The 42,818-nt window shown below is 45.1% G+C and carries 68 protein-coding genes and 3 pseudogenes; 53 read left to right on the top strand and 18 right to left on the bottom strand.

The genetic code is table 11. The annotated features are described in order from the left end of the window. Positions 1–124 precede the first annotated feature (124 nt). The 5 genes and pseudogenes from QZL66_RS07490 to QZL66_RS07470 all read right to left on the bottom strand — a co-directional run. A pseudogene (locus QZL66_RS07490) lies at positions 125–580 on the bottom strand (manganese catalase family protein); the annotation flags it as partial. A 25-nt stretch (positions 581–605) separates the two neighbouring features. Beyond that, a complete protein-coding gene (locus QZL66_RS07485) occupies positions 606–2,192 on the bottom strand; it encodes a recombinase family protein (protein ID WP_022411114.1) in 1,587 nt (528 codons plus the stop codon). A 114-nt stretch (positions 2,193–2,306) separates the two neighbouring features. Next, entirely contained in the window at positions 2,307–2,864 is a 558-nt protein-coding gene (locus tag QZL66_RS07480; RefSeq protein ID WP_022411113.1) for an ImmA/IrrE family metallo-endopeptidase, read from the bottom strand. Between the two features lie 56 nt (positions 2,865–2,920). Continuing rightward, positions 2,921–3,280, bottom strand: a complete 360-nt coding sequence (locus QZL66_RS07475) for a helix-turn-helix domain-containing protein (protein WP_022411112.1) — start codon at positions 3,278–3,280, stop codon at positions 2,921–2,923. A gap of 271 nt (positions 3,281–3,551) precedes the next feature. After that, entirely contained in the window at positions 3,552–4,085 is a 534-nt protein-coding gene (locus QZL66_RS07470; RefSeq protein WP_022411111.1) for a helix-turn-helix domain-containing protein, read from the bottom strand. A gap of 237 nt (positions 4,086–4,322) precedes the next feature. Here QZL66_RS07470 and QZL66_RS07465 point away from each other — a divergent pair, with 237 nt between their 5' ends. Next, on the top strand, positions 4,323–4,475 hold the full coding sequence (locus tag QZL66_RS07465) for a hypothetical protein (protein ID WP_022411110.1): 153 nt from the start codon (positions 4,323–4,325) through the stop codon (positions 4,473–4,475). Between the two features lie 238 nt (positions 4,476–4,713). Here QZL66_RS07465 and QZL66_RS07460 read toward each other — a convergent pair whose 3' ends face one another. After that, complete coding sequence (locus QZL66_RS07460; RefSeq protein ID WP_293601967.1) at positions 4,714–5,163, bottom strand: hypothetical protein; 450 nt, start codon at positions 5,161–5,163, stop codon at positions 4,714–4,716. A 69-nt stretch (positions 5,164–5,232) separates the two neighbouring features. Between QZL66_RS07460 and QZL66_RS07455 the strand changes: the two genes are divergently transcribed. After that, complete coding sequence (locus tag QZL66_RS07455) at positions 5,233–5,394, top strand: BRO-N domain-containing protein (RefSeq protein WP_022411109.1); 162 nt, start codon at positions 5,233–5,235, stop codon at positions 5,392–5,394. 151 nt (positions 5,395–5,545) lie between these two features. Here QZL66_RS07455 and QZL66_RS07450 read toward each other — a convergent pair whose 3' ends face one another. Then, the gene (locus QZL66_RS07450; protein WP_022411108.1) at positions 5,546–6,076 is read right to left on the bottom strand and encodes a hypothetical protein; all 531 of its coding nucleotides are present in this window, start codon (positions 6,074–6,076) and stop codon (positions 5,546–5,548) included. Between the two features lie 72 nt (positions 6,077–6,148). Between QZL66_RS07450 and QZL66_RS07445 the strand changes: the two genes are divergently transcribed. The 50 genes and pseudogenes from QZL66_RS07445 (at position 6,149) to QZL66_RS07210 (ending at position 38,698) form a co-directional block, all read left to right on the top strand. Next, positions 6,149–6,304, top strand: coding sequence for a hypothetical protein (locus QZL66_RS07445; protein ID WP_022411107.1), 156 nt, complete (start codon positions 6,149–6,151; stop codon positions 6,302–6,304). Positions 6,305–6,361: 57 nt separating this feature from the next. Further along, complete coding sequence (locus QZL66_RS07440; RefSeq protein ID WP_022411106.1) at positions 6,362–6,571, top strand: hypothetical protein; 210 nt, start codon at positions 6,362–6,364, stop codon at positions 6,569–6,571. 191 nt (positions 6,572–6,762) lie between these two features. Continuing rightward, a complete protein-coding gene (locus QZL66_RS07435; protein WP_022411105.1) occupies positions 6,763–7,698 on the top strand; it encodes a hypothetical protein in 936 nt (311 codons plus the stop codon). 270 nt (positions 7,699–7,968) lie between these two features. Further along, positions 7,969–8,187 carry a hypothetical protein gene (locus QZL66_RS07430; protein ID WP_293601965.1) on the top strand — a complete coding sequence of 73 codons (219 nt, stop codon included), beginning with the start codon at positions 7,969–7,971 and terminating at the stop codon, positions 8,185–8,187. A gap of 482 nt (positions 8,188–8,669) precedes the next feature. Then, complete coding sequence (locus QZL66_RS07425; protein ID WP_022411103.1) at positions 8,670–9,554, top strand: phage replisome organizer N-terminal domain-containing protein; 885 nt, start codon at positions 8,670–8,672, stop codon at positions 9,552–9,554. Then, positions 9,505–10,344 (top strand): ATP-binding protein, encoded by an 840-nt coding sequence (locus QZL66_RS07420; RefSeq protein ID WP_022411102.1) that lies wholly within the window; start codon positions 9,505–9,507, stop codon positions 10,342–10,344. The genes QZL66_RS07425 and QZL66_RS07420 overlap by 50 nt, the downstream gene beginning before the upstream one ends. Before the next feature lie 10 nt (positions 10,345–10,354). Further along, positions 10,355–10,780, top strand: coding sequence for a RusA family crossover junction endodeoxyribonuclease (locus QZL66_RS07415; protein ID WP_022411101.1), 426 nt, complete (start codon positions 10,355–10,357; stop codon positions 10,778–10,780). A gap of 1 nt (position 10,781) precedes the next feature. Continuing rightward, on the top strand, positions 10,782–11,114 hold the full coding sequence (locus tag QZL66_RS07410) for a hypothetical protein (RefSeq protein WP_022411100.1): 333 nt from the start codon (positions 10,782–10,784) through the stop codon (positions 11,112–11,114). A gap of 201 nt (positions 11,115–11,315) precedes the next feature. Continuing rightward, a complete protein-coding gene (locus QZL66_RS07405) occupies positions 11,316–11,471 on the top strand; it encodes a hypothetical protein (protein WP_022411098.1) in 156 nt (51 codons plus the stop codon). Continuing rightward, a complete protein-coding gene (locus QZL66_RS07400) occupies positions 11,444–11,746 on the top strand; it encodes a hypothetical protein (RefSeq protein WP_022411097.1) in 303 nt (100 codons plus the stop codon). The genes QZL66_RS07405 and QZL66_RS07400 overlap by 28 nt, the downstream gene beginning before the upstream one ends. Next, positions 11,734–11,898 (top strand): hypothetical protein, encoded by a 165-nt coding sequence (locus QZL66_RS07395; protein ID WP_022411096.1) that lies wholly within the window; start codon positions 11,734–11,736, stop codon positions 11,896–11,898. The genes QZL66_RS07400 and QZL66_RS07395 overlap by 13 nt, the downstream gene beginning before the upstream one ends. After that, a pseudogene (locus QZL66_RS11955) lies at positions 11,889–12,035 on the top strand (Lar family restriction alleviation protein); the annotation flags it as partial. The gene QZL66_RS07395 and the pseudogene QZL66_RS11955, both read left to right, overlap by 10 nt. 69 nt (positions 12,036–12,104) lie before the next feature. Beyond that, entirely contained in the window at positions 12,105–12,350 is a 246-nt protein-coding gene (locus QZL66_RS07390) for a DUF551 domain-containing protein (protein ID WP_022411095.1), read from the top strand. After that, positions 12,347–12,784: pseudogene (locus tag QZL66_RS07385) on the top strand (DNA N-6-adenine-methyltransferase). Before QZL66_RS07390 ends, QZL66_RS07385 begins: the two are co-directional and overlap by 4 nt. Positions 12,785–12,920: 136 nt before the next feature. Then, the gene (locus tag QZL66_RS11950; RefSeq protein ID WP_369677370.1) at positions 12,921–13,097 is read left to right on the top strand and encodes a Lar family restriction alleviation protein; all 177 of its coding nucleotides are present in this window, start codon (positions 12,921–12,923) and stop codon (positions 13,095–13,097) included. After that, positions 13,094–13,318 (top strand): hypothetical protein, encoded by a 225-nt coding sequence (locus QZL66_RS07380; protein ID WP_022411094.1) that lies wholly within the window; start codon positions 13,094–13,096, stop codon positions 13,316–13,318. Before QZL66_RS11950 ends, QZL66_RS07380 begins: the two co-directional genes overlap by 4 nt. Then, positions 13,275–13,625 carry a Lar family restriction alleviation protein gene (locus tag QZL66_RS07375; RefSeq protein WP_022411093.1) on the top strand — a complete coding sequence of 117 codons (351 nt, stop codon included), beginning with the start codon at positions 13,275–13,277 and terminating at the stop codon, positions 13,623–13,625. Before QZL66_RS07380 ends, QZL66_RS07375 begins: the two co-directional genes overlap by 44 nt. Then, positions 13,625–13,882, top strand: coding sequence for a DUF6440 family protein (locus QZL66_RS07370; protein WP_022411092.1), 258 nt, complete (start codon positions 13,625–13,627; stop codon positions 13,880–13,882). Before QZL66_RS07375 ends, QZL66_RS07370 begins: the two co-directional genes overlap by 1 nt. Continuing rightward, a complete protein-coding gene (locus tag QZL66_RS07365; protein WP_293601964.1) occupies positions 13,879–14,238 on the top strand; it encodes a Lar family restriction alleviation protein in 360 nt (119 codons plus the stop codon). The genes QZL66_RS07370 and QZL66_RS07365 overlap by 4 nt, the downstream gene beginning before the upstream one ends. 559 nt (positions 14,239–14,797) lie before the next feature. Further along, positions 14,798–15,133 carry a hypothetical protein gene (locus QZL66_RS07360; protein WP_022411091.1) on the top strand — a complete coding sequence of 112 codons (336 nt, stop codon included), beginning with the start codon at positions 14,798–14,800 and terminating at the stop codon, positions 15,131–15,133. Between the two features lie 132 nt (positions 15,134–15,265). Beyond that, positions 15,266–15,568, top strand: a complete 303-nt coding sequence (locus tag QZL66_RS07355; protein WP_022411090.1) for a hypothetical protein — start codon at positions 15,266–15,268, stop codon at positions 15,566–15,568. A gap of 486 nt (positions 15,569–16,054) precedes the next feature. Next, complete coding sequence (locus QZL66_RS07350; protein ID WP_022411088.1) at positions 16,055–16,741, top strand: hypothetical protein; 687 nt, start codon at positions 16,055–16,057, stop codon at positions 16,739–16,741. Further along, positions 16,705–17,148, top strand: coding sequence for a hypothetical protein (locus QZL66_RS07345; RefSeq protein WP_022411087.1), 444 nt, complete (start codon positions 16,705–16,707; stop codon positions 17,146–17,148). Before QZL66_RS07350 ends, QZL66_RS07345 begins: the two co-directional genes overlap by 37 nt. Then, positions 17,135–17,992: a hypothetical protein gene (locus tag QZL66_RS07340; RefSeq protein ID WP_022411086.1), complete on the top strand. Its 858-nt coding sequence runs from the start codon at positions 17,135–17,137 to the stop codon at positions 17,990–17,992. Before QZL66_RS07345 ends, QZL66_RS07340 begins: the two co-directional genes overlap by 14 nt. Next, positions 17,985–18,689 (top strand): hypothetical protein, encoded by a 705-nt coding sequence (locus QZL66_RS07335; RefSeq protein ID WP_022411085.1) that lies wholly within the window; start codon positions 17,985–17,987, stop codon positions 18,687–18,689. Before QZL66_RS07340 ends, QZL66_RS07335 begins: the two co-directional genes overlap by 8 nt. A 3-nt stretch (positions 18,690–18,692) precedes the next feature. Beyond that, complete coding sequence (locus QZL66_RS07330) at positions 18,693–19,463, top strand: phosphoadenosine phosphosulfate reductase domain-containing protein (RefSeq protein ID WP_022411084.1); 771 nt, start codon at positions 18,693–18,695, stop codon at positions 19,461–19,463. 12 nt (positions 19,464–19,475) lie between these two features. After that, positions 19,476–19,745: a hypothetical protein gene (locus QZL66_RS07325; protein WP_022411083.1), complete on the top strand. Its 270-nt coding sequence runs from the start codon at positions 19,476–19,478 to the stop codon at positions 19,743–19,745. 3 nt (positions 19,746–19,748) lie between these two features. Beyond that, entirely contained in the window at positions 19,749–20,147 is a 399-nt protein-coding gene (locus QZL66_RS07320) for a sigma-70 family RNA polymerase sigma factor (RefSeq protein ID WP_022411082.1), read from the top strand. 239 nt (positions 20,148–20,386) lie between these two features. After that, a complete protein-coding gene (locus QZL66_RS07315) occupies positions 20,387–20,644 on the top strand; it encodes a phage holin family protein (RefSeq protein ID WP_022411081.1) in 258 nt (85 codons plus the stop codon). After that, entirely contained in the window at positions 20,641–20,862 is a 222-nt protein-coding gene (locus QZL66_RS07310; RefSeq protein ID WP_022411080.1) for a hypothetical protein, read from the top strand. The genes QZL66_RS07315 and QZL66_RS07310 overlap by 4 nt, the downstream gene beginning before the upstream one ends. Then, the gene (locus tag QZL66_RS07305; RefSeq protein ID WP_022411079.1) at positions 20,849–21,718 is read left to right on the top strand and encodes a glycoside hydrolase family 25 protein; all 870 of its coding nucleotides are present in this window, start codon (positions 20,849–20,851) and stop codon (positions 21,716–21,718) included. Before QZL66_RS07310 ends, QZL66_RS07305 begins: the two co-directional genes overlap by 14 nt. A 6-nt stretch (positions 21,719–21,724) precedes the next feature. Further along, positions 21,725–22,069: a terminase small subunit gene (locus QZL66_RS07300; protein WP_293601959.1), complete on the top strand. Its 345-nt coding sequence runs from the start codon at positions 21,725–21,727 to the stop codon at positions 22,067–22,069. 443 nt (positions 22,070–22,512) lie between these two features. Beyond that, positions 22,513–23,202, top strand: coding sequence for an HNH endonuclease (locus QZL66_RS07295; RefSeq protein WP_293601957.1), 690 nt, complete (start codon positions 22,513–22,515; stop codon positions 23,200–23,202). Between the two features lie 105 nt (positions 23,203–23,307). Beyond that, the gene (locus QZL66_RS07290; RefSeq protein WP_022411076.1) at positions 23,308–23,652 is read left to right on the top strand and encodes a hypothetical protein; all 345 of its coding nucleotides are present in this window, start codon (positions 23,308–23,310) and stop codon (positions 23,650–23,652) included. Then, on the top strand, positions 23,646–25,361 hold the full coding sequence (locus tag QZL66_RS07285) for a terminase large subunit (protein WP_022411075.1): 1,716 nt from the start codon (positions 23,646–23,648) through the stop codon (positions 25,359–25,361). The genes QZL66_RS07290 and QZL66_RS07285 overlap by 7 nt, the downstream gene beginning before the upstream one ends. A 6-nt stretch (positions 25,362–25,367) precedes the next feature. After that, a complete protein-coding gene (locus QZL66_RS07280; protein ID WP_022411074.1) occupies positions 25,368–26,597 on the top strand; it encodes a phage portal protein in 1,230 nt (409 codons plus the stop codon). After that, positions 26,584–27,075, top strand: a complete 492-nt coding sequence (locus QZL66_RS07275; RefSeq protein ID WP_293601954.1) for a leucine-rich repeat domain-containing protein — start codon at positions 26,584–26,586, stop codon at positions 27,073–27,075. Before QZL66_RS07280 ends, QZL66_RS07275 begins: the two co-directional genes overlap by 14 nt. 41 nt (positions 27,076–27,116) lie before the next feature. Next, on the top strand, positions 27,117–27,695 hold the full coding sequence (locus tag QZL66_RS07270) for an HK97 family phage prohead protease (protein ID WP_293601953.1): 579 nt from the start codon (positions 27,117–27,119) through the stop codon (positions 27,693–27,695). A 5-nt stretch (positions 27,696–27,700) separates the two neighbouring features. Continuing rightward, positions 27,701–28,975 carry a phage major capsid protein gene (locus tag QZL66_RS07265; RefSeq protein WP_022411071.1) on the top strand — a complete coding sequence of 425 codons (1,275 nt, stop codon included), beginning with the start codon at positions 27,701–27,703 and terminating at the stop codon, positions 28,973–28,975. 16 nt (positions 28,976–28,991) lie between these two features. Next, the gene (locus tag QZL66_RS07260) at positions 28,992–29,507 is read left to right on the top strand and encodes a hypothetical protein (RefSeq protein ID WP_022411070.1); all 516 of its coding nucleotides are present in this window, start codon (positions 28,992–28,994) and stop codon (positions 29,505–29,507) included. After that, positions 29,500–29,838 (top strand): hypothetical protein, encoded by a 339-nt coding sequence (locus tag QZL66_RS07255; protein WP_022411069.1) that lies wholly within the window; start codon positions 29,500–29,502, stop codon positions 29,836–29,838. The genes QZL66_RS07260 and QZL66_RS07255 overlap by 8 nt, the downstream gene beginning before the upstream one ends. A 2-nt stretch (positions 29,839–29,840) precedes the next feature. Further along, complete coding sequence (locus QZL66_RS07250) at positions 29,841–30,290, top strand: hypothetical protein (RefSeq protein WP_022411068.1); 450 nt, start codon at positions 29,841–29,843, stop codon at positions 30,288–30,290. Positions 30,291–30,292: 2 nt separating this feature from the next. After that, positions 30,293–30,646, top strand: a complete 354-nt coding sequence (locus QZL66_RS07245) for a hypothetical protein (RefSeq protein ID WP_022411067.1) — start codon at positions 30,293–30,295, stop codon at positions 30,644–30,646. A 2-nt stretch (positions 30,647–30,648) separates the two neighbouring features. Further along, positions 30,649–31,302, top strand: a complete 654-nt coding sequence (locus QZL66_RS07240; RefSeq protein ID WP_022411066.1) for a major tail protein — start codon at positions 30,649–30,651, stop codon at positions 31,300–31,302. A 25-nt stretch (positions 31,303–31,327) separates the two neighbouring features. After that, on the top strand, positions 31,328–31,651 hold the full coding sequence (locus QZL66_RS07235; protein WP_022411065.1) for a hypothetical protein: 324 nt from the start codon (positions 31,328–31,330) through the stop codon (positions 31,649–31,651). 230 nt (positions 31,652–31,881) lie between these two features. Beyond that, entirely contained in the window at positions 31,882–34,695 is a 2,814-nt protein-coding gene (locus QZL66_RS07230) for a phage tail protein (RefSeq protein ID WP_293601948.1), read from the top strand. Further along, entirely contained in the window at positions 34,692–35,540 is an 849-nt protein-coding gene (locus tag QZL66_RS07225) for a phage tail family protein (protein WP_022411063.1), read from the top strand. Before QZL66_RS07230 ends, QZL66_RS07225 begins: the two co-directional genes overlap by 4 nt. Before the next feature lies 1 nt (position 35,541). Beyond that, a complete protein-coding gene (locus QZL66_RS07220; RefSeq protein ID WP_022411062.1) occupies positions 35,542–36,570 on the top strand; it encodes a siphovirus ReqiPepy6 Gp37-like family protein in 1,029 nt (342 codons plus the stop codon). Between the two features lie 2 nt (positions 36,571–36,572). Continuing rightward, positions 36,573–38,549: a pyocin knob domain-containing protein gene (locus tag QZL66_RS07215; protein ID WP_022411061.1), complete on the top strand. Its 1,977-nt coding sequence runs from the start codon at positions 36,573–36,575 to the stop codon at positions 38,547–38,549. A gap of 20 nt (positions 38,550–38,569) precedes the next feature. Further along, entirely contained in the window at positions 38,570–38,698 is a 129-nt protein-coding gene (locus QZL66_RS07210; RefSeq protein ID WP_293601945.1) for a hypothetical protein, read from the top strand. A 53-nt stretch (positions 38,699–38,751) separates the two neighbouring features. On the opposite strand, the gene QZL66_RS07205 is transcribed toward QZL66_RS07210, so the two are convergent. From QZL66_RS07205 to QZL66_RS07195, 3 genes are all read right to left on the bottom strand, one after another. Beyond that, positions 38,752–38,964, bottom strand: coding sequence for a helix-turn-helix domain-containing protein (locus QZL66_RS07205; protein ID WP_022411060.1), 213 nt, complete (start codon positions 38,962–38,964; stop codon positions 38,752–38,754). Beyond that, the gene (locus QZL66_RS07200; RefSeq protein WP_022411059.1) at positions 38,948–39,241 is read right to left on the bottom strand and encodes a type II toxin-antitoxin system HicB family antitoxin; all 294 of its coding nucleotides are present in this window, start codon (positions 39,239–39,241) and stop codon (positions 38,948–38,950) included. Before QZL66_RS07200 ends, QZL66_RS07205 begins: the two co-directional genes overlap by 17 nt. A gap of 68 nt (positions 39,242–39,309) precedes the next feature. Then, positions 39,310–39,492 (bottom strand): type II toxin-antitoxin system HicA family toxin, encoded by a 183-nt coding sequence (locus QZL66_RS07195; RefSeq protein ID WP_022411058.1) that lies wholly within the window; start codon positions 39,490–39,492, stop codon positions 39,310–39,312. A 128-nt stretch (positions 39,493–39,620) separates the two neighbouring features. Between QZL66_RS07195 and QZL66_RS07190 the strand changes: the two genes are divergently transcribed. Next, entirely contained in the window at positions 39,621–39,863 is a 243-nt protein-coding gene (locus tag QZL66_RS07190; RefSeq protein ID WP_022411057.1) for a hypothetical protein, read from the top strand. A 113-nt stretch (positions 39,864–39,976) separates the two neighbouring features. Here the strand turns inward: QZL66_RS07190 and QZL66_RS07185 are convergent, their stop codons facing one another. The 8 genes from QZL66_RS07185 to QZL66_RS07150 form a co-directional block, all read right to left on the bottom strand. Beyond that, entirely contained in the window at positions 39,977–40,930 is a 954-nt protein-coding gene (locus QZL66_RS07185; protein ID WP_022411056.1) for a hypothetical protein, read from the bottom strand. Further along, positions 40,911–41,255 carry a hypothetical protein gene (locus QZL66_RS07180; protein ID WP_022411055.1) on the bottom strand — a complete coding sequence of 115 codons (345 nt, stop codon included), beginning with the start codon at positions 41,253–41,255 and terminating at the stop codon, positions 40,911–40,913. The genes QZL66_RS07185 and QZL66_RS07180 overlap by 20 nt, the downstream gene beginning before the upstream one ends. Then, complete coding sequence (locus tag QZL66_RS07175) at positions 41,248–41,442, bottom strand: hypothetical protein (RefSeq protein WP_022411054.1); 195 nt, start codon at positions 41,440–41,442, stop codon at positions 41,248–41,250. Before QZL66_RS07175 ends, QZL66_RS07180 begins: the two co-directional genes overlap by 8 nt. 15 nt (positions 41,443–41,457) lie before the next feature. Continuing rightward, positions 41,458–41,634 carry a hypothetical protein gene (locus QZL66_RS07170; protein ID WP_022411053.1) on the bottom strand — a complete coding sequence of 59 codons (177 nt, stop codon included), beginning with the start codon at positions 41,632–41,634 and terminating at the stop codon, positions 41,458–41,460. Between the two features lie 85 nt (positions 41,635–41,719). Beyond that, a complete protein-coding gene (locus tag QZL66_RS07165) occupies positions 41,720–41,995 on the bottom strand; it encodes a hypothetical protein (RefSeq protein WP_022411052.1) in 276 nt (91 codons plus the stop codon). Between the two features lie 210 nt (positions 41,996–42,205). Further along, positions 42,206–42,415: a manganese catalase family protein gene (locus tag QZL66_RS07160; RefSeq protein WP_022411051.1), complete on the bottom strand. Its 210-nt coding sequence runs from the start codon at positions 42,413–42,415 to the stop codon at positions 42,206–42,208. Beyond that, positions 42,416–42,670, bottom strand: coding sequence for a spore coat protein CotJB (locus QZL66_RS07155; RefSeq protein ID WP_226943779.1), 255 nt, complete (start codon positions 42,668–42,670; stop codon positions 42,416–42,418). Then, complete coding sequence (locus QZL66_RS07150) at positions 42,663–42,782, bottom strand: spore coat associated protein CotJA (protein WP_293601969.1); 120 nt, start codon at positions 42,780–42,782, stop codon at positions 42,663–42,665. Before QZL66_RS07150 ends, QZL66_RS07155 begins: the two co-directional genes overlap by 8 nt. Positions 42,783–42,818: the final 36 nt, after the last annotated feature.

Raw genomic sequence — 42,818 nt, 5'->3', positions numbered from 1 at the left:
AAATCCGCATATATTTCCTACGAACACAAGCTCTGAGAATAGACGCAGCAAAGCCTGCCGGGGGATTCGATTCTCGGCAGGCTTTTTGCATTTTCAGGGACGGTGTTTCGTCCGCCGGCACTTGTTACCGCATTTTTCGCATCCGGTTTGCGGCTCTTCCGCAGCCGCAGTCGTAGGAGGGATTGCAGCAGTAGAAGTTTTTCGTATCCAGATCTTCCTGCACCGCACGGAGTGCCTCGCCGAAGCGCTGGAAGTGGACGATTTCCCGCTGCCGCAGGAACTTGATGGGATCCCGCACATCGGGGTCGTCACACAGCCGGAGGATGTTGTCGTACGTGGTGCGTGCCTTCTGCTCCGCCGCAAGGTCTTCCGTCAGGTCAGTGATGGGGTCGCCCTTGGACTGGAAATAGGCGGCGGTGAAAGGAGCACCGGCGGCAGACTGGGGATATACCCCCAAGGTGTGGTCGACGAAGTAGGTGTCGAAGCCCGCTTCCTTGATTTGCTCCGGTGTCAGTCCTTGTGTTAATTGATAGACAATGGCGGAAATGATCTCCACGTGCGCCAGCTCGTCGGAACACACATGCTATACATAAATAAAAATAACGCTATCTCGGTAACTTCGGATAGATCACAACCTCAAAATCGTCAACGCTACCATGCCATCGTGCACTGTGCGCCTTGTAATACTCTGCCTTTTCGATGACCTGACAAAGCATCTGATTTTTCGCCGCCGCATCCGGCAGCGTATCATACACGGCGAGGAGATGCCGTACCTTTGGTATCAGTTCCTGCATTTCCCGCTCTCTTGATGACTGCTCCTGCATGTTGTGTTCCAGTTTTTCAATTCTTTTTTGCGTGTCAGAGATTTTTGCTTTTAACGTGGCGGAACGCTCTACAAAGGTGTTGGTGTCATAGATGCCCTGTTCCAGCAGATCATACGCCTTTTCCAGCTGCTGCTTGGCTTTTTCCTGCTCCTTTTTAAGAGCATCTATAGCGGCGATCTGTTCACTGTTATCTATTTCGGGAGCAGGCTGATGTCCCTGCCATTGCATTTCGTAGTGATGCAGCCACGCTTGGAGGCTATCCAGTATGCGCTGCTCTACAAGGCATAGATCAGATGCCACATTGTCACAATCAGGTGTTTTGCACAATATTGTGTCTTGTCTCCTTTTTGCGCCGAACGGTCTACGTGTCATAAATTTCCCACATTTTTTACAGATCAAAATGCCTGCAAGCGGGTTTTTCAATGTTTTATCCATGTTGACCTTGGGGATGGTGCGCTTGTCATGCGCCAGCTCCTGCGCTGCGTCATAATCTTCCTGCGATATAAGCGGCTCGTGCAGCCCTCTTACGAGTACATAATCATCCGTTGTTATATTCGGGCGGCTCTTGGTGACAGCTCCGTTTTTCATGACCTTTTTTTGCGGTCGATATCCCCAGCGTATCATTCCCGCATATACCGGATTGGTCAAGATGCTGCGGACAGTGTTCAGACTCCATCTCTCGCCCTTGCGTGTGGTAAATCCCATATCATGGAGGCGGTACGCAATCAATGTGCTGCCGAGTCGTTGCTTTGTCCCGTCCTCCATAATTGCACCATGGACATACCATTCAAAAATCATCTTGACTATTTTCGCCTCCTCCGGATTGGGCACCAGCGTAAATCCGGAGTCATGGTCAAGCTTTTGGCGGTCATACCCGTAGGGCGGGACATTGCCAACATACTTACCCTCTTTGGCGGCTGCAAAGCGTCCTGCCTGCATACGGCGCTTGATGGTCTTGTATTCACGGCGGGACATAAAAAGAGAAAATTCAAAATACTCTTCGTCGTATTCGTTGTTCGGGTCGTAGGTTTTAACCGGTGTGATAATTTTTGTATCAGAGTACTTAAACGCCTGCGCCACAATGCCCTGATCTATGGTGTCACCACGGGCGAGACGCTCCACCTCCATGACCAGCACGCCGGCATAGATACCAGATTCCACGTCTTGCAACAGCTGCTGCATCTGCGGACGGGCAGCAATCGTTTCGCCAGATACGATTTCCCGATATACTTTAGAGATGTGATATTTCTGTTTCTTTGCTAGCTCTGACAAGATGTGTTCATGCCGTGCCAGCGTTTCTCCCTCACCACGTGCCTCTGCATCCGCATCTGCACGTGATTTCCGGAGATAGATGCAATATGTTTCCATTATTGATTCCCTCTTGCATTTTTCGGGGGAAATGTGCTATAATAGAAATGGTTTCGTACTATCATAGCATCCCTCCATCAATTCGCCGTACCTGTTAGAGCAGGTGCGGCGTTTTTACTTGTTTGTCCGGATAAATGACTCAAACTGACGGTATACTTGCCTCTCCAATGGATGCACCAAGAACATATTACGCTGATATAGCGTCGTCATCCGTTCAGAACGCCGTTGTGCGGCTGTCAGAGACACGCCACATACTTGGGCGATCTCTTCCGCAGTGTGCAGCTGTAAGCCCCACAGAACGCACGCAGGCATCAGCACATCGGCAGCAAAACGCTCTGCTGCATACTCTTCTGGCTGTGTGATATCGTTGTGACTGCGTGCAAGTGGTTCCGTTCCCAGATGTCCCAACAGGTAATGCCCTAACTCATGCAGGACAGTATAACGCTTTCTGGGAGCAGGCTGGTCTGGATGCAATACAATCTGTATTCTGCCATCTGCTCGCTGTAGGATTCTCCCTGCCTCTCCGTCTTGCAGCAGCGGGGCAAATTCGATACATTCCACGCCATAATGCGATGCAATCCGTGTTGGCTTGACAGGCAATTCTGACACGCCACAGTCAATCAGGCACTGCCAGCTTGCGTTCCGTGCATTTTTATAGACACCATAATCCATGTTTTATCATCACCTCAATGGCTATTATACCATTGAGGTGATTTTTTATTTATGGACTACGTTTCTTCGTGCAAGCCCTCTGCAACCCTGCGAAAGAAGTCAAGAACGTTGTCTCGCTGGTCATCCGTCAATTCCAGATACTTTTGCAAAAAGACTTTTTCTGGATTTTTCAGACACTCTCGCTGTGCAAATTCGTCAAGCGGTTTTTTTGAATCGGTTGCTTCTTGTCTGCCGAGGAGATAGTCCGTGGTGACACCGTAGAAGTCGGCGAGTTTTTGGAGCGTTTCTGTACTAACATCACGTTGACCATATTCATAAGTAATATAAGCACGTTCTGTGACTTCAATTGCATCCGCCACTTGTTTTTTGGTAAGATTTTTTTGCTCTCTTAATAATTTGAGAGTATCTTTTAGCATAATATCGCCTCCTGTCTATAAATATGCTTATACACAAAATGTGTTTGAATACCAATGAAAATCTTATAAAAAGCACAGAATAAGCATATTTAAAATTTCGATACGCGTTTTTGTGCAAAACAGAGAAAGCACTTTTTGTGTACGTTTTTTCTGGATTTGGCGTTGACAAAAGCGCAAAAAGTGATTATAATATAATTACAGCAAGCGCAAAACGTGCAAAGCTGAATAATGCGGCAGGTGTCAGAAAGAACAGCGGTGATTTTTATTTGTGTTACATATCGCTATCTGTTCGTGGAGCGGTTCTGTCCATCTCGTCCAGCAGCTCTTTTGGATATGCTTCCGTATGCGGCGCATTGTTTGCGGTAGGCTTTCGTGCTGCTGTTCTTACGATCTCCATGTTGTTTCTCGCTTCTTCTGCCGCAGCAGCAGCGGCAGCCTCGTCCGCAACAATTTCCCGCAAAAAATCAAGCACCTTGTCCCGCTGCTCGCTTGTCAAGTTCAGGTATTTTTGCATAAACAGCTTTTCAAGCGTTTTCAGATGTTCACGCTGGGCAAATTCGTCAAGCGGGTTTTTTGAATCGGTTGCTTCTTGTCTGCCTAATAAATAATCAGTTGTTACTCCATAAAAGTCGGCAAGTTTATTTATAGTATCAAATGTTGGTTCTGCTGTTCCGTATTCATACTTTTGATAAGCTTGGACAGACACTCCGATAATATTGGCAACGTCCGCTTGATTTAATTTTTGTTTGGTGTAATTTTTGCGTAGGTCTTTTAATATTTGTCCTCGTTTTATTTTAATTTCCAATATATCACCACCTTTTGTTGTATTCTATTATACAACGTAAAGTAGTAAAAGTCAATAGTAATCTTATAATTGCAACTTTTAATTTGTAATATTACATAAAAATACAACTTCAAATTTGTGCGATGCAACGAAAAGTGGCAAAGTCTATTGACAAATACAACGTAAAGTAGTATTATATATACAGTGGTTAACACGAAACGTGCTAGTCACGGGAAATGAAAACGGAGGAAAAAGAAAATGAAAAGAACTATCATGGTTAACGAATGGAAGAAGATTGAAATCACAGACGAAGAAATGGTACAGTATTTTGAAAAAATGGGTGATCGTTGGGTGGCACTTGGTTCCGCTGAAAGCTGGTCGAAAGAACTGATTGACGAACTGGGCGAATAAACTGCGGCAGGAATTGAAAGAACTCGGGCTGCACAGGTACAAACAGGAGGAATGAAAAATGATTTTGCTTGCATTGATTTACGGGATTTTTAATTTCATTCTACTTGCAATCATGGTACTAATAGATAGGTGGTGATTTCTTTGGAAATGATTGCACTGGGAATTGTTCATATGTGCGATGCGCTGCTTCTGACATATTACATGGTAAGGTTATGGCAGGTTGAAGCACCGATTGCATTCAGAGTGACAATGGCGGTTCTTGCAAATTTGTCTTTTTGCATAGGCGTTTGTATTCTGATAATAGGGATCTGTAGACCCTGTTAAATGCAGCGTCTACATCGGGGTCTGTCAAATTGTCTGCCGTTCTGGATGGGCTATTGAGCCATGTTCTATAAAATTCGATATAATACATTTGCGATTTTGTGCTTGCAAATTCCATGTTATTGAATATCTTTTCTTCAAGATATTTTTGTGCATCTTCGTTTAATTCTGAAAATTGATGCTCTGGATATAAAAAAGCAACACAATTTTTATAGAACGGCATATATAAACGTTTGATTCGCTCCAGTCTCTTTTCCCTTAGAAAATATTGCTTTTCTCTCCATATTGTAAAAGTCAATGAAGCAATGGAAATTGCACTGGAACAAGCGATTGACACAATACTGATAATCAATTGCCCTTTACTCACATGATTCACCCCCTTTCCTGTCAATTTTATCACAATTTGACAGGAAATACAACAGAAAGGAAAAAGAAAATGAAAGACGAAATCCAACTTTGGAACTATGAGGGTTCCAGCGTCCGCACAATCACAATTGATAACGAGCCTTGGTTTGTGGGCAAGGATGTAACCGATGTTCTTGGGTACAGCAATCCGAGAGATGCTATCGGCAAGCACGTTGACGAACTGGGCGAATAATTTTCAAGCCGTCCGCTGGTGCGGCTCTAAAAAATCACCAGTCCAGCCCTACGGGGTAAAAAAGGGAGGTGAATGGAAATGGATGACTGGATGGTGTACGCAACACTGGTGATGTCAATTCTGTCAATCATTATGGGAATTATCACTGCGTTTATGAACCGCTGATGTGCCTTGGAATCTCGTATGAATCAGGGGTGGTTATTTTCTTTTTGACTTTTCCACGATTTGTTCCAAGAATAATTTCTACATTTTCATTGCATTTCAAATAATTTTCACTTTTGGAAATCACAAAACATCCGGAGTAATAACCTAATTCGCAAATGTAAAATGGGGTTGCGGATGTATAAGAACTTTTTTGTGATGTGACTCTTGTTCCGAGCGTCTTTTTTGATTCCAAATAAAGAACGCATTCATTTTTCATATTCAAAAATCCGAAACTACTTTTCATTTTTATGCTTGATACAGTGATTTGTTTACAAGATTTATTGATGATGTTGATTTGAATGTACTGGTCGGATGCCATAATTTTGGACATAAAGCCAAATGAAACTTCAAGGTTCTTATGATTTTCCCATAAATTGCGAACGAAATTGTAAATGGAAAGACAGAACGAAACGATGGAAAGACAGAATGAAATTTTTGTCATTGTGTTTTCTTTGAAAAAATCGAGGATATTCTGCATTTGAAACACGCTCCTTTTTTACAAAGTATACCACAATTCAACTGAAAACACAATAGAAAGGAGGAAATCACTATGGCAAATAAAAAACAAGGACAAGTAAAGGACGCTGAAAAGCTCCTGAGCCAGATGGCGAAATTATATGGACTGTCCGACCGTGGACTTGTACAGGCGCTTACGTATATCCGAGGCATTGAGGACGGCAAAGCACCCCAGAAAAAGAGCGCATAAACCGCAAGCAACGGACAAGTTATAACGGCATAAAATTAGCCGAAGGGAGATGGTGTCATGCCAGTAGATCGCCGGGAAAAGAATCCGCACATTGTGGAACGCTTTACCATCGGCAATACACGGATTGCAATTGCAGACAACTATTGTCTTGACCGGGAAAAGGACAAGGCGGAAATTGATGCAATCCTTGACCGTGTCGCACAAATTGCGTTGAACGCATGGGCGGGGGAGCGCATCAGAGAAAAGCGGAAACGAGAAAACGCATAACCGAATCGCCCTGAGCATGGCGCAAAACCGCTCTCCACCATCTCCAAATCCCCCAAGCGGCAGCCTTGCAGCTGTCGCAGATGGAGCGAGTAGACTACTCGGGTGCAACTCCTGAGCGCTCCGTATCAAGCAAAAGCCTAACATTGAGTTAGGGTTATGTGGCAGCGCCACAAGAGAGGAGAAAGTTGCTAATGAAAATTGAAGTTGGAAAAATGTACCTCGTCGGTGGTGAGGGTAAGGAAACAGGCAATATAATCAAGATCACGGGCAAATACAAAAGTTTTAGAATTATGCAATACTTTTATGAGACTGTTTCCGGTAAAAATCCGAATTCTGTCGAGTTTTTTGAGGCTGGTTCCGATTTTTCGAAACATCTGGTGCCTGTGCCACAGTACAAAAATTCGGAAATCCTGTCCCGTGAATTGAAAGTCGTCATCCTGCGGAACGGAAATACCGTTACAGCTACGCAGTATATGGATGGCGAAAAGCGTGGAACAGGCGTTGCAAAGTGCGCTCCGGGAGATGCATTTGATTTTGCTTTTGGCGCAAAGCTGGCACTGGAACGGTTATTCACAGAAAGCAATGGCGTGGCAAAGACTCGTTTCGATTGGTTCACGTTCGGTGACGGAAAAATTTCTGTACAGGTAAACCGTGAAACCATCAACGACTTTTTACAGAACTGTGAAAAGAAAGGTTTTTTCTGGCGCAGTGGGAAACAGGCAACGAAGTTTAATCCGTTTGTTATTTATGACGATTCGTGCGAAGACGTACAAAAGTTAATTCGTTTGTCTAAGTGTGAGCCGAAAGAAAACGTCTGGATTTCGACACGTGAAGGGAAGCTTTGCTTTGTAACCGACGTACCGGAAAGTGAAATTTTTGTATGGACAAAGCCGTTCGACTGGGAATCGTTCAAAAGCGGAAAGATTGCCGTGAAGCTGACAAAGAAAAACGAAAAAAGCTTTCTGGAGGCAGCCGAAAAGAATGGCTGCAAGTGGAGAGCCGGACAGAAGCCGACTGAATGGGTTCTCGATGAAGAAATATTCTATTTGTGCTGCAAAGATTGTGGTTACGGGAAATTTGTGTGGAGCGATTACAATTGCCATGACTTAAAGGTCGTAGAATGGTAACGCTTTTTCCACACCAAAAGCAAGCGCTGGAACAGACAGCAGAACAAAACCGTGTAGTCTACTATAGGGAAAACGAAACCGAGGAGGTGAAATCCAATGAAAACGGATGAGAAAAAAGACACTCTGTATCTATGTGATCCACAGAAAAATACAGAGTGTTCAAAAACAGGCTGTCAGAATAGCTGTTTTATGACGGCTAATAAAGCGTATGCCAAAATTGATGACGATGGCACTGAAACGAGATACTATTATCCGCAAGGGAGTGGATACATGAAAAAAATCACAGTTACTTATACGATGGTCAAGCCTGACAGAAACGAAATCGCCGAAACCCAGATCACACTGCCGGTAAGCAATGTAGTCGCACAGCTGGTGGATGTTGGAACAGGACTCAGCGACAACATGGTGCGACGTGCGCTGGAGCCGATTGCCAACTTGCAGGGCTACGTACTGGACAAGATCAAGAACACCGAACTATTAGACGGCTAATCCTCCCGCCCTGAGCATGGCGCAAAACCGCTCTCCACCGCCCCGAATGGGACACCTCCTATTTTTATTTCCCCCTGTTTGCGGCGGTTTCGGCAACCGTCGCAGATGCGGTGATGCAGTCATGTTGTGGGATTGTCCACCCCACGATCTGCCGGTGCAACTCCGGCACACCGTTCCAACATCTTCAAACCATAGGTACTCCTTTCAAGCGGCGGTTTGGCAGCCGCCGCAATCGGGCGATGCAGTCATGCCGTGGACTCATATATCCACGGTTTCCGGTGCAATTCCGGAACGCCCGTCCATGCCGAGTTGCAGGCAATCTAAACGTATCGGAACCCGTTATCAGATAACCGCAACAGCGACCACAGGCGGCTAAATACCTGTAACCGCAGTTCATTTGGACTGCCGGAGCTTCTAGGGCATTGGGCTAACCAGTGCCACTCCATATGTTAATGCATTGACAAATCACCAAAAAGGACGTGATGAAAATCGTGGCACAAAGTCAAAAATACTACTGGCTGAAACTCAAAAATGACTTTTTTGATGATGATGCAATCAGCTGGATGGAAGAGCAGGAGCACGGTGCAGAGTATGTACTTTTCTACCTCAAACTGTGTTTGAAATCGTTGAAAACGGACGGAATTTTAATCCGCAATGTTGGGGATTTGCTTATCCCGTATGACACAAAAAAGCTCGCCGAGATCACCCGAACAAAGTTTGATACTGTCGTTGTAGCGATGGAAATCCTGAAAAAAATCGGTCTAATAGAAATATTAGAAAACGGTGAACTATATCTAAAGCAAGTGCAAAGCCTGACAGGCTCTGAAACGACCAAGGCGGAACTCATGCGCAAAAGCCGTGAACGTAAGCGGTTAGAAAGCACCGAAACTGCGTGTATTTCCGATGGTGGTAACAATGTTACCACGGAGTTACCCACAGACGGTAAAAATGTAGATACAGAGATAGAGATAGAGATTAGAGATAGAGATAGAGTAAGAGATAGAAATAAAAAGACTCCTACGGAGTCTAAGAATGTCAGCTATCAGGAGATAGCCGACATGTACCACGACATCTGCACAAGCTATCCAAGACTCCGGGGAATGTCAGACCGCCGAAAAAAAGCAATCAAGGCACGCATGCGGACGCACTCGCTGGAGGACTTCCGGCAATTGTTTGAAAAGGCGGAAGCGAGCAGCTTTTTGAAAGGCAGCAACAATCGGGACTGGTCAGCAGATTTTGACTGGATGATGCGGGACGGCAACTTTGACAAGATCATGGAAGGCAAGTACGACGACAAACCGGAGGGAGGTGAACACAATGGAACAGATAGCAGCATCCCTGCCGCCTGCTATGACGGCACAATTTGACAAGCACATGGCAATGGACGATTACGAACAAATGCGCTGTGACTGGTACAACGCCACAGAGGGCAATCTGACAGGCTATGATTGCCGGAAATGCAAAAATCGTGGTTACATTGCGGTCGTAAGTGATGGGTACCAGATACTCAAAGAGTGCGAGTGTATGAAAATCCGGAAAAGCCGTGCGAACATTGCGCAGTCTGGGCTATCGGATGCGCTGGCAAGCATGACATTTGACCGCTACGTCTGCACAGAGCCGTGGCAGACCAGAGCCAAAGCAACCGCCGTTAACTATGCGAACAAGCAGGACGGACGGTGGCTGTACATGGCAGGGCAATCCGGAGCAGGCAAGACGCACCTGTGTACAGCAGTGTGTGGCGTGCTGTTAAAGCGAGGGTTATCTGTCAGGTACGAGATGTGGCGCACCCTGTACCGTGAGATGCAGCGGTTTGACACGAGAGATCGTAAATTCCAGCAGCTGTCGGAATGCGATGTGCTGTACATAGACGATTTTTTGAAATCTGCGGCGATAAAATCCGAAGAGGGCAAAAGCGATGATGAAAAGGCGAACAAAAAGGCACAGCCGGACAAGGATGTGCAGCGAGAACTCAACATTGCCTTTGAGATCATCAACGAACGGTATGCACGGAAAAAGCCAACAATCATTTCCAGTGAAATACATCTAAGCGATTTGTTCGGACTGGATGCCGCTCTTGCCGGACGCATCCGGGAGCGCTGCGGCGGATTTGTGGCGCAGATCAGCAACGGGAACGACCGGAATTATCGGCTAAAGTGAGGCGGTGCATATGGAGTTTGATATTCACTTTGACCCGCCAAGAGCCACGGCGCAGGAAAAGCAATATGCAATCCGTAATGGCAGAGTCGTTGTCTACGAGACGGCAAAGGCAAGGGACGCAAAGCAGCTGCTGCGGCTGGTACTTGCTCCACACGCACCCAGAGAGCCGCTGACCGGAGCGGTGGCGTTGTATGTTACGTGGCGCTTCCCGTACAAGGGCAAATCACACGTTGACGGCGAATACAAGACCACTCGACCGGATACGGACAATCTGGACAAGGCGTTAAAGGACATTATGACCGCCCTTGGATATTGGACAGATGACGCTCTGGTTGCAAAAGAGCAAATCGAAAAGATTTGGCACAAGGAACGTCCCGGACTGCATGTGCGGATAGTAGATATTTCAGAAACGCTGGCAGGACAAGAGAGGCGATAACATGGGGAAACTAATAAAAAATCTAGGTGAAAAACTGAGTCCGTGCCCGTTTTGCGGTAGAAAGATGGTCTTTTACAAGGAAACGCACAGAAACAAATACGGAAAGCAAGTTGTGCATCAGTATTATTTGCATGAAGATTATGACATCTACCACGAAGAAAGCTGCATATTGGACGAAATCGATATGCCCTTTACCATTGGAGCAGGAAATGCAAACCCAGAAACTGGATATATCGGTGAATATGCCGAAAAATGGAATAGACAGCAACAGGAAAATGAGAAGTTAAAGCAGCTTCTGAACCAGAAAAAAAGTGATGCAAAATCTGGAGGTTGACCATGACAGCACCATGTAAAGACTGCCCAGATCGTGTAGTTGGATGTCACAGCACTTGCGAGAAATATGCAGAATACGCAAAAGAGCGGGAGGAAATCCGGAAAAAGCGAACGCAAATACGACGGGAAGACCCTACCGTGTTTTTGATGGAATCTGCAAACAAGGTGATCTGGGAAATGCAAAGGAAGAGGAGGAAATGAAATGGCACAGAAAAAGAAACAGCCCGGCACGCTGGAATGGTGTATCTATCAGGCAATCCGGCGTGGCATTAGCTACGGCATGTATATGGCGGAGCATTACGAGCAGGACATGTGGAAGGAGGAGATCAGATGCGACAAGAAGACCTTAAAAAGCTAACAGACAAGCCGTTTACATCGGATGAATTTGACAAGATCAGATATGTATACCGCTATTATCCCGGTATTGTGACATATGCAGACATTGCGCTGATTTGGACAATTGGCGGGATCCGTTTGATTGATGACATGCTTCCGACGGCACGAAGCGTTGAAGAGGCAGAAGAAAACGTCGAACGAACAAAAACGCTTTACGAAAAGGCACAGGCACGGCTGAATACATTGCTATCTACGGGAAGCGCAAAGGAGGTGGAGCGGATAAAATGGGGAGAATGATGCTGAATATCGTCCTGTTGCTCTTGGGAAGCCTGCTGATCGCAAGATATCTGCGAAGAGCAGGATGCACTGCGGCAGCAAATGTGCTGCTGTTGTCAAGCTTTGCAATGGGTGTACTTGCTTTTGTGGGGGTGATGGCGCTGTGGGGTTGATCGAATTGAAACCCTGCCCGTTTTGTGGCGGTAAAGCTGGCTTGTACCACACATATGATGGGTTGTCTTGTGTCCAATGCGATGAATGCGGGATAAGCACTCTGCGCAAGATGGACGCTCGGCTTGCAATCCAGATGTGGAACAGAAGAAGCTCGGAAATTGAATGGATACCGGTCAGCGAAAAGCTGCCGAGGCTGGAGGACGATATGCTGGTAACAGTACGCAACAAATGGATACCGGTCAGTGAAAAGCTTCCGAGACTGGAAGACGATGTGCTGGTAACAGTACGCAACAAGGAGACAGGCACCAGCGCTGTGTGGAGCGGTGTGAGGTACAAAAACGGCTGGGCGATCTCAACGTGCTGCGATTATATTGACCTGTACGATACAGACAGCGAGCTGGAGGTTATCGCCTGGGCGCATCTGCCGGAGGCGTATAAGGTGGAAATATGAACCAAGCACTATTATCATCTAAGAACAATAACTGGTGTACGCCACAAGATTTCTTTGATAACCTCAATTCTGAGTTTCATTTTGTACTGGATGTAGCAGCAACTAAGAAATCTGCAAAGTGTAAAGATTACTTTATGCCGGAACAAGATGGACTGCTGCAAAACTGGGAACGCTCTGATGGAGCAGTTTTCTGCAATCCACCGTATTGACGTGAGATCGGAAAGTGGGTTAAGAAAGCTTTCGAAGAGAGCCAAAAAAGTAATACGAAAATTGTGCTTTTAATCCCGGCACGAACAGACACGATATATTTCCACGAATATATATATGACCATGCAGAAATAAGATTCGTGAAAGGTCGCTTAAAATTTACAGATGAATCTGGACAAGTTTTCGCTCCTGCTCCATTTCCATCAATGCTTGTGATATATAATTAAACTTCCAGCACTAAAAATGCTATCTTGACCGCAGCAGCATTTGCCGGTGAAGCATTTTTGGCGGAATGGAGAAAGAGACACTGTGCGAAATCGGCGAGGGCGACTGCGAAGCGTGCTGGAACGAGGTGATGAAAAAATGAGTGAAATCAAATTGAAACCCTGTCCGTTTTGTGGTGGTAAAGCCGGCTTGTGGCTGGACACCGGCAAAGTGTACTCTGTGCGTTGCAAAAGATGTGATGCAAGGATGTTAGCTTCCAGCGCAGAATCAGCTATCAGAAAATGGGATAATCGTAGGAAAGAGGGAACGGAATGAAGAATCTGATTATTGAATTTTACAACACAGGACGAATGGAAATCTGGGAAGACAAGGAGTGGACAACGTGGAAACTTGACGGCGACAAGTTGGCTGTAAAAAAAGGCGAGCTTATCGTAGGTCTGTATCATTTTGATGATATCTGCCGTGTTGTGATAGAAGAGGAGGTGGATGAAGATGAATCAAATCAAACTGAAGCTATGCCCGTTTTGCGACAGTGAAGCGAAAATGAACATGGCAAAAGATGCTGACGGGTACAAGTTGGAATTTTATGTATCTTGCATGACATGCTATGCACGCACCAGAGCATTTGGCAGTGAAGATATGGCAGTCAAGGCGTGGAATCATCGCAGCGGGAGTCAAACGTACAAGGAATATTTTAATGAGAATTTTCCGCAGGATGCGTTCCCCAATCTTGACCGCAGCAGCATCTGCCGAAGAAGCATTTTTGGCGAAATGGACAAAGAGACACTGTGCGAAATCGGCGAGGGCGACTGCGAAGCGTGCTGGAACGAGGTGATGAAATAATGATGACTGACCCTGTGAAACGATGGAGTCCAAGCGGAGTCTATGTGTGGACAGACCCAGAAACCGGCGTACAGTATCTGATATTCATTGCTACAAACTATCAAGGTGTTGGAATTAGCATCACACCACGCCTCAACCAGGATGGCAGTCTGCGAGTTGAGGGGGGACGAAATGAAGCGGAAATGGAGCAAGAGACACTGTTCGAAATTGGAAATGGCGACTGCGAAGCGTGCTGGAATGAGGTGATGAAAAAATGAGTAATATCAAATTAAAGCCCTGCCCATTTTGTGGCGGGGTGGCGAGAATCGCCAGCGTGGGCGAAACGGTCGTTTTTGTAACGTGCCAAACATGCCACGTAGGAACACAAGGGATTAGCGTATCTGCGGAGTATTGCGCAAATGAGAAAGCTGCGGAAGAATGGAACCGTCGGGCGGACGTGCCACCGAGAGCCAACTGGACACGAGAAGATTTCACGAGTTACGACGGTGAAACAATCAAAAACGGGGCTGCTGTCTGTGGTAGATGCAAAAAGGCGTTTTTTATGCCAACAGATACGTTTGATTACTGCCCGAACTGCGGGGCGAGAATGAACGATGGAGAAGACCATGGCTGATAAGCGATGTGAATCTTGTGGCAAGCTGCTGATCGGCGTAAAAGCTGACCGAAGATTCTGCGGCGCATGTATGCAACTGCGCCGGAAATCACAGAGCAGGCGTAACAATGCGGAAAAGAATAAAGACTTTACGAAAAAAACGTAACGCACGCCGAGCGTGAAACAAGTGTTAAACGAGCATTAGAAAGGCGAAAGCATGGATAAGTTTTTTGTAGCGTTAGCGCTGCTGTATCTTGGGCTGATATTGCTGTGCGCAACAGTTACCGTATATTGCCTGTGCCTTGGATGGTACAGATACGCTATCCATCTGGGGACGGTGAATGCGCTAAATGTGCTGGTAATTCACACTTTGATGCAAATATGAGACAGAGGCAGAAAGGAGACGACGTGAACAGAATCAACGTAACGCAAATATTGCCAGTTGCAATGATACTGCTTGACGTAGGCGCTGCGGCTGTTTGCCTATGGCATAAAGACACCAGACGGGCAATCTACTGGGTAGCAGCAGCGGTATTAAATATAACAGTGACATTTTGAGATACGGGAGGAAACAGGGAAAATGAACGCCCGAAAAGATCGCTACGCTGTCAGAATCTCGGAGACTGACTGCCGGAAAATACAGGAGCAGGCGTTACATGATGGCGCAATCCAAGGCATTGCCGTGGCGCTTGTGGCGCTTGACAAAGTGTTTGGCTGGAGGAAAGCAAGATTGAAACATGCAATGGATGCAATTGAAAGCATGTTGATGTTGTCGGTATTTGATATGGACATCACAGCTGCGGATGCTGTAGACTATCTGCGGAGCGAGTACGACATAGACTGTGACAAGCTGCCAATCGAGGCGGATGCCAGCGGAGATCAAACCAAACAACACCATGGAGCAGGTCGGAGGTGATGCTGGAAAAGGGCAATTTTTTACGCCGTACATGGGCGGCACAAGATCTGAAATCCCATCAAGGATATTGGTCTACATGGCTTGGTTATAACAAGGGTAGAAAGTGTAAAAATCACGGGAGGAGTTGAAATAATGGCAAAGCATAACGTCAGAGAACTTGACGCCGGGCAATTGGAAACAATGTGGAATTTTTTAAAGCTGCAACAGCGGGATACATGTACAAAAGAGGACGTGCGACAACTCAAAGAGCACCTCGACACCATCCGGCAGGCGCTTGTCCAAAAAAGATCAGGGCGGCGTGAGGGCGACCCCAAAAATTACGTTGACTTTGAGGACGTTGGAACGTATATCAATTTTGTCATTGTCGATGCGCTGCAAATTTATCTTACTGGAGGGTTTGACAAATTGGAAGAGGTGATTCCGGATGAAAGATGAACAATATTGGTTTTACGTAAAGCACGGAGTTTGCCCAAGGTGTAAAAAACAAAACGCTGCGCCGAACAGAAAATTCTGCGCCGACTGTCTATACAAAATGACTGAAACATCTGCTCAACGTTATCACAATATGACACAAGAGGAAAAGCAAAAAAGAAACGAACATTTGAGGATGAGATATCAAGAGCGGAAATCGTCCGGATTGTGCGTGACGTGTGGAAAAAAACCACCGCTGCAAGGTCAGACAAAATGTTTGGAGTGCAGAGCTAAATGCCGGAAAAACAGTTTGGAGTATAAGCGCAGAAAAGGTGCTCTACCTAGGATTTTGTTTGGTGACGGGTACCACTGTGTAAGTTGCGGGGCGGACGTATACAAGCGAAAATTGTGCGACAAATGCAGCGCAAATGCAATACGTGCGCTTACGGTAGCACGTGAAAACATCGTTGGTGGGTGGCGAGATCAAAATTTTTCTTTGGAGGTGAAAAAGTGAATCTTGAATACAGAACCAGAGACGGAAAAGGAAACGACATTATAAAAGACGTCAAAATTAAAGAATTCCCAATCGAACAGGCGGAATTCGAATGTAAAGTGTGCCACAAGAAATGCACCTGCGGTTCTCGTGCCAAAAAGTGTGTTTCGGCAAATTTTACAGATTGGGCGTATTTCGGTGAATATATTTGTTCCGACTGTTCCAAGCTGCTTAGTCTGTATTTTTACAACTATTCTGTGGAAGCAGGCAAGATCAATTTGTTCAACGTCCGAGAAATTTATGACAACATCATGCGCCCACATGACGTGCCGTTTAAGTTTATCATAACGAAATCGCAGAAGAAGCATCTATTCTACCGTGCGGCAGAAAATTTACAGGATACTACTTTTGCAATACAGTTGGAAACGGAGACGATTTTCACTAATCGGGAACGAATGAAAATGCTCTTTGATTTTGTGGAATGCTTACAGACACTCGGCGTGTCAAAAGGTATGATGCTAGACGGGAAATTGCCATACAGCATTATGCTAGAGCCGTTTGGCATTGGTGCGTACAGTTTTTTAAACAAAGAGCTTGCAAAAAGCATGGAAATTCAGATACCGCTATACTGCGGGCAGAAAAGAGAGATTAAAGAGGAGGATGCAAAGTGCTGTATAACTTCGATACTGACAACAGAAAGCTAGCAAACGCAGCCCTTGTTCTGTACGCATTGTACAAGAGCAGGGGGCAGAACTCGCCGATGAATGGCATTGAAACGTGGAACAGAGTGGAGTCCTATTGCGTGGGAGCTTGTAAGAAGTCCAGGACTACCAGCGAGTTTGTGACAAAATTTAAGGAACTTGGCAAGGTTGGCGCAATCAAGCCGAGGTACCTTGCAGACCCGACAAAGAGCACAGCCGTTGTGGCGATGCCGGATGGTACGCTTGTTGAGTCTGACAAAGTAAAGGACTATCGCACAGGGCTTTTGGAAGATGACGAAGTAAGAAAAACGATCGAAACGGAATACCCGCTTGTTACAATTTTGGTACGAGAGCGTATTCAGCGAGAAAAGTACATGCCGAACATGGAGGAAGACGATGAAGAAGATTAAAGTCAAGTATACAATGACAGCGCCTGTATCTCATATCGGACAGACTGCGAGTGTTGGAGCATATTTCAATACGCAATTGACCGCATACGGAGAAATTCCGACCATTACCGGAAATTCTGTCAGAGGAATCCTCCGTGACTTTGGAGCAAAAAAGGTTTTGGATGCGTATGGAAAAAAAGTAGACAAAGAAACTTTTAACGTACTCTTTTCTGGTGGAAATATCAACGGAACAACAAAGAACGACGTTGGAAGAGCAACAGAAGTCCGCCGACATTTTCCGAATATCTCTCTGCTTGGAGCAGGACTTGGCACAATGATTATGGGCGGAAATCTTGATGTTAAATTTTTGATGCCTGTGTGCGCTGAATCTGTGCCGGTCACACATATTGACTCTGACGTGTCGTGGCACAATCTTATGGGTGAAATTGAGTTTACTCGTATGGATGACACCAAGGACGATCTCAAACTTAAATATCTGGAAAACGTAGAAGAGGAAAAGAAAGCGAAAGCCTCCACTCAGATGCGTATGAGCGTACAATACATGGCGCTCGGAACACAGTTTGTGCACGAAATGTATCTGCTGGACTCCGCAAATGAAATGGAAGAAGCGGCATTATACGCCGCAATGGCGGAGTGGTTTAAGATTCCAACACTTGGAGGAATGTGCTCCAAGGGATTTGGCTTTTTTGATGCAGAATCAGAGGAAATCTCCGTAATTGATGGAAAAATCACAATGTCTGACAGAGTGAAAGCACTGATCGGCAAGTATGAAGATTTCCTCGCAGCCGAAAACATAGAAGAAACGATAAAACTGCTTAGTACTGGAGGTAAGAAAAGTGCCTAGTACTGTTCCGCTGAAAATCACAGCATATCTTTCTGATGGGCGTATTGTGTCAACGGATGGCGTTATTATGTTGGACGCAATCCTGTACCACGCATGGTTTTTGAAATATATGCCTGAGATGCTGCGTGGAGAACGGAAAGAAACCACGAAAAACATCCACATGGGATTGCCGTTGGCACGGATTGAAACATGCATCGGAAAAGAGCAGTATTGCGCAAGTCGTGGAATTTATGAAGAGGTAGAAAAGCACATCGAGCACTATAACAAGAGACCTGATTTTTTTGCGGCGAACAAAATGCAATACTTGGACATGGAAAAAGGTTTGATAAGTGATTCTGTGGGCGCTTATCGTGCATACAGGAATCCTGTTGTGGTAAGAGTAGCAAAAAATGCAAAAATCGCATTTTACTGTAGAGGCACAAAGGACAAAATTGAAGACTTGCTGCAATACATGCCTGCTGTGGGGAAAAAACCGTCCATGGGATGGGGAATTGTAGAGAGTTGGACAGTTGAAGAAATCGAGGAAGACTACTCTCTTTTTCACCCAGATTACGGGCTTATGCGTCCAATTACGGTGGAGGATGCCGGAAAACATCCTGACTTTGATTTTTCCAAGTATCCCGTCTTGTCATACGGCGTGAAGCCTCCATACTGGAAGCCATGCAATGCAAGACCTTGTTATGTTCCGGTGGTGTGAAATATGACGATTGACGAATTGTTGGAGCGTGGAAGACTTAACTCCAAGCTCCCAGCATATCTGCGCAAAAAAGAAGAAGCCTTGAAAGTGTGTATGGAACAACTGGAATCGCACAACGCTCCATATTGCGCACTAAGTGGCGGGAAAGATAGCGTTGCGATGTGCTTTGTTGTGAATGAAGCGGCAAAGCGATGCGGGAAACAATTTAGATTATGGTCGCATTTGTCTGATGCATCATTCCCCGGAACTTATGAAACATGCTTGAAAGTTGCTGAATCAACCGAGAGAGAATGGGACACTTTTCAGTCTACATCGGCACTTGAAAGCATGGACGGTAAAAAGAGAGCTGCATTTGGAAAGCGTGGAGTGTTTTTTGACAGCATCCGTCATTATGCAGAAGACAAAGACCTTGCATTTGTTGGAGTAAGAGCATTTGAAAGCAAGAGACGTATGCAAGCCGCAAAGGCGCATGGCATGTTCTTCCACAGCGAAAGCATGGGGAATATTGATGTGGTAAATCCGCTGCAATGGTTTAGACTGATTGACGTTGCGTCCGTGCTCTACGAGTACAACGCTCCGATACATCCGATATATACCAAATATTGTACGGATGTTGGTACAAATTCGAACGGGGAGCCTTTGTTTATCCGGCTTGGGTACATCACGTCGAAAGACCTGCTCGACAAAGGAACTGCCGTTTTCATGAAGATGAATTATCCTGCGATTTATAACGATCTAATGCAGCGTTTTCCGGAGCTGCGCAATTACGTATAAGGGAGGGTAATAATGAGATACCGTGTTACAATGGAGGTTTCCGAAAGTGAACTGAAGCGCCTGCATAATTACGAACGAGTCGTTCCGATGTATCGGGAAGAGGTATGCGCTGACGATTTGGATTTCATCGAAAATCATTTTGAAACCGGAACCGTGTGTGAAGAATTTTACGACGAATACGCAAAAGAGTTCGAAAACGTGCGCATTTTGAAGAGGTGCGACTTCTACAGACTGGTTCAGGACATGACCGGAGCAAAAATAAGAGAAATGGAGGAAGGATGAGAAGTGATAGAATCAAACGACCTGAAAAGCATCGTCGAAGAAGTGGTTGATACGGCAATTATCAAATTGAAGCTGGCAGGACTCATGAAAGACGGTGGCGCAGGGGCGTATGAAAAAACTGAACAGATTTTGCGTAGCTATCCTCAGTTGAAAAAATCGTACAGTGAGGACGGCACAGCGAAAAAGTTTGTGGATATTGTGGACAACGCTCTGAAAGAACTGTGGGACGACTTATATTATGACATTATTCCGATGATGTATTTCGAGGGACAGAGCCGGGAAGCAATCGCAGAATATTTTGATACAAGTACGACAACGATCAGCCGGAACAAGCGTCGACTGTTGGAAAAATTAAAAGTCATGATATTTGCCGACGACGTAATTCACGAACTTTTCTTGTAAGACCTCTAGAAGCTGTTTTAAGCTATTTTGTTTTTCGTAGGGTATTTTTAAGGTCAAGCAATAAAAATCAATTGTGAGGGATTCTAGTCACGTTACAGAGCGCACGAATGTTTCGTGCGCTTTTCTTTTTTGTCTTGGTACCATATCTTGTGGCTGTAGCGTGTAACATGGGCGTAACACACTAGGCGTTGTATGCATCGGTAGCATATGGTAATATGTTCACAAGGATGGTGAATGCGATGACAGATTATATTCAGCCGGAACTGATGATCTTGATTCCGGTTTTATATCTGATTGGAATGGGTCTCAAAAAGGCAAATGCCATTTCGGACAGATTTATTCCGATTATTTTGGGTGCCGTTGGAATTGCGCTTACTACTTGCTATGAGTTGACAACCGGACAGTTTAATTTATTTGCTGCGGTGACTCAGGGCATTTTGTGTGCAGGTGCAAGTACATATGCAAATCAGATTTACAAGCAGTTGGTGACAAAATGACATCGGAAATCATTGTAAGTTTAATAACATTGATTGGGACGCTGGCGACGGTCTGGGGCGGAAATAAATTGACGGCTTACAGAATCGAGCAGCTGGAACAAAAAGTCAATAAGCATAACAATCTGATTGAACGCACGTTTAAAATCGAGGAACGATTGACACATGATGAAGATCAAATTAAATGGCTGAAGGAGGATTTTGAACATGAAAGGAATTGACGTTTCCGAATGGCAAGGCAATGTGAACTGGTCGCACGTTAAGACAGACGGTGTAAAATTTGCAATTATCCGTGCGGGATACGGCAGGGAGCTGTCTCAGAAAGACAAGCAATTCGAAAACAATTATGCCGGATGCAAGTCCAACGGCATTCCGGTTGGGGCGTACTGGTATTCTTACGCAGTTACACCGGAAGAAGCAAAAAGAGAAGCTGCGGTCTGCTTGCAGGTTCTGAGAGGAAAAACTTTTGAATTTCCGATTTACTTCGACATGGAAGAGCATAAGCAGTTCGCTTTCGGAAAAGCACGTTGTACAGAAATTGCAAAAGCGTTTCTGGAAACGGTTGAAGGCGCTGGTTATTGGGTTGGCTTGTATTCTTTTCAATCCGCTTTGGAGTCGATGTTCGAAAAATCTCTTCTGAACCGATACGCTGTTTGGGTTGCGCAGTATGCCACAAAGTGCACATACTCCGGTCAGTATGGCATGTGGCAGAAGCGCAGTGACGGCAGTATTTACGGAGTGGGCGGAAACGTAGATGTCAACGAATGCTATCTTGACTATTCGGCATTGATTAAAAAAGCTGGTAGGAATGGTTTTCGAACCGGCGGAGGCAGTGTAAAAACTGCTATGACACACGGTGTAGCAAGTACCAGCAGGATTTCCGCAGGGTATAAGATTCAGCTTGACAAAATGGAAATTTTCGCATCGAGTGATAGCGCAAAACGTGCAAATGTGCTGACTGGTTTTTATTATGTCACAGATGGGCAGATTATCAACGGTCGGTTTAGGATTAGCGCCAAAAAGGGCGGTGCCGTGACCGGCTGGATTGATAAAAAGTATACGAACGAGACGGGTTGATGAAAATTGGATGAACCAAATGTCAAGCCGCAATACAAATTAGTTGCATCGTATTTTTGCGGAGAATGTGCCGGAAATGCGGAACAATCCGTCATTCGTGCCGGATATTCTCGGAAGTATGCAAGAGGCAATGCCCACAAAATAGTGGCACGTAAAGACGTACAACAATATATTGCATATTTGCGCAGTTTGTCAGAGAACGACCCGCTGAAACACATTGCGACAGTTGCAGATATTCAGAATTTTTGGACGGAGATAATGAACGATGAGAATCAGCCGATGCGAAATCGTTTGAGAGCGTCTGAACTCTTAGCAAAAGCAAAGGGCATGTTTGTTACGGAAAGTTGGTGATATACTATGGCGCATTCAAAATGTTACGGAATCGATGAAGATAAATGCAAAGTTCCGGTAGTGTCGTTGGAAGATTTAAAAGAACTCTTGAAACCAACGATTTCCAAAGATACAAGCGTAGATAAAAACCGAACGCTGTATTTGAGGTTGGAACCGGGCGTATCGGAGACGATTTATAATAACACTGATATTCCGAGCAATGTTAGTTTCAGCTATGATTCTCGTGAGACATCGGAATATATTCAGGGCACTTATCAAACGTGCCGATTCCGATTTAACAAGGGCGTTGGAGTTGGAACAAAACCGAGTTCTTTTTTTAAAGCTCAAGATCAACTCCCGCTCACGATTAAATTTCTGAACGGCAATCTTGACATTTCAGGATTTACGAGAATTTTTCTCGAAGTATTCGTTGAACCTGGAACGATCTACGTGAAGGTAGACGGATGTTAAGCGGGTTTTATCAATCGAAAGCTTGGGTAAATTTGATGGCGGTTATCCGCATGGAGCGGGTAAATTCCGACGGTCAAATTATTTGCGAGCATTGCGGGAAACCGATTGTGCACAAATACGATTGCATCGGTCATCACAAAATCGAATTGAACGAAGCAAATGTGAATAACGCTGATATCGCATTGAATCCTGATAACATCATGCTGGTGCATCATCGATGTCATAACAAAATACACAACAAGCTTGGATATTCCAACAGGCAGGTGTTTTTGGTTTATGGCTCTCCGTTATCCGGTAAGACAACATTTGTTGAGGATAACAAAAACGATGGTGATTTAGTAGTTGATGTAGACAATATCTGGCAATGCGTCAGCGGATGTGCTAGGTATACAAAACCAAATCGCTTAAAGTCGTGCGTCTTTTCTGTTCGAGATCACATGCTCGACATGGTTAGAATGCGTCAAGGCAAATGGCTAAACGCCTGGGTGATTGGCGGTTATCCGTTGGTTTCTGAACGGGAACGGCTCTTGAAATTCTTGGGGGCAAGAGAAGTGTTTGTGGATACTTCTCGGGAAAATTGCGTTCGCAGATTGAGAGAGTGTTCCGACGGCAGAAATTTCGAAGAGTGGGAAAAATACATTTCCGATTGGTGGGAAAAATTTTCGTACTTCCTCCCCCGGTAAAAGTTTTTTGAAACTGCGGGGTAACTGTTGGTAGGGGCACCATTTTCGCAGAATCGGAAAAAATGAGATTTTCAGATTTTGGATTTTTGAAAAGGGGGAATGAATTTGAATCGTAAAGAAGAATTGCTGAAACTCGTCAATGATTCGAACCGAACGACAATTCTCCCTCTGATCGACAAAATGATATTTCTGGAAAACCAGCTGGAGCAGTTGGAAAAACTCCCGATGATCAAAGTGAATCCGGAAAATCCGATGCAGCAAAAAGCGACACCGGCAGCGAAACTCTACAAAGAATTTTTACAGCAGTATACCAACGTTGTAAAAGTGATTTCCAGAGCAACGAGCGAAGAAAACGAACAGGAAGAAAGCCCACTGAGAAAATGGGTGAAATCCAGAAGTGAAGTTAATGCTGACATACAAGGTGGCAAAGGGTTGAAGCCTTTATGCTGATTCAAGAAAAAAAGATCTGGACTCCGGACAATTCTTTTTTGCTCGAATATCATGCAAAAATCGAATGCGGTGAAATCATCGCCGGTCAGGAACTGTGGCAGGAGCTCCAAAATCTAAAAGAAGATTTTCTGAATGACGCTTTTTATTACGATACGAGAGATGCGCTTCTAAGAATCGACTTTATGGAACGTTGTGTGCGGCTGACAAAATCGCCGTACTACAACAAGCCAATGGTTTTGATGCTTTGGCAAAAAGCGTTTATCGAGACGGTCTATAGTTTCAAAGTGTCTGGCACGACGTTTGATCGATTCAAAAAAATCATTCTTTTGATTGCCAGAAAAAACACGAAATCCGAAACCTGCTCTGCACTCGGCTTGTCGGAACTGATTGTGGGAAATCAGGGCGCAGATATTGTCTGCTCTTCGAACGACGACAACCAAGCAAGTATTACATACGACGCTATTGACACAATGCGCCGCCTGATCGACCCGAACGATTTGGACACAAAACGAAATCAGCGTTTTATTTTGAATAAAGTGAACGGCTCGAAGATTTTCAAATTGTCCGACCGAACAAAAAACAAGGAAGGTCGGAACATCGATTTTGCAATCGTGGACGAAACGCACGAAATGAAAGAAAATATCATCGGAAAATCTATCGAACAGTCGCAGAGTTTGAAAGACAGCCCGAAATTTATCAATATCACGACAGAAGGATTTGTCGTTGACGGATATTTGGACGACGAACTGAAAAAAGCACGTGCGGTTATCAATGGCGAAGATGACTCTTTGAGTGGTCAACGCCTTTTGCCATGGCTTTATACTCAGGATTCCGAAAGCGAAGTTTGGCAGAATCCGGAAACGTGGGTAAAAAGCAATCCAACGCTTGGTATCATCAAGAAATGGGACTACCTACAAGAACAAGTGGAGGTTGCAAGACGTTCGAAAGCCGACCGAATCTTCGTTTTGTCGAAAGACTTTAACATCAAACAAAATAGCGTGGAAATGTGGCTGAATCTGGAAGATTACGACTATGAAGCAGTCTATGATTTAGAAGATTTCCGAGGTTGTGTTTGCCTGGGGGCTGTCGATTTGTCGGAAACTACCGATTTGACGTGTGCAAAGATTCTTTTGATGAAACCGAACGACCCTGTAAAATACATACACACGATGTATTTTATTCCGCAATCCAAATTGGAGGATTCTGACGACTGGAACGCCGGGGCAAGATATCGGGAATGGGCGAAAGCCGGACTTTTGACAATCACAGAAGGCAATGATATCGATTTGGCTCTTGTCGGAGATTGGTTTTACAAGCTCTACAAAGATTACAACATTAAACTTTGGAAATGCGGGTACGACCAGAGGTTTTCAAAAGATTGGCTAACTCGAATGGGCTTTTACGGGTGGACGAAAGAAAATGAGGACGTTGTTTTGATTTTGCAAAACGCACAAACTCTTTCCAACGCTCTGAAACTTTGTGAAGCTGATTTGAAACACCAGCTTGTAAATTACAACGGGAACGCAATAGACAAGTGGTGCTTTAAAAATGCCGGCGTCAAGGTCGATGATCACGCACAGTGCCTATGCGTCAAAACGGAACGGTCAAAAAGAATTGACGGAGCGGTTACATTGATAATCCTCTACGAAATGTACCGCAGATACAGAACAGAATACAGGCAAATAATTGAAAACGGAAAGGCGGTGTAAATAAGAATGGGTTGGTTAGACAAGCTGAGACGAAAGCCAAAAGTAAAGACAGAATATGCGGATATGCTGAACGGATATACTCCGATTTACTCACAATTTGGCGATGACATTTACGCATCGGACGTGGTGCAGCAGGCGATAAATTGCATTGTCATGGAGTGCAAAAAATTGATTCCGACACATGTTAAAGAAAACGGGTCGGATGTCATTCCGGTGAACAGTAATGTCCAGTCTGTTTTAAACGCTCCAAACGAGATCATGACGACGACAGATTTTATTGAAAAAATCATCTGGCAGCTATATTTTAATTACAACGCTTTTATCATCCCGACTTGGTACACCAGGCAGGAAACGAACGGCAGTTTAACAACTGTGTATACAGGATTGTATCCAATTGCACCGACAAACGTTGAGATTTTGCAGGATGCGAGCGATAAGCTATATATCAAATTTACCTTTGCGAACCACTACGAAACAACATTGAAATATTCCGACGTAATCCACATTCGCAAAAATTTTTCTGTCAACGAGTTTATGGGCGGAAATGAATTTGGGCAGCCGGACAACGACGCACTTTTGAAAACACTCGATCTGAACTGGCAGCTGCTCCACAATTTGTCGAAAGCGATGGTGTCGAGCTGCGCCGTTAACGGAATCGTAAAGTATAATACGATGATGGACGACGGAAAAACAGAAGCCGCATTGAAACAGTTGGAAGAGAAGTTGAAAAATTCCGAAAGCGGTTTTCTACCGCTTGACATTCGAGCGGAGTTTACACCGATTCAGCGAGAAATCCAGATGGTTGACGAAGCAACGCTAAAATTTATTGACGAAAAAATTCTCCGTCATTTTGGTGTGCCACTCTGCATCTTGACTGGCGATTATACCAAAGAACAGTACGAAGCGTTTTTCCAAAAAACAATTGAACCGATTGTGCGCACACTTTCACAGAGTTTTACAAAGACGATTTTTACACAACGGGAGCGCTCTTTCGGGAACCAGATCAGATTTTACACGAAGGATTTGATTTTTTTAAGCACCGACCAAACGCTTGAAATGGTCAATTTGCTCGGTGCAAGCGGAAGTTTGTACGAAAACGAAAAACGTGTTGCATTTGGAATGCGACCGCTCCCCGAATTGGTCGGTGTGCGAATGATGTCGTTAAACTATGTAAACGTCGAATACGCAAAAGAATATCAGCTGAACCAGAAAGAAGGAACTGATGATGGGGAATAATGTAAAATCGTTGAATGCGCTTTCTTTGAAGTTGGGAAAAGAATCCGAAGCAACGTCGAAGCTAAACGCATTGAAAAACATATACGCTGCGCTTGGTGGAGCGAACTCCACTGCAACGACAGTTGCGGAAGCAATTGACGAAATTGTTTCCGTTGCTGAAAAGCCAACTAAGCAAGAAGTCTTTTGGGAAAGCAAAACGGTATCGGAAGAAGTAACAAAAGTGTCTATTCCAAACGGTGTTACAAGCATTGGAGAGCGTGCGTTTTTAAATTGTACCAGTTTAACCAACGTCACCATTCCAGAAGGTGTCAAAAGCATCGGGTCTTCTGCGTTTGACAGTTGCAGCAATTTGGCGAGCATCTATTTTAGGGGCACGGAAGAGCAATGGAACGCAATTACAAAAGGTGACAGCTGGAATGCGAGCATGGGTTCTAATGTCAAAGGCGGAACTGTTATTACTTATAACTACACTGGTTAAGTGAGGTGTGAAAAACAATGGAATTTTGCAGAAGAAATTTTATGTTTGATATTCGGGCAGACACCGACAAAGAGAACAAATTTTACATTTCCGGTCGTCCGATTGTTTACGAGTCCAAAACAAACCTTGGTTTTTGCGACGAAGTCATCAGAAGCGGTGCGCTCGACGATGCGGACTTGTCCGACGTGCGATTTTTGGTAAATCACAACACCAACATGATTCCCCTTGCACGTTTCCGGAAAGGTGACAAGAACTCGACGATGCAACTCCAGATTGACAACAAGGGTTTGCCGATTCGACTTGATTTGGACGTTGAAAATAACACCGAAGCTAAGGCGTTGTATTCTGCCGTGCAGCGTGGGGACATTTCCGGAATGTCGTTTATGTTTACAATCGACGCCGATGAATGGGAAAATCTGGACAGCGAACACCCTACACGGTACATTACCAAGATTGGACAGGTTTTGGAGGTTTCCGCCGTGACTTTTCCGGCATATGAATCGACCGAAATTTCTGCACGTGATAAACGAGCACTCGACGAAGCACGAAAGGCTATTTCCAAAAATTCCGAAGATGCGGAATTGGAAAAGCTGAAACTGAAATATCTCATGGGGGTATAAAACAAATGAAAGAATTTCTGAAAAAGCTGATTGCAAAGAAGCAAAAGGAAGCTGAAGCTATCCGATCTAAGATCAAGGCTTCCGAATCCGCACAGGAAGTGCGGGAACTGGGCGAAACTCTCCAGTCCGTACTTGACGAACTGAACGAAGCAAAGGATAAGCTTGCCGATGCTGAAAACGACGACAACAAGAACGACGATCAGACCGGCGAACCGGCACAGGCAAGCAACGCCGATGGTCAGCGCTCTAACTTTAATCCGGCGCAGACTCGCAGCGTAGGTGTTTATGCGCAGAATGCGCAGGCAGAACACAGAACCGGCAACGCTCTGGATTCCGTCGAATACCGGCAGGCGTTTATGAAGTACGTCCAGACCGGTGAGTGGAATTATCAGAAGAGAGCGGACGAAACTCTGATTACATCCGACGTCGGCAAGATTATTCCGAACACAATCATGAACGAGTTTATCAAGGAACTGAAGGTTTACGGTAACCTCTACAATCGTGTTCGGAAGCTGAACGTCAAGGGTGGTGTAGAATTTCCGATTGAGGAACTTGTACCGACTGTAACATGGATCACCGAAACCACTGTTTCTGATACTCAGAAGGCTCCGGAAATCAAGACCTCTGTTTCTTTTGGTTATCACATTGTAGAAGCACGTCTGGCGCAGTCCCTGCTGTCTCAGGTTGTATCTCTCCCCTACCTGGAAACCGAAATGGCACGGCTGCTTGCTGAAGCGTTCGTCAAGGAATTCGATCGAATCATCGTTTCCGGTTCCGGTTCCGGCCAGCCGCTGGGCATTCTGAACGATACCCGTGTAAAGGCTTCTAACAAGATTTCCCTGTCTGCTGCTGACATGGCAGATTGGACGAAGTGGAGAACAAAGTTTTTCGCAAAGATTCCGCTCGCTTATCGTGGCGAGGGCGTCATGATCATGACGGCTGCAACCTGGGAAACTTACATCATGACACTAAAGGACGCAAACGACCGCCCGCTTTATCAGGAGACATACGACCCGCAGAACGGCAATCTCACATGCAGATTCGCAGGTCGGGAAGTGATTCTCGTAGAACCGGACATCCTGAAAGACTATGACACTGCACAGACCGGTGAAGCTTGGGCTATCTACCTGAAGCCGACTGATTACGCAATCAATACCAACATGCAGATTGCGTTCAAGCGTTGGTTTGACGATGAGAAGAACAAGTACTTTAACAAGGGCTTGTGCATCATGGACGGAAAGCTGCTGGATGTCAACAGCGTGTACATTTTTAACAAGTAAAGGCCAGGTGTAACAAATGACAGATGCAGAACTGTTGTCTAAAGTAAAAATCGGAATAGGCGTCACAGGCACGTATCAGGACGAAACCTTGGTGACATACATTCGAGATGTCAAGAATTTCCTGCTCGACGCCGGCGTTCCGGAAAACATTGTGAACGGTTCTGACTCTGTCGGTGTTATAACTCGGGGAGTGTCTGACCTGTGGAATTATGGCGCAGGTGCTGCGGGATTTTCGCCGTACTTTGTTCAACGTGCCGTTCAGCTTGTTTATAAAAATATCGGAAAGCTTACTGTTTCTTCTTCCGCCGGTTCTGCCGGCGATTCTATCAAAATTTCGATTTCCGAAAAAGCGAACGGTGCGAAATACCGCTATAAATTTACAGACGTGCTCCCAAGTTATAACGATGATCTGTCGGATTGGGTGGAGTGGGACGGCATTTCCGAAATCATCAAGGAAAACAACACGGCTATCTGTGTTGTACAGGTCACGACAGATAATCTTGCATTAAAAGCAGGTGTTACAAATGTATAGACCAAGCGAGCCTTTTGTAATTCCAATGTTTCTTTTTATTCCGGAAACCAAAGTTGTAAAAGGAACGGTAAAAAAGGTTTATCCCGAAAAAGGCGAACTTTTTTATTGCTCTTTTCGAACTTTTGGAGGAACGGAAAAAACAAGTAATGACGTTTTGACCGTGGAAGATACTGCAATTGTCGAAACGTGGTACAGACCCGATATCAAGTCTGATTGTATCGTAAAAAACGCCGACGGGAAAGCCTATGAAATTTTAGGGACGCCGGAAAATATTAGTATGCGCAATCAGACGTTGAAATTTAAAGTCCGTGCCGTGTCCGGAGGTGTCTGATCGTGGCAAAAAACAAAATTGGATTGCAATTCGCCGGCTGGAAAGAAATGTTATCCAGAATCGAAAAGGCTGCCGGAGAAGCTGGATTGAAACAGGCGACAGAAGCGGCACTGAAAGCATCGAAAACATATATTAACAATAATGTTGACGCAATCATGGTGAAAGGCAACATGCCTGCCCACGGTAAATATTGGACTGGAAACACAAAAGCATCTTTGAATAAAAGTTACGACGTGCAATGGTCAGGGTTTACCGGATCAATTGACATTGGTTTTGATCTGGAAAAGTCTGGATTGACATCAATTTATTTGATGCACGGAACACCAAGGCACAAACCGCCAATGCAAAAGGTCGCCGGTCTAAATGAAGCTTTTTACGGAAAAAAGACGAAACTAGAAGTCAAAAGAATCCAAAAAGAAGCTATTGAAAAATGGATTGAGAGGAATTTATAATCGTGGAAGATTTTCTGATTGAAATCCTGTCAACCTTTGGTTATCCTGTGCGTCGGCAGGGTTCATTTTTGGAAGATGAAGTGTATCCCGAAAGTTTTTTTACTTTTTGGAACAACGCTTCGAACGCCGAAAGCATTTACGACAACAAAGAAAACGCTATTTTGCACGAATACGATGTGAATTTTTACTCGACTGATATCGAAAAAGTTTACGACGTATTGCGAAAAGCTAAGAAAAAATTGAGACAGAATGGTTTTGACGTGTGGGGCGACGGATACGACGTTGCGAGCGACGAAAGCACCCACTCCGGGCGAGGTCTGAACGTCTCATATTTTGAAAATTTACAGGAGGAATGAACATGGCAACAAGCGCAGTAGATAACGTGTTTGAGTTCCGTGGCGTAGAAGATTTATTTTATGCTCCGGTCACCGAGGATACCGAGGCAAATTTTACTGTCGGAACTCCGAAGCGGCTCTCCTACACTGCAAAAATTTCGAAGGAAGTCGAAACGTCCAGCGAAACGCACTACTACGATAATAAGGGCATGATCGTTATCAATGCGAAGGGCGCTGAAACCTTTACTCTGACGGTCGCACCTCCCAAGCTGGAAACGCTGGCAGACATTACAGGACAGGATTTCGACGCCGAAGCCGGAATGCTGATGGAAGGCGAGGTAACGCCAAAGTATTTTGCAATCGGTTACAGAGCGAAGGGAACGGACGGGTATTGGCGGTATTGCTGGAAGTATAAGGGACAGTTTGCAATCCCCTCCGAGGAAAACAACACTGAATCCGACTCCATCGACACCGCCAACACAGAACTTACTTACACTGCGGTTAGCACTATCCATAAATTTGCGCAGACAGTCGACACAACAACGGTTAACAAGACGATGTCTGGTATCGTGGTCGATGAACGCTACGGCGGCATGACCGAGCCGATGAAGGCTGCGTGGACGAAGAAGGTTTGGACTCCGGCAGACGTACACAACAAGGTTGTTCCGGAAACCTAATTTTAAAATCGGGAGGTAGTACAAAATGGAACTCAAACTAAACATTTACAACAAGAACGGGGAAATCGCAAAGACCTACACGGCAAGCGAATTTGATCTCATGTGGGGAACAATTGAAGATTTGGTCAATTGTATCGACATCGACAAGATCGACGATAACGCAGCGGTCGGAAAAATGATTCTGAATGTGCTGCCCCAGCTGAAGCCGCTGCTGAAACAGATTTTCCCCGAACTGACTGATTCCGAAATGAGGAAGACCAAGGTCAAGGAACTCGTACCGATTTTTATGAATGCGTTTAAGTATGCGTTTCTGGAAATTGGCACTTTGGGCGACAAGTCGGGAAACTGATTGAGGGTGGAGAGCAGGACACCCTGTATGACATCTTTTTTGACGTAACCGTGTCTTTGTGTGAGAGATTCCACGGACTTGACCCAATTAGACTCAGACGGTATCCGGCGCATGAAGTAATTGTACTCATGCGCCGTACTGTTACATACGCAAAACATCAAAAAAGAGAGAAAAAACCGAGAAGAATCTATAAGCCTGCTCCGGACACATGGTTTTAAAGGGGTGATTGTGTGCCAAAAAATACCGAAACAACGACAAAGTTTAAAGTCGACATTTCCGAATTAAAATCCAGCTTGCAAGAAGCGAATCGACAGATTGCGCTGACCAACTCCACGTTTAAAGAGTCGGTTGCAGGGATGGAAAAATGGAGCGATTCCGCCGACGGATTGACTGCCAAAATCACACAGTTAAAAGGCGTAAACCAAAGTTACGATAAGATTTTAGCTGAGTACGAACAGAAACTGGCGCAAATCGTATCGAGCGAGGGCGAAAATTCCGAAGCTGCACAGAACATGCAAATCAAGATCAATAATCTGAAAGCAGCGATTAAAGGAAATGAAGCGGCAATTGAAAAACACACAAAAGCCCTTGCTGACATGTCAAACGAATCGGATGATTCCGCCGGCGACACCGAGGATTTAGCTGGCGCTCTCGACGAAACTGGCGACGAAGCAAAAACCGCCGAAAAGAAACTTGATGGAGTAAACGACGAAATCAAGGAAACCGGCGAAAAAAGCGAAGAGTCAACCGGAAAGCTGAAAAACTTTTTAGGCTCTCTCGGAAAAGGAATCCTGACCGGAATCGGCGCTGCGGCAACGGGACTAGCTGCTGGTTTGACAGCTGCGACGGAAGAATCAAAAGAATTTACCGACAACATGAACAAGCTGTCCAGTGCAGCCAAAGACGGCGGTTATTCTGCTGATTTTGCCCAAAAGAGTTTTGAAAACATGTACGGCGTTCTGGGCGACGAAACAGCAGCAAACACAACCGTATCCAATTTTATGGCGATGGGTACGAGCACGGAAAATTTAAACAGCTTGTTGAATTCCTCTGCTGGTATCTGGGCGAAATACGGTGACTCAATCCCCCTTGACGGTTTGGCAGAATCGGTAAACGAAACGGCAAAAGTCGGACAGATCACAGGCAACTTGGCAGACGCTCTGAACTGGGCAGGCGTAAATGAAGATGATTTTAACACAAGTCTGTCGGAATGCTCCGACGAACAAGAACGGCAACAATTGATTGTTGACACGTTGAACGGCTTGTATGGCAGCTTAGGGCAAGAATACCAGAAGAACAATCAAGCAATGATCGATTTGAATGAAGCGCAGATGGAAATGAAAACCTCCATTGCCCAAATCGGAACGGCTTTTGCACCTGTTTTGGCGATGTTTACTCAGATGGGGGCGGGATTGCTATCTAGTCTTGTGCCGGACGTACAAAATCTTGCAAGTGCATTTACCGATTTGGTCAACGGAGTGGACGGAGCCGGTGAAAAAATCGGTACATCTGTCGGAAACATCCTCACAAATCTTGTGACCAAACTCACAAGCGCTTTGCCGACTATCGCCACAGTCGGAGTGACGATTGTACAAAGTCTGGTTAGCGGAATAGTCGATAATTCAGAAGAGATTTTATCCTCTGCAAGCGATGTTATTATGACTTTGGCGGATGGAATTGTAACTCTTGCTCCACAACTTTTAACCAGCATAGTTACACTTGTGGCAAATATCGCAGACGAACTAATAACGCTCGCTCCGGAATTGTTGGACGCCGGAATAGAACTGTTTGACGGGCTAATCACTGCGCTGACAGATTTAGATTTGGGAAATGTTTTGTCAAATCTAATCACAACGCTGGTTACAACGCTGACAAAATCAACCCCAAAAATTCTGAATGGTGCTACAAAATTATTCATGGGAATTGTTAGCGCTATTCCGGTACTTTTGAATCAGTTGCTACCACAGTTGCCGAAAATTATAAATATGGTCACTGGGTTTTTGATCGCTGCAATTCCGCAGATTTTGGAAGCTGCCATGACAATGCTCCACGCTTTGATCGACGCTTTGCCACAAATAATCGACGCTCTTGTAGAAGCGTTGCCCGAAATTATAAGTGCTCTCACAGAATTTTTACACGAATCAATTCCAGAATTGCTAGATGCAGGAATAGAATTGCTGATGGCAATCGTAGACGCTCTCCCGACTATTATCGACTCGCTCGTAGACGCTCTCCCGACTATTATTACAACTTTGGTTGATTTTTTTATTGACAACATTGATGTCATTTTTGATGCTGCAATAAAGTTGTTAATGGCTCTTGTGGATGCGATTCCAGACATTTTGGTAGAATTAGGAAACGAATTACCAAAAATCGTCGGGGCAATTTTAAAAGCCATTGTAGACGCTGTTCCGAAGCTTCTTGCAAAATCCCGTGAACTTTTTGGAAAAGTAATGGAAGCGCTTGGGGAACTGCTCAGAAAACTACCTGGAAGAATGCTGGAGGTTCGTGACTCGGTCGTTAACGGAATTCAAAATTCTATAAGCAGAATCCGAGAAGCAGCCGGAGAAATTGCAGATGCGATTCTGGAGCACATCAAAGAATTGCCCGGTGAAATGTTTAATGCCGGAAGAGACATTGTAGAAGGACTCTGGAACGGTATTAACGACATGGTCGGATGGATTGGTGATAAAATTTCCGGATTTGGAGATAGTGTGCTGAGTGGAATCAAAGACTTTTTCGGAATCCACTCGCCGTCCTTGGTGATGGAAAAGCAAGTCGGTAAATTTTTACCGATGGGGCTCGCTAAAGGTATCAAAGACAAAACCGCTGTGGCTGTTGACGCAATGAAAACCATGGGGCAAAAAATGCTTGCTCCCGCACAGAATCTGAAAGAAAATCTTGCCGTTGGTGCTGGCGAAACACGCTCTGCCGCAAAAACCATTGTGCAGAATTTTAATCAAAATGTATATAGCCCGAAGGCGCTGTCTCGTTTGGAAATCTATCGTCAAAGTAAAAATCTGTTAAAGGGGGCTAGGGTGTGATATTCACAAAAGCAAAAAGCGAACGGAATAAAATTCTTGATTTTTCCAATTCGACAAAATATTGTTTGTACGATATCGACGGTCTAAACCCTGTGGCAGCTACGATAAATACAACAGAGTTCGCAACGAGCGACGGCGCAATGTTTAACAGTGCCCGAATCGGTACAAGAAATGTTGTACTGTACATCAAAATTTATCCGGAAATTGAAAAAAATCGGCTTGCACTCTATTCGATTTTCAGAATTAAAAGCGACGTTGTGTTATATTTTCGACACGATTCGCTGGACGTGTTCATTTCCGGAAAAGTGGAGTCGTTCGAACTCGACCATTTTTCGAACTCGCAGGTTGCACAAATTTCCCTTTTGTGTTCCGACCCTTATTTCAGATCGGCAACGTCACATTTGGTTGAATTTTCCAACATCACATCTTTGTTTGAGTTTCCATTTACAAATCCTCCGGAGGGATTGGAATTTTCCAGAATCGACAAATCTGAAACGAAAATTATCAATGCCGGCGAAATGCCTACCGGTGTTACTCTGCGATTGTTCGCAAATTCGACAGGTGTTCAAAATCCGACGATTTACAACAAAACGAACAACACATTTTTTGCGTTGGATTTTGACATGGAACAAGGTGACCTAATCACAATTACAACACACTTCAACAACAAAAAGGTTGTCCTGCTCCGGAACGGGGTCGAAACGAACATCTTGTACGCTGTCAAGGAAGGGTCGACATGGCTGCAATTGGAACCAGGGGAAAACAAAATATCTTTTACCTGCTCCAAAGGTGCAAACGATCTGGATTTACAGGTAGAATATACGGAAATGTTTGAGGGAATCTGACATGTATATTTATATTTTGGACAAAAGTTTGAAAAGAATCGGACTAATTGACAATTACGTATCATTGATCTGGACAACTCGCTATTACCTCTGTGGGGATTTCGAATTATATCTTCCCGTTACGTCTGATTTTATTGGAATGTTACAGATTGGATATTACTTACAAACCACAGAAAGCGACTACACAATGATTGTCGAGTCCATCGACATCAAAACCGACGCTGAAAACGGAAACTATTTAACAGTTTCGGGGCGGAGCGTAGAAAGCCTGCTCAATCGCCGGGTTGTTTCCCCTCGTGCAGGTGTAAGCAATATGCCTGTAGAATCGACTGCTGAATATTTGATTCATTATAATTTCGTCTCTCCCGTCGCAACCGAAAGAAAGATTCCGGAAATTGGAATTTTTGACACTGCGAAAAACTTTCCGGAAAAGATCACAAGCCAGTATTTTGGAGATAATGTGTACGAAACTATAACGCAATTGTGCCAAACTTATGGCTACGGGTTCAGAATGCCGCTAAAAAACGGAAAATTCACGTTTGAAATGTACAATGGGCTGAATCGGACACGCTCCCAAAAAGAGAACGCTCCTGCGGTCTTTTCTCCAGAATTTGAAAATCTGGTAAATACCGAATACGTGTACGACACAAAAGAAAATAAAAACGTTGCTCTCGTTGCTGGACAAGGTGAGGGATTTGCCAGAACAAACACCTTTGCAGGCTCTGAGTCCGGTTTGGAGCGTCGAGAAATTTTTGTGGATGCGCGTGACCTATCAAACGAAGAGTTGACCGATTCGGAATATATGACGGTTTTGAAATCGAGAGGAATTGAAAAGCTATCTGAATACGAGCAACATCCGCAGTACGCCGGAGAAGTGAACAACTTTCCAGATTATTGCGATTTGGGAGACATTGTAGAAGTAGAAAATGAATTTGGAATGAGGGCAACTGCGAGAATTGTGGAGATTATCGAAAGCTACTCCACCAGCGGAAATACAAGAATCCCGACTTTTGATGAATGGAGTGTGTAAAAATGGCTATAAAATCAGGATATTTTAACAGCGTCAGCGGTGACAGAAAATACAACGCCGAAGATATGACGATGTACTTTAAAGGTCTTGTTTCTGACGGCGTATATCAGACAGTTGGAAACATGCTTGCCGTTACGCCTGGCGACGGTTTGACAGTTAACCTCGATACAGGCAGAGCGCTTGTTAATATGCATTGGATGGAAAACGACTCAATGGTAAATATTGACATTGGTTCTGCATCCGTAAGCACCGAGCAATACAAATTGATCATCCTCCGATGCGATTTGTCAGAAAACGTGCGTTCCGTTGCTGTTACCGTAAAAGACAGTGCGAGCGGAGCGGTCGTTCTAAAAAATGATGAAAACATCAAAGAATTGTGTCTTGCACGTGTGCGAATCAGAAAGAATGCGTCTACGATCTCCCAAAGTGACATTAGAGATTATCGAGGAAGCACCTATTGCCCGTGGATTACCGGACTCATCCAGCAGGTTGACACGTCGAAATTGAACGAGGAATTTTATGCGTACTACGACGAACAGACAAAAGCGCTTGATGCATGGCTTAACCAGCAGAAAAAGGATTTTGAAAGCTGGTTGTCCACTCTCCAAAGCGAACTGACGGTAAACACGAAGCTGAAAACATACCAGTATGTGTTTACGACAACGGAAGAAACGACAGAAATCCCGCTAATCGATCAGTACGAAACCGGCGATTCTATCTTGATTCACATCGGTGGCGTTCTTTTCGTCGAAACCGACGAATTTGAGATTGACACGACAAACCGCAAAATCATCTTGAAAAATCCCGTCATGAAGGGGAATACAATTACCCAGTATTTGACAAAATCCACCATCGGAAACGGCAGTTCCGGCGGTGGAGGTGGCGGAACATATGTCCATCCGACACATACGGCTTACGAGAGCGGTTTCTATAACATCACAGTTGACAATCTCGGTCATGTGACAAAGTGCTCTGCGGTTACGGCGAACGATTTATCAGAAGCCGGTGCGGTCGTAAGAAATCCCAACGATTTGACAAACAATTCTAGTTCCATTTGGCACATTCCGTTTTGTGATGGTATTGGATACAACATGGGAGTTCTTAAAAATTTAGCTACTGTTTATGTGGACGCTCTTGATAGCACACCAAAAAAGACAATTCAAATTACGTTGGGGCGTCAAGGCGATGGTGATTTTTCTGGACTTCTGAAAATGTATTCCAACGTTGGCGGAACGCAGCTTTTGGGGACGCATCCGGAGCAGTCCTCGAACTGTTTTTGTTATCTTCCGAAAAACTCTTCCGGAACTCTGGCGCTGCTCTCCGATATTCCGGAATCCCTCCTCTTGTCTGGCGGTACAATGTCCGGAAATATTGACACGGCGACAAACAAAACAGAAATCATTGTTAGTGCTGACAAATCCGGAGTTGAAAATTTAACCGTGGTTGCAGGTGGCACTGTCGAAGCGCCCGGAACAATGACTGCAAATCTGCCAAACAAGAAATCTTTTGTGGGCACATATCACGACACAACAAACGATGTGTGGTATAACATCGTTTCGATCAGACATCGCAACGGATACAACGACGGAAACAAATCTGGCATGGCAATATATTCCGATATGTTCGAAACCGGCAAGAATAGATGGGATGACAATCTTAAATGGAATAAGCAGAATGCCGACGGAACATGGCAGGGTGTGCGAACGCTGCTGGACACAGTAAACTATAGCAATCAGATGGCGGCGGAACTGACCACCGAAAACCTAAACAACGAAGTCACAAACGGAATCTGCGGGCTATTTTATGCGGCTGCAAACAACACGTGCCAAAATACGGCAGTTCCCGGCGATGCGTTTCTCTTGATCGCCATCCGGATTGCGGCAAGTGCCAAAACACAGGTGGCGATCTACCCGCACAACAACGCAATCTACATGCGGTCTTGGAATGGGAAAACTTGGACAGCATGGCGGCAGATATAGGTGCAAAGGGGGGAGAGAGATTGGACTGGACAGAGATCATCACCGCCGGCATTGCAGCGGCAGGGGCTGTGGCAGGCTCTGCGCTGCTGGCAGGCGTGCTGTCCGTGCTGACAAGCGTGGCGGGACTGCCAGAGGTTGAGAGCGAGTAAACAAAAAACACCGCCCGGCAGCGTACAGGCTGCCAGACGGCATTGTTTGAGGATTATTCGGCAGTTATGTCGTCTCGGCATAACGCATCCAGCGTGCAGTGCAATGCAGTTGCGATGCGGTCTAGGTTGCCGATGGTAACATTTTCGATTTTGATATAGTTGTTTTCGTAATCTGTGATTTTCTTATAGTGGATGCCGGAACGCTCCGACAGTTCTTTTCGAGAGAGTCCGCTTTTCTCACGAAGATACTTAATGTTGTTTCTCATACGCTGCATCCTTTATCACCGGATAATGGTCTGTATCGCAGAGAATCAGCGATACAAAGCTATCTGCATCTGTGGGAATGTCCTTGATTGGTGTTGCTGTCGGAATCGATTCTTTTTGCATATCGCAGAGCATCAGTGCAAGAACATCACTTGCATTTTCGATTGCTTCTGCCAGCGTGTCCCCGTCAGTATAGCAGGACTGCACATCTGGAAAGTTGACATAATAATAACCTTCTTTGTCACGAGTGAAGACAGCAGGATAAACATATTTTGCCATAATGATTCGCTCCTTCCATGGAATTGTTTGTGTTTCATTCGGGGAACGGGTAGCACAAAACACAGGGATTAAATCCCTGCGTCTTTCAGGATGCTTTTCAGTGTGCCGGGCTTGACATCTTGGCTGTTATGTCGTCCTACCGGGAAGTATCGGTCTGTTTTCGGGCTGTACCATTTTTCATGATTTCCGCCCTCACTGACTTTGTAACAGCCACCCTTTTTCAGCAGCTTTTTCAACTCGCTGTACTTCATGCCGTTCCCTCCTTCTGTAATTATAGTATACCACGTTTTCGTGGAATTGTCAAGCGATTTCTCAGGAAAAATGATAGAAAATATAAGTTGAAATTTGTGCTATTTGTACATTCGAAAGGAGCAGTATCATGGCAATTTTAAAGCCAGACAAAGAATATACGATCAACAGCGTGAACGTCAAGGAATACCTGTTGACCAAGCATAATCCGAACCGGATTGACATGCCCACAGCGTCCATGGCGGGGAAAATCATTGGCGTGACCATCCACAATACCGATTGGATTGCAACGGCAAGTGCTGCAAAAACGGGCGTTTCCGTGTCACCACCAAGGCAGAGTACTGCGGCAAGACACCAGCTGGCAAGTATGTAACCGGCTATGTCAGCGTTGACAATTTCCGTGAAGCGTAGGGTGGATGTTTCAAAAAATGCAATAACCACAAAAGCCGGCAGCGTGGATTTTGTTCCAATCGCTGCCGGCTTTCTTTATTTGTTCTTTTTGCCGTCTCTGGCATAATTTATAGCGGTCAGATCACCAAATTTTTGACCGGTCAAATCGATTCGTTTGTTACATCTATGACCGCAAGACTTTGTCGAGCCGCTTTTGAGGTTGTGCGTAAAAACAGTTGTTGTCTTCCCACAACTGCACTGGCAATTCCATTTTCTGTTGCCGGCATAATCTATAACGGTCAAATCGCCAAATTTTTGACCGGTCAAATCAATCATCGGTCTTCCTTTTGCTTTTGCGTTGCGCCTGTGACCACAAGATTTTGTCATGCCGTTTTTGAGGCTGGTTGTGAAAACAGTTGTTGTCTTCCCACAACTGCACTGGCAATTCCATTTGCCATGCCCGGCATAATCTATAACAATCAGATCTCCAAATTTTTGACCGGTTAAATCAATCGTCGGTTTTCTTTTTTCATTGCGTCTATGACCGCAAGACTTTGTTAAGCCGTTTTTGAGATTACTCGTAAAAACAGTTGTTGTGTTCCCACAACTGCACTGGCAATTCCATTTGCCGTTCCCGGCATAATCTATAACGGTCAGATCGCCAAATTTTTGACCAGTCAAATCAATCTTCGGTTTACTTTCTTCCTTGCGCCTGTGACCACAAGATTTTGTTCCACCACTTTTGAGAGAGCAAGCGGCGACAGTTGTTGTGTTCCCACAACTGCACTGGCAATTCCATTTTCCATGCCCGGCATAATCTATAACGGTCAGATCGCCAAATTTTTGACCAGTCAAATCAATCTTCGGTTTACTTTCTTCCTTGCGCCTGTGACCACAAGATTTTGTTGTCCCACTTTTGAGAGAGTAGGCTGCGACAGTTGTTGTGTTCCCACAACTGCACTGACAATTCCATTTGCTGTTACCGGCATAATCTGTAACGGTCAGATCACCAAATTTTTGACCGGTCAAATCAATCAGTTTCCCGTCCATTTTGAGCGCCTTTTCTACTGATTGTCGCATACGCCATAAGCATTACGATATATTCGGACGGTTCGTGCTCCCCGCTTGCCCACTTCTGTGCTGTCCCGTATGGGATAACAAGCCATCTGCAAAGATGCTTTAAACTCCGGTATTCCGGCACCAGCGCTTTAAATCCTTTATTGGATACAGCGTAAATTTTACGCAAGGTATCAACGGCGCTGTCTGTGTCGTCCATCCAGTCCTGCCAGCCCCGTTCCATGATATAGCGTTCCTCGTCCCCGCTATATTCTTTCGCTTCTCCGTACAACGTGCGGAATGTATCAAAATCAATCATTTTTTTCGCCTTTCTGGTACATGTTAAAAAATTTCTCGGTCGTTTCTTTGGTGCTGTGACCTACCGGAGCCGGTTCCCACTCTCCGGCGCTGTTTTTGCGTTTCGCTTCAGTGATTACCCCGTTTTCGTCCACAAAAACTGCAACCCAGTTTAAATAATGCCAGCCGGGACGGTATTCGTTTTTCATTTTCTTTTTCCTCCTTTAGATGTCGCAAGCTGTCACGCCGTAACGGTCGGGGTCGTAGCAATCGCAAGCGTCAAGCGCTTCCTCTTTGGTGTCAAACTCTTCGACGATCTCGATTTCACCAGAGGCAAAGACCTCGTCCCAGCTCAACTGCTTTTCCCATGCCTCATCTGTGATTCTGTAAATCTTCCACATAATAATTTTCTCCTTCATGTTTGTTTATTCGGCGATGTGCCGGACGGGGATTTCTCCCCGTTTCGTCGCAATTTTCAGCGACTCATCAGCAGCACTTTTTGCCTGCGTGCCAGTCGTACATCATGTTCAGCTTCTTGACGATGTTGTCCTTTCCAGCAATTGCGAATACTTCGCAATTAGAGCCAATCTGCCAATATTCCTTGTACCCGTTCGGATTGTCAACAATATCGCAAACACGAACAAAAGCGCCGTTGTGATCGGTTGACTTCACATCAATTTTGACGGTTCCCATTTTCTTTTTCTCGGAAAAGATTCCCTCAACGATTTCCTTAACAAGTGCAATCAGTTCAACGTTTTTCATAAGTCATTCCTCTTTCTTTGCTGCGGGCTTTTTGTTTTTTGCCCTGTTGTTTTTGTTTCTGTACTTAGTATACACCATTTAGGGGTATTTGTCAAGCGTTTTTCTCCTAATGGTGTAAATTTGTATACATGCACAAATAAAGAACGGCAGCACTGTACAAAGTAAACAACACTGCCGAATGTCTATTTTATTTTGGAATAATAATGTACATCATCTGCGGGCGGATTCCTCGGTGGACACATCCGTCAATACCCCCTTGACCTTATCCAGCTTCATGGAATAGCGCTGGTTCATATAGCGGAGGGAGGCGGCAAGCTCGCCGTCTGGTCCGCCAAGCTGCGAAATGATATACTTCGCCGTTTTGGCGTTTGGGGTTTTGATACGAACGGGGTATTGCAATTTTTTCTCATAAGTCCACATTTAGTTCGCCTCCTTTTCCCACGGCCACGGTCCCTCGATCCAGCCCCACGGAGCATTTCCGTCAGTTTGTCTGGGTTGGATCGGGCCGAACTGCCGGATATAGGCGGACGCCGTTTTCTGACGCAGCGCCGAGACCTCCTGCCATTTGCGCAGGGCGTGGGGACAGCTGGGGTGCGTATCCAGATACAGCTGCAATTCGTACAGCACAAAGTCATACTTTCGCAGCATTGCCATCAGTTTCTGCCGTTCATGCACAGGGACCACCTCCTCGGAAGGGATCGTCCAGCGCCGGAAAGATCGTGCCAATGGGGAACGCCGTTTCTGTATCATATGGCTCCTCCCACTGCTGGTAGGGGACGTACGCCATGCCGACGGGCGTTTCCGCTGGAAACGGGCTGATGGG

This window comes from Ruminococcus sp. CAG:330, assembly GCF_000437175.1.
Taxonomy (GTDB): domain Bacteria; phylum Bacillota; class Clostridia; order Oscillospirales; family Ruminococcaceae; genus Ruminococcus_C.
Note: the sequence above shows the minus strand (reverse complement) of the source record. Positions and strands in the feature narration are given on the sequence as shown.

Coding starts and splice junctions, on each gene's coding strand:
- QZL66_RS07360 (WP_022411091.1), top strand. CDS start 14,798: ATGAACGCCCGAAAAGATCGCTACGCTGTCAGAATCTCGGAGACTGAC.
- QZL66_RS07175 (WP_022411054.1), bottom strand. CDS start 41,442: ATGAAAAACGAATACCGTCCCGGCTGGCATTATTTAAACTGGGTTGCA.
- QZL66_RS07415 (WP_022411101.1), top strand. CDS start 10,355: ATGGAGTTTGATATTCACTTTGACCCGCCAAGAGCCACGGCGCAGGAA.
- QZL66_RS07190 (WP_022411057.1), top strand. CDS start 39,621: ATGGCAATTTTAAAGCCAGACAAAGAATATACGATCAACAGCGTGAAC.
- QZL66_RS07285 (WP_022411075.1), top strand. CDS start 23,646: ATGCTGATTCAAGAAAAAAAGATCTGGACTCCGGACAATTCTTTTTTG.
- QZL66_RS07445 (WP_022411107.1), top strand. CDS start 6,149: ATGGCAAATAAAAAACAAGGACAAGTAAAGGACGCTGAAAAGCTCCTG.
- QZL66_RS07455 (WP_022411109.1), top strand. CDS start 5,233: ATGAAAGACGAAATCCAACTTTGGAACTATGAGGGTTCCAGCGTCCGC.
- QZL66_RS07260 (WP_022411070.1), top strand. CDS start 28,992: ATGACAGATGCAGAACTGTTGTCTAAAGTAAAAATCGGAATAGGCGTC.
- QZL66_RS07405 (WP_022411098.1), top strand. CDS start 11,316: ATGGCACAGAAAAAGAAACAGCCCGGCACGCTGGAATGGTGTATCTAT.
- QZL66_RS07185 (WP_022411056.1), bottom strand. CDS start 40,930: ATGGACGGGAAACTGATTGATTTGACCGGTCAAAAATTTGGTGATCTG.
- QZL66_RS07215 (WP_022411061.1), top strand. CDS start 36,573: ATGGCTATAAAATCAGGATATTTTAACAGCGTCAGCGGTGACAGAAAA.
- QZL66_RS07205 (WP_022411060.1), bottom strand. CDS start 38,964: ATGAGAAACAACATTAAGTATCTTCGTGAGAAAAGCGGACTCTCTCGA.
- QZL66_RS07220 (WP_022411062.1), top strand. CDS start 35,542: ATGTATATTTATATTTTGGACAAAAGTTTGAAAAGAATCGGACTAATT.
- QZL66_RS07325 (WP_022411083.1), top strand. CDS start 19,476: ATGAGATACCGTGTTACAATGGAGGTTTCCGAAAGTGAACTGAAGCGC.
- QZL66_RS07440 (WP_022411106.1), top strand. CDS start 6,362: ATGCCAGTAGATCGCCGGGAAAAGAATCCGCACATTGTGGAACGCTTT.
- QZL66_RS07410 (WP_022411100.1), top strand. CDS start 10,782: ATGGGGAAACTAATAAAAAATCTAGGTGAAAAACTGAGTCCGTGCCCG.
- QZL66_RS07465 (WP_022411110.1), top strand. CDS start 4,323: ATGAAAAGAACTATCATGGTTAACGAATGGAAGAAGATTGAAATCACA.
- QZL66_RS07420 (WP_022411102.1), top strand. CDS start 9,505: ATGGAACAGATAGCAGCATCCCTGCCGCCTGCTATGACGGCACAATTT.
- QZL66_RS07485 (WP_022411114.1), bottom strand. CDS start 2,192: ATGGAAACATATTGCATCTATCTCCGGAAATCACGTGCAGATGCGGAT.
- QZL66_RS07180 (WP_022411055.1), bottom strand. CDS start 41,255: ATGATTGATTTTGATACATTCCGCACGTTGTACGGAGAAGCGAAAGAA.
- QZL66_RS07275 (WP_293601954.1), top strand. CDS start 26,584: ATGATGGGGAATAATGTAAAATCGTTGAATGCGCTTTCTTTGAAGTTG.
- QZL66_RS07195 (WP_022411058.1), bottom strand. CDS start 39,492: ATGAAGTACAGCGAGTTGAAAAAGCTGCTGAAAAAGGGTGGCTGTTAC.
- QZL66_RS07295 (WP_293601957.1), top strand. CDS start 22,513: ATGTTAAGCGGGTTTTATCAATCGAAAGCTTGGGTAAATTTGATGGCG.
- QZL66_RS07425 (WP_022411103.1), top strand. CDS start 8,670: ATGAAAATCGTGGCACAAAGTCAAAAATACTACTGGCTGAAACTCAAA.
- QZL66_RS07235 (WP_022411065.1), top strand. CDS start 31,328: ATGGAACTCAAACTAAACATTTACAACAAGAACGGGGAAATCGCAAAG.
- QZL66_RS07170 (WP_022411053.1), bottom strand. CDS start 41,634: ATGTGGAAGATTTACAGAATCACAGATGAGGCATGGGAAAAGCAGTTG.
- QZL66_RS07160 (WP_022411051.1), bottom strand. CDS start 42,415: ATGTGGACTTATGAGAAAAAATTGCAATACCCCGTTCGTATCAAAACC.
- QZL66_RS07435 (WP_022411105.1), top strand. CDS start 6,763: ATGAAAATTGAAGTTGGAAAAATGTACCTCGTCGGTGGTGAGGGTAAG.
- QZL66_RS07340 (WP_022411086.1), top strand. CDS start 17,135: ATGAAGAAGATTAAAGTCAAGTATACAATGACAGCGCCTGTATCTCAT.
- QZL66_RS07200 (WP_022411059.1), bottom strand. CDS start 39,241: ATGGCAAAATATGTTTATCCTGCTGTCTTCACTCGTGACAAAGAAGGT.
- QZL66_RS07380 (WP_022411094.1), top strand. CDS start 13,094: ATGAAGAATCTGATTATTGAATTTTACAACACAGGACGAATGGAAATC.
- QZL66_RS11950 (WP_369677370.1), top strand. CDS start 12,921: ATGAGTGAAATCAAATTGAAACCCTGTCCGTTTTGTGGTGGTAAAGCC.
- QZL66_RS07240 (WP_022411066.1), top strand. CDS start 30,649: ATGGCAACAAGCGCAGTAGATAACGTGTTTGAGTTCCGTGGCGTAGAA.
- QZL66_RS07330 (WP_022411084.1), top strand. CDS start 18,693: ATGACGATTGACGAATTGTTGGAGCGTGGAAGACTTAACTCCAAGCTC.
- QZL66_RS07310 (WP_022411080.1), top strand. CDS start 20,641: ATGACATCGGAAATCATTGTAAGTTTAATAACATTGATTGGGACGCTG.
- QZL66_RS07450 (WP_022411108.1), bottom strand. CDS start 6,076: ATGCAGAATATCCTCGATTTTTTCAAAGAAAACACAATGACAAAAATT.
- QZL66_RS07280 (WP_022411074.1), top strand. CDS start 25,368: ATGGGTTGGTTAGACAAGCTGAGACGAAAGCCAAAAGTAAAGACAGAA.
- QZL66_RS07430 (WP_293601965.1), top strand. CDS start 7,969: ATGAAAAAAATCACAGTTACTTATACGATGGTCAAGCCTGACAGAAAC.
- QZL66_RS07395 (WP_022411096.1), top strand. CDS start 11,734: ATGGGGAGAATGATGCTGAATATCGTCCTGTTGCTCTTGGGAAGCCTG.
- QZL66_RS07270 (WP_293601953.1), top strand. CDS start 27,117: ATGTTTGATATTCGGGCAGACACCGACAAAGAGAACAAATTTTACATT.
- QZL66_RS07150 (WP_293601969.1), bottom strand. CDS start 42,782: ATGGCGTACGTCCCCTACCAGCAGTGGGAGGAGCCATATGATACAGAA.
- QZL66_RS07400 (WP_022411097.1), top strand. CDS start 11,444: ATGCGACAAGAAGACCTTAAAAAGCTAACAGACAAGCCGTTTACATCG.
- QZL66_RS07315 (WP_022411081.1), top strand. CDS start 20,387: ATGACAGATTATATTCAGCCGGAACTGATGATCTTGATTCCGGTTTTA.
- QZL66_RS07475 (WP_022411112.1), bottom strand. CDS start 3,280: ATGCTAAAAGATACTCTCAAATTATTAAGAGAGCAAAAAAATCTTACC.
- QZL66_RS07265 (WP_022411071.1), top strand. CDS start 27,701: ATGAAAGAATTTCTGAAAAAGCTGATTGCAAAGAAGCAAAAGGAAGCT.
- QZL66_RS07355 (WP_022411090.1), top strand. CDS start 15,266: ATGGCAAAGCATAACGTCAGAGAACTTGACGCCGGGCAATTGGAAACA.
- QZL66_RS07375 (WP_022411093.1), top strand. CDS start 13,275: ATGAATCAAATCAAACTGAAGCTATGCCCGTTTTGCGACAGTGAAGCG.
- QZL66_RS07255 (WP_022411069.1), top strand. CDS start 29,500: ATGTATAGACCAAGCGAGCCTTTTGTAATTCCAATGTTTCTTTTTATT.
- QZL66_RS07165 (WP_022411052.1), bottom strand. CDS start 41,995: ATGAAAAACGTTGAACTGATTGCACTTGTTAAGGAAATCGTTGAGGGA.
- QZL66_RS07370 (WP_022411092.1), top strand. CDS start 13,625: ATGATGACTGACCCTGTGAAACGATGGAGTCCAAGCGGAGTCTATGTG.
- QZL66_RS07305 (WP_022411079.1), top strand. CDS start 20,849: ATGAAAGGAATTGACGTTTCCGAATGGCAAGGCAATGTGAACTGGTCG.
- QZL66_RS07480 (WP_022411113.1), bottom strand. CDS start 2,864: ATGGATTATGGTGTCTATAAAAATGCACGGAACGCAAGCTGGCAGTGC.
- QZL66_RS07365 (WP_293601964.1), top strand. CDS start 13,879: ATGAGTAATATCAAATTAAAGCCCTGCCCATTTTGTGGCGGGGTGGCG.
- QZL66_RS07390 (WP_022411095.1), top strand. CDS start 12,105: ATGCTGGTAACAGTACGCAACAAATGGATACCGGTCAGTGAAAAGCTT.